This window comes from Streptomyces sp. NPDC029169 (assembly GCF_055563935.1).
This window is the reverse complement of the sequence record NZ_JBVHXA010000016.1, coordinates 66,855-119,247: the sequence shown is the minus strand read 5'-3', so window position 1 is coordinate 119,247 and position 52,393 is coordinate 66,855. Positions and strand designations below refer to the sequence as shown.

56 protein-coding genes and 1 riboswitch are annotated in these 52,393 nt (G+C 71.9%); of the genes, 23 read left to right on the top strand and 33 right to left on the bottom strand.

From position 1 onward, the window contains the following. Positions 1-662 precede the first annotated feature (662 nt). The 3 genes from ACZ4VI_RS26740 to ACZ4VI_RS26730 all read right to left on the bottom strand — a co-directional run bounded on the left by ACZ4VI_RS26740 (position 663) and on the right by ACZ4VI_RS26730 (position 3,739). Positions 663-1,820, bottom strand: a complete 1,158-nt coding sequence (locus tag ACZ4VI_RS26740) for an ROK family transcriptional regulator (protein ID WP_468003178.1) — start codon at positions 1,818-1,820, stop codon at positions 663-665. 88 nt (positions 1,821-1,908) lie between these two features. Beyond that, positions 1,909-2,559: a response regulator transcription factor gene (locus ACZ4VI_RS26735; RefSeq protein ID WP_468003176.1), complete on the bottom strand. Its 651-nt coding sequence runs from the start codon at positions 2,557-2,559 to the stop codon at positions 1,909-1,911. A 4-nt stretch (positions 2,560-2,563) separates the two neighbouring features. Further along, a complete protein-coding gene (locus ACZ4VI_RS26730; protein ID WP_468003174.1) occupies positions 2,564-3,739 on the bottom strand; it encodes a sensor histidine kinase in 1,176 nt (391 codons plus the stop codon). A gap of 109 nt (positions 3,740-3,848) precedes the next feature. Between ACZ4VI_RS26730 and ACZ4VI_RS26725 the strand changes: the two genes are divergently transcribed. The 3 genes from ACZ4VI_RS26725 to ACZ4VI_RS26715 are packed head-to-tail and all read left to right on the top strand — an operon-like array spanning position 3,849 to position 6,009. Then, positions 3,849-4,781, top strand: coding sequence for an ABC transporter ATP-binding protein (locus ACZ4VI_RS26725; protein WP_468003172.1), 933 nt, complete (start codon positions 3,849-3,851; stop codon positions 4,779-4,781). A 3-nt stretch (positions 4,782-4,784) separates the two neighbouring features. Next, the gene (locus tag ACZ4VI_RS26720) at positions 4,785-5,531 is read left to right on the top strand and encodes an ABC transporter permease (protein ID WP_468003170.1); all 747 of its coding nucleotides are present in this window, start codon (positions 4,785-4,787) and stop codon (positions 5,529-5,531) included. 40 nt (positions 5,532-5,571) lie between these two features. Continuing rightward, positions 5,572-6,009 carry a hypothetical protein gene (locus ACZ4VI_RS26715; RefSeq protein ID WP_468003169.1) on the top strand — a complete coding sequence of 146 codons (438 nt, stop codon included), beginning with the start codon at positions 5,572-5,574 and terminating at the stop codon, positions 6,007-6,009. Here ACZ4VI_RS26715 and mug read toward each other — a convergent pair. From mug to katG, 7 genes are all read right to left on the bottom strand, one after another. Then, the gene (gene mug / locus ACZ4VI_RS26710) at positions 5,987-6,571 is read right to left on the bottom strand and encodes a G/U mismatch-specific DNA glycosylase (protein WP_468003306.1); all 585 of its coding nucleotides are present in this window, start codon (positions 6,569-6,571) and stop codon (positions 5,987-5,989) included. The two genes, ACZ4VI_RS26715 and mug, sit on opposite strands and share 23 nt — an antisense overlap. Then, on the bottom strand, positions 6,568-8,010 hold the full coding sequence (gene purB, locus ACZ4VI_RS26705; RefSeq protein WP_468003167.1) for an adenylosuccinate lyase: 1,443 nt from the start codon (positions 8,008-8,010) through the stop codon (positions 6,568-6,570). Before purB ends, mug begins: the two co-directional genes overlap by 4 nt. Before the next feature lie 59 nt (positions 8,011-8,069). Continuing rightward, the gene (locus ACZ4VI_RS26700) at positions 8,070-8,867 is read right to left on the bottom strand and encodes an SGNH/GDSL hydrolase family protein (protein WP_468003305.1); all 798 of its coding nucleotides are present in this window, start codon (positions 8,865-8,867) and stop codon (positions 8,070-8,072) included. Positions 8,868-8,987: 120 nt separating this feature from the next. Beyond that, entirely contained in the window at positions 8,988-10,004 is a 1,017-nt protein-coding gene (locus ACZ4VI_RS26695) for a hemolysin family protein (RefSeq protein WP_468003165.1), read from the bottom strand. Next, positions 10,001-11,341, bottom strand: coding sequence for a hemolysin family protein (locus ACZ4VI_RS26690; protein WP_468003163.1), 1,341 nt, complete (start codon positions 11,339-11,341; stop codon positions 10,001-10,003). Before ACZ4VI_RS26690 ends, ACZ4VI_RS26695 begins: the two co-directional genes overlap by 4 nt. 150 nt (positions 11,342-11,491) lie before the next feature. Further along, positions 11,492-11,980, bottom strand: a complete 489-nt coding sequence (locus ACZ4VI_RS26685; RefSeq protein ID WP_468003161.1) for a GNAT family N-acetyltransferase — start codon at positions 11,978-11,980, stop codon at positions 11,492-11,494. 79 nt (positions 11,981-12,059) lie between these two features. Next, the gene (katG, locus tag ACZ4VI_RS26680) at positions 12,060-14,276 is read right to left on the bottom strand and encodes a catalase/peroxidase HPI (protein WP_468003160.1); all 2,217 of its coding nucleotides are present in this window, start codon (positions 14,274-14,276) and stop codon (positions 12,060-12,062) included. Between the two features lie 163 nt (positions 14,277-14,439). Between katG and ACZ4VI_RS26675 the strand changes: the two genes are divergently transcribed. The 3 genes from ACZ4VI_RS26675 (at position 14,440) to ACZ4VI_RS26665 (ending at position 15,519) form a co-directional block, all read left to right on the top strand. Further along, positions 14,440-14,853: a Fur family transcriptional regulator gene (locus ACZ4VI_RS26675; protein ID WP_468003158.1), complete on the top strand. Its 414-nt coding sequence runs from the start codon at positions 14,440-14,442 to the stop codon at positions 14,851-14,853. 70 nt (positions 14,854-14,923) lie between these two features. After that, positions 14,924-15,151 carry an antitoxin gene (locus tag ACZ4VI_RS26670; RefSeq protein ID WP_468003156.1) on the top strand — a complete coding sequence of 76 codons (228 nt, stop codon included), beginning with the start codon at positions 14,924-14,926 and terminating at the stop codon, positions 15,149-15,151. Next, entirely contained in the window at positions 15,148-15,519 is a 372-nt protein-coding gene (locus tag ACZ4VI_RS26665) for a fic family toxin-antitoxin system, toxin component (RefSeq protein WP_451031790.1), read from the top strand. Before ACZ4VI_RS26670 ends, ACZ4VI_RS26665 begins: the two co-directional genes overlap by 4 nt. Positions 15,520-15,535: 16 nt before the next feature. Here ACZ4VI_RS26665 and ACZ4VI_RS26660 read toward each other — a convergent pair whose 3' ends face one another. The 5 genes from ACZ4VI_RS26660 to bioB form a co-directional block, all read right to left on the bottom strand. After that, complete coding sequence (locus tag ACZ4VI_RS26660) at positions 15,536-16,201, bottom strand: class I SAM-dependent methyltransferase (protein WP_468003154.1); 666 nt, start codon at positions 16,199-16,201, stop codon at positions 15,536-15,538. A gap of 52 nt (positions 16,202-16,253) precedes the next feature. Continuing rightward, positions 16,254-16,598, bottom strand: coding sequence for a VOC family protein (locus ACZ4VI_RS26655; protein ID WP_468003153.1), 345 nt, complete (start codon positions 16,596-16,598; stop codon positions 16,254-16,256). Positions 16,599-16,616: 18 nt separating this feature from the next. After that, positions 16,617-17,333, bottom strand: coding sequence for a dethiobiotin synthase (gene bioD, locus ACZ4VI_RS26650; protein ID WP_468003151.1), 717 nt, complete (start codon positions 17,331-17,333; stop codon positions 16,617-16,619). 145 nt (positions 17,334-17,478) lie between these two features. Continuing rightward, entirely contained in the window at positions 17,479-18,759 is a 1,281-nt protein-coding gene (locus tag ACZ4VI_RS26645) for an adenosylmethionine--8-amino-7-oxononanoate transaminase (RefSeq protein ID WP_468003149.1), read from the bottom strand. After that, entirely contained in the window at positions 18,752-20,005 is a 1,254-nt protein-coding gene (gene bioB, locus ACZ4VI_RS26640; protein ID WP_468003147.1) for a biotin synthase BioB, read from the bottom strand. Before bioB ends, ACZ4VI_RS26645 begins: the two co-directional genes overlap by 8 nt. Positions 20,006-20,149: 144 nt before the next feature. Here bioB and ACZ4VI_RS26635 point away from each other — a divergent pair, with 144 nt between their 5' ends. Continuing rightward, positions 20,150-21,316, top strand: a complete 1,167-nt coding sequence (locus ACZ4VI_RS26635) for an 8-amino-7-oxononanoate synthase (protein ID WP_468003145.1) — start codon at positions 20,150-20,152, stop codon at positions 21,314-21,316. Between the two features lie 158 nt (positions 21,317-21,474). Beyond that, a complete protein-coding gene (locus tag ACZ4VI_RS26630; protein ID WP_468003143.1) occupies positions 21,475-21,903 on the top strand; it encodes an ATP-binding protein in 429 nt (142 codons plus the stop codon). Between the two features lie 66 nt (positions 21,904-21,969). Here ACZ4VI_RS26630 and ACZ4VI_RS26625 read toward each other — a convergent pair whose 3' ends face one another. From ACZ4VI_RS26625 to ACZ4VI_RS26615, 3 genes are all read right to left on the bottom strand, one after another. After that, positions 21,970-22,446 (bottom strand): C40 family peptidase, encoded by a 477-nt coding sequence (locus ACZ4VI_RS26625; protein WP_468003142.1) that lies wholly within the window; start codon positions 22,444-22,446, stop codon positions 21,970-21,972. A 3-nt stretch (positions 22,447-22,449) separates the two neighbouring features. Continuing rightward, a riboswitch (cyclic di-AMP (ydaO/yuaA leader) is annotated at positions 22,450-22,623 on the bottom strand. 338 nt (positions 22,624-22,961) lie between these two features. Further along, positions 22,962-23,267, bottom strand: a complete 306-nt coding sequence (locus tag ACZ4VI_RS26620) for a hypothetical protein (RefSeq protein ID WP_468003140.1) — start codon at positions 23,265-23,267, stop codon at positions 22,962-22,964. A 7-nt stretch (positions 23,268-23,274) separates the two neighbouring features. Continuing rightward, on the bottom strand, positions 23,275-23,898 hold the full coding sequence (locus ACZ4VI_RS26615; RefSeq protein ID WP_468003138.1) for a ClpP family protease: 624 nt from the start codon (positions 23,896-23,898) through the stop codon (positions 23,275-23,277). Between the two features lie 55 nt (positions 23,899-23,953). Between ACZ4VI_RS26615 and ACZ4VI_RS26610 the strand changes: the two genes are divergently transcribed. Then, positions 23,954-24,238, top strand: a complete 285-nt coding sequence (locus ACZ4VI_RS26610; protein WP_468003136.1) for a type II toxin-antitoxin system Phd/YefM family antitoxin — start codon at positions 23,954-23,956, stop codon at positions 24,236-24,238. 81 nt (positions 24,239-24,319) lie between these two features. On the opposite strand, the gene ACZ4VI_RS26605 is transcribed toward ACZ4VI_RS26610, so the two are convergent. Continuing rightward, entirely contained in the window at positions 24,320-25,312 is a 993-nt protein-coding gene (locus tag ACZ4VI_RS26605; protein WP_468003134.1) for an ABC transporter permease, read from the bottom strand. Positions 25,313-25,416: 104 nt separating this feature from the next. Between ACZ4VI_RS26605 and ACZ4VI_RS26600 the strand changes: the two genes are divergently transcribed. The 8 genes from ACZ4VI_RS26600 to ACZ4VI_RS26565 all read left to right on the top strand — a co-directional run bounded on the left by ACZ4VI_RS26600 (position 25,417) and on the right by ACZ4VI_RS26565 (position 32,946). Then, positions 25,417-26,055, top strand: a complete 639-nt coding sequence (locus ACZ4VI_RS26600) for a TetR/AcrR family transcriptional regulator (protein ID WP_468003133.1) — start codon at positions 25,417-25,419, stop codon at positions 26,053-26,055. Between the two features lie 91 nt (positions 26,056-26,146). Further along, on the top strand, positions 26,147-26,449 hold the full coding sequence (locus tag ACZ4VI_RS26595; protein WP_468003131.1) for an urease subunit gamma: 303 nt from the start codon (positions 26,147-26,149) through the stop codon (positions 26,447-26,449). A 16-nt stretch (positions 26,450-26,465) separates the two neighbouring features. Then, the gene (locus ACZ4VI_RS26590) at positions 26,466-26,777 is read left to right on the top strand and encodes an urease subunit beta (protein WP_468003129.1); all 312 of its coding nucleotides are present in this window, start codon (positions 26,466-26,468) and stop codon (positions 26,775-26,777) included. After that, positions 26,770-28,491: an urease subunit alpha gene (locus ACZ4VI_RS26585; RefSeq protein ID WP_468003127.1), complete on the top strand. Its 1,722-nt coding sequence runs from the start codon at positions 26,770-26,772 to the stop codon at positions 28,489-28,491. The genes ACZ4VI_RS26590 and ACZ4VI_RS26585 overlap by 8 nt, the downstream gene beginning before the upstream one ends. Positions 28,492-28,748: 257 nt before the next feature. Then, positions 28,749-29,396 carry an urease accessory protein UreF gene (locus ACZ4VI_RS26580; protein ID WP_468003303.1) on the top strand — a complete coding sequence of 216 codons (648 nt, stop codon included), beginning with the start codon at positions 28,749-28,751 and terminating at the stop codon, positions 29,394-29,396. A gap of 430 nt (positions 29,397-29,826) precedes the next feature. Further along, positions 29,827-30,504, top strand: coding sequence for an urease accessory protein UreG (ureG, locus tag ACZ4VI_RS26575; protein ID WP_468003125.1), 678 nt, complete (start codon positions 29,827-29,829; stop codon positions 30,502-30,504). Beyond that, complete coding sequence (locus tag ACZ4VI_RS26570) at positions 30,501-31,238, top strand: urease accessory protein UreD (protein WP_468003124.1); 738 nt, start codon at positions 30,501-30,503, stop codon at positions 31,236-31,238. Before ureG ends, ACZ4VI_RS26570 begins: the two co-directional genes overlap by 4 nt. A 187-nt stretch (positions 31,239-31,425) precedes the next feature. Continuing rightward, complete coding sequence (locus ACZ4VI_RS26565; protein WP_468003301.1) at positions 31,426-32,946, top strand: alpha/beta hydrolase; 1,521 nt, start codon at positions 31,426-31,428, stop codon at positions 32,944-32,946. A 54-nt stretch (positions 32,947-33,000) separates the two neighbouring features. Here ACZ4VI_RS26565 and ACZ4VI_RS26560 read toward each other — a convergent pair whose 3' ends face one another. After that, entirely contained in the window at positions 33,001-34,032 is a 1,032-nt protein-coding gene (locus ACZ4VI_RS26560) for an NAD-dependent epimerase/dehydratase family protein (protein ID WP_468003122.1), read from the bottom strand. 64 nt (positions 34,033-34,096) lie between these two features. After that, a complete protein-coding gene (locus ACZ4VI_RS26555; protein WP_468003120.1) occupies positions 34,097-34,810 on the bottom strand; it encodes a lysophospholipid acyltransferase family protein in 714 nt (237 codons plus the stop codon). Positions 34,811-34,895: 85 nt separating this feature from the next. Here ACZ4VI_RS26555 and ACZ4VI_RS26550 point away from each other — a divergent pair, with 85 nt between their 5' ends. Then, on the top strand, positions 34,896-35,900 hold the full coding sequence (locus ACZ4VI_RS26550; protein ID WP_468003118.1) for a DUF3048 domain-containing protein: 1,005 nt from the start codon (positions 34,896-34,898) through the stop codon (positions 35,898-35,900). Positions 35,901-35,963: 63 nt separating this feature from the next. Beyond that, positions 35,964-36,314 (top strand): PRC-barrel domain containing protein, encoded by a 351-nt coding sequence (locus ACZ4VI_RS26545; protein ID WP_468003116.1) that lies wholly within the window; start codon positions 35,964-35,966, stop codon positions 36,312-36,314. Positions 36,315-36,316: 2 nt separating this feature from the next. Here ACZ4VI_RS26545 and ACZ4VI_RS26540 read toward each other — a convergent pair whose 3' ends face one another. The 5 genes from ACZ4VI_RS26540 to ACZ4VI_RS26520 all read right to left on the bottom strand — a co-directional run bounded on the left by ACZ4VI_RS26540 (position 36,317) and on the right by ACZ4VI_RS26520 (position 40,843). After that, positions 36,317-36,526, bottom strand: a complete 210-nt coding sequence (locus ACZ4VI_RS26540; RefSeq protein ID WP_468003114.1) for a hypothetical protein — start codon at positions 36,524-36,526, stop codon at positions 36,317-36,319. Positions 36,527-36,600: 74 nt separating this feature from the next. After that, positions 36,601-37,548 carry a cytochrome c oxidase assembly protein gene (locus ACZ4VI_RS26535; RefSeq protein ID WP_468003112.1) on the bottom strand — a complete coding sequence of 316 codons (948 nt, stop codon included), beginning with the start codon at positions 37,546-37,548 and terminating at the stop codon, positions 36,601-36,603. A 105-nt stretch (positions 37,549-37,653) separates the two neighbouring features. Further along, a complete protein-coding gene (locus ACZ4VI_RS26530) occupies positions 37,654-38,679 on the bottom strand; it encodes a 6-phosphofructokinase (protein ID WP_468003110.1) in 1,026 nt (341 codons plus the stop codon). 168 nt (positions 38,680-38,847) lie between these two features. Next, positions 38,848-39,576 (bottom strand): type 1 glutamine amidotransferase, encoded by a 729-nt coding sequence (locus tag ACZ4VI_RS26525; protein WP_158985045.1) that lies wholly within the window; start codon positions 39,574-39,576, stop codon positions 38,848-38,850. A 19-nt stretch (positions 39,577-39,595) separates the two neighbouring features. After that, positions 39,596-40,843 carry a MurT ligase domain-containing protein gene (locus tag ACZ4VI_RS26520; RefSeq protein WP_468003108.1) on the bottom strand — a complete coding sequence of 416 codons (1,248 nt, stop codon included), beginning with the start codon at positions 40,841-40,843 and terminating at the stop codon, positions 39,596-39,598. Between the two features lie 126 nt (positions 40,844-40,969). Here ACZ4VI_RS26520 and def point away from each other — a divergent pair, with 126 nt between their 5' ends. Beyond that, entirely contained in the window at positions 40,970-41,509 is a 540-nt protein-coding gene (gene def / locus ACZ4VI_RS26515; protein ID WP_468003106.1) for a peptide deformylase, read from the top strand. A gap of 109 nt (positions 41,510-41,618) precedes the next feature. Here the strand turns inward: def and ACZ4VI_RS26510 are convergent, their stop codons facing one another. Further along, the gene (locus tag ACZ4VI_RS26510; RefSeq protein ID WP_468003104.1) at positions 41,619-42,266 is read right to left on the bottom strand and encodes a TetR/AcrR family transcriptional regulator; all 648 of its coding nucleotides are present in this window, start codon (positions 42,264-42,266) and stop codon (positions 41,619-41,621) included. 162 nt (positions 42,267-42,428) lie between these two features. Between ACZ4VI_RS26510 and ACZ4VI_RS26505 the strand changes: the two genes are divergently transcribed. Continuing rightward, the gene (locus tag ACZ4VI_RS26505; RefSeq protein WP_468003102.1) at positions 42,429-43,652 is read left to right on the top strand and encodes an acyl-CoA dehydrogenase family protein; all 1,224 of its coding nucleotides are present in this window, start codon (positions 42,429-42,431) and stop codon (positions 43,650-43,652) included. Here the strand turns inward: ACZ4VI_RS26505 and ACZ4VI_RS26500 are convergent. Beyond that, a complete protein-coding gene (locus ACZ4VI_RS26500; protein WP_468003100.1) occupies positions 43,649-44,290 on the bottom strand; it encodes a DUF4232 domain-containing protein in 642 nt (213 codons plus the stop codon). The genes ACZ4VI_RS26505 and ACZ4VI_RS26500 overlap by 4 nt on opposite strands. 114 nt (positions 44,291-44,404) lie before the next feature. Then, positions 44,405-44,881 (bottom strand): VOC family protein, encoded by a 477-nt coding sequence (locus ACZ4VI_RS26495; protein ID WP_468003098.1) that lies wholly within the window; start codon positions 44,879-44,881, stop codon positions 44,405-44,407. A 133-nt stretch (positions 44,882-45,014) separates the two neighbouring features. On the opposite strand from ACZ4VI_RS26495, the gene ACZ4VI_RS26490 reads away from it, so the two are divergent. After that, on the top strand, positions 45,015-46,388 hold the full coding sequence (locus ACZ4VI_RS26490; protein ID WP_468003096.1) for a cytochrome P450: 1,374 nt from the start codon (positions 45,015-45,017) through the stop codon (positions 46,386-46,388). A 67-nt stretch (positions 46,389-46,455) separates the two neighbouring features. On the opposite strand, the gene ACZ4VI_RS26485 is transcribed toward ACZ4VI_RS26490, so the two are convergent. From ACZ4VI_RS26485 to ACZ4VI_RS26470, 4 genes are all read right to left on the bottom strand, one after another. Beyond that, positions 46,456-47,244 (bottom strand): putative protein N(5)-glutamine methyltransferase, encoded by a 789-nt coding sequence (locus ACZ4VI_RS26485; RefSeq protein WP_468003095.1) that lies wholly within the window; start codon positions 47,242-47,244, stop codon positions 46,456-46,458. A gap of 158 nt (positions 47,245-47,402) precedes the next feature. Continuing rightward, positions 47,403-47,888: a glutathione peroxidase gene (locus ACZ4VI_RS26480; protein WP_468003093.1), complete on the bottom strand. Its 486-nt coding sequence runs from the start codon at positions 47,886-47,888 to the stop codon at positions 47,403-47,405. Between the two features lie 49 nt (positions 47,889-47,937). Further along, positions 47,938-48,816, bottom strand: a complete 879-nt coding sequence (locus tag ACZ4VI_RS26475; RefSeq protein WP_468003091.1) for an acyl-CoA thioesterase — start codon at positions 48,814-48,816, stop codon at positions 47,938-47,940. 13 nt (positions 48,817-48,829) lie between these two features. After that, positions 48,830-51,403 (bottom strand): DEAD/DEAH box helicase, encoded by a 2,574-nt coding sequence (locus ACZ4VI_RS26470; protein WP_468003089.1) that lies wholly within the window; start codon positions 51,401-51,403, stop codon positions 48,830-48,832. Positions 51,404-51,474: 71 nt separating this feature from the next. Here ACZ4VI_RS26470 and ACZ4VI_RS26465 point away from each other — a divergent pair, with 71 nt between their 5' ends. Further along, positions 51,475-52,266 carry a metal-dependent hydrolase gene (locus ACZ4VI_RS26465; protein ID WP_468003087.1) on the top strand — a complete coding sequence of 264 codons (792 nt, stop codon included), beginning with the start codon at positions 51,475-51,477 and terminating at the stop codon, positions 52,264-52,266. The last annotated feature ends 127 nt before the right edge of the window (positions 52,267-52,393 follow it).

Genomic DNA, 52,393 nt, shown 5'->3' with positions numbered 1-52,393 from the left:
CTCCCCCCCCCACCCCCCCCCCCCCTCCCCCCCCCCCCCCCCCCCTCCCCCCCCCCCCCCCCCCCCCCCCCCCCCCCCCCCCCCCCCCCCCCCCCCCGCCGCCGTCCGGGCCACCGGACGCCCAGACCCCGCGGCGCCTCAGCCGCCGCGCGAGGGCTGCCAGGCCCCGCAGCGCCGCCGCCCGCCGCGAGAGGGCGCCGGGCGCGTTCGACCAGGCATGGCACGCTCTCGGCGGCCGGCACCGAGTAGTCCGGACGCCGATGTGCGCCGCCCGGCTCGCGGCCCGAACCGACTAGTCCGGTTGCCGATGCGCCAGCCGGAGTCCGGTCCGTACGGGCACGTCGACGTGCGCCGGCCGGGTTTCCACCGGCACCGAGCTGTCCGGGCACCGGCCGAGGGTCGGGCACGCCGACGTACGCCGACCAGTCCCGACCAGTCCCGGCCGGTCCGGGCGGTCCGGGCGCGCCGACGTGCGCCGACCAGTCCCGGCCGGTCCGGCCGGTCCGGGCACGCCGACGTACGCCGACCAGTCCCGGCCGCTCCGGGCCGTCCGGGCGTGCCGACGTGCGCCGCCCGGCTCGCGGCCTGCACCGGGCCGTCAGGGTGCCTAGGTACGCCGACCATGTCCCGGCCGGGACACGCCCGCCCCGCGCAGCGCCCCCTCAGCGACGCCCCGTCGCCGTGCCCTCCACTGCGAAGAGCTGCTCCTCGACGTGGTCCAGGGCCAGTCGGAGCGCGCCCGTGGCCACTGCCGCCTCGCCCAGCATCGACAGGGCCACGCGTGGGGGGCGGAGGCAGAAGCGGGCCAGTTCGTCGCGGAGGGGCTGGAGGACGCCGTCCAGGCCCGCCGCCCAGCCGCCGATCACGACCAGTTCCGGGTCGAGCGCGAGGACCAGCGCCGCCACGTCGTGGACCAGGCGCTGGGTGAAGCGCTCCACCGCCGCCTCCGCACGGGCGTCGCCCCCGCGGGCCAGGGCGAAGACCTCGGCCACCGCCTGCTCGTCCAGCGGATGGAGCGGCTCGTCCGTGGTCGAGAGCAGGTGCTCGGGGGTGACCCCGCGGCCAAGCAGGTGCAGCGCGCCGATCTCGCCCGCCGCCCCGCCGTACCCGCGGTGCAGGCGACCGCCGATCAGGGAGCCCGCGCCAGGGCTCAGCCCGGCCAGGACGAAGACGATGTCGTCGGAGTCGGTCGCCGCGCCCTTCCAGTGCTCCGCGACCGCCGCCGCGTTCGCGTCGTTCTCCACAAGGACCGGGCACTTGAACGACCGTCGCAGCCGCTCCCCGAGCGCCAGGCCGGTCCACCCGGGCAGCGCCGTGCCGAGCCGCACCGTGCCGTCCGCCTCGACGATCCCGGGCGTGCCGACGCCGACCGCCCGCAGATTCGACCGCGCGACCCCGGCCCTGCGCAGCACGTCCGCGACGACCGCGCGGACCCGCTCCAGGCGCTCGTCCGCCGGAGCCGTCTCCGAGACCTCACGGGACCCCGCGCCGATGATCCGGCCGTCCAGGCCCGAGAGCAGCGCGGCGACCCGGTGCGGGCCGATCTCGATGCCCAGCAGATGCCCGGCCTCCGCCCGGAAGCGGAACCTCCGGGCCGGCCGGCCCTGCCGCCTCGCCTCGCCCTCCTCGGGCGCCGCCTCGACGACGAGACCTCCGACGATGAGCCCTTCGACGACGCCCTCGACGGTCGGCCGGGACAGGCCCGTGATCCGCGTCAGGTCCGTGAGCGTGAGCGCGTCGGCGCCCCGCAGTGCATGGAGTACCACCGCGGAATTGATCCGCCGCAGCAGCGACGGATCTCCGCCGGTCAGCCGCCCCACCGTGTGTCCCTCCAGCCGGTACGCATGTGTGGCGGATCGTACTCGCTGGTCGGGGGCGCGGCGAAGGCCGACCACCGCTCCGTACGGATCAGCCCGGCGACACGAAGCCGGACTCGTACGCGGCGATCACCGCCTGGGTGCGGTCGCGGGCCCCCAACTTCCCCAGCACCGCGCTGACATGGGACTTGACGGTCTCCGTGCCGACGACGAGCTTGGCGGCGATCTCCGCGTTGGACAGCCCACGGGCCATCAGCCGGAGCACCGCCTCCTCCCGCTCGGTCAGCGCGGCCCGCTCCAGGGCCGCGCGTGCCTTGTTGCTGCCGTACTCGGCGGCCAGCGAACGGACCGCGGCGGGGAACAGCAGCGACTCGCCCTCGGCGATCAGCCGCACCGCGTGGACGATCTCGGCCGGCCGGGCGCGCTTCAGCAGGAACCCGTCGGCGCCCGCGCGCAGCGCCTCGTACACGTACTCGTCGTTCTCGAAGGTCGTCACCACGAGGATCTTCGGCGGATCCGCCACCGTGCGCAGCACGACGCGGCTCGCCTCGATGCCGTCCATCAAGGGCATCCGCACGTCCATGGCGACCACATCGGGCCGCAGCCGCCGCACGAGCGGCACCACCGAGGCGCCGTCGGAGGCCTCGCCCACCACCTCGATATCGGGCTGTGCCTCAAGAACGGCGCGCAGGCCGGCGCGGACGAGAGGCTCGTCGTCGACCAGGAGAACAGTTACCGGCATCGGATCAGCGTATGCCGTCCAGCGGCAGGCTCGCGTGGACCAGCCATTGACCGTCGTACGGACCGGTCTTGGCCTTCCCGCCGAGGAGCGCGGCGCGCTCCCGGATCCCCCGCAGGCCACTGCCACTGCCCGGAGCACCGGTCGCTTCGCTCAGCGCATTGGCCACCTCCAGCTCCAGCCAGCCGTCCGCGACGGCCATCCGCACCCGGACCGGGACGGGGCCGGAATGACGCAGCACGTTGGTGAGCGACTCCTGGACGATGCGGTAGCTCTCACGTGACACCGGCCCCGGAACGGTCGGCAGCGGCCCGGACACCTCGACGTCGACCTGCGCTCCCGAGGCACGGGCCGAATCGAACAGACGGTCCACCTCCGCGAGCGTCGGCCGCCCGCCGACCGGAGTCCGCTGCTCCCGCAGGACACGGAGCACCCGCTCCAGGTCCTCCAGCGCCTCCCGCCCGGTCTCCTCGATCGCGGCCAGCGCCCGGTCCGTGAACTCCGGGTCCTTCGCCGCCCGCGCGGCCCCCGCCTGGACGACGGCCACCGTCAGGGCGTGCCCGATGGAGTCGTGCAGCTCGCGCGCGATCCGATTGCGCTCCAGGAGCTGCTCGGTACGCTCCTCCAGGGCCTCCAGCCGCTCCTTGGCGGACGGCCCGAGCAGCCGGCGGGCGATCACCGTGACCAGGTTCCCAAGCCCGACGACGCCGGCGAGCATGACCACGAGTGGCAGCGGCGCGAGCAGCGCGAACCACCCATGGGGCTCCACTCCGTTCATGACGGGGTTGTCCGTCACCCGCCCGCCCGCCGCCACGAGGACCAGGTCGTAGCTGAGCAGCGGGAGCCAGACGCTCACGACCAACGTGACCGCGGACAGCACCAGCCGGGCCTCCAGCCAGAGCACGGTCCGCCATCGGTCTCCCCACGTCGCGGAGCGTGCGGCGGCGAACGACGCCTGGGCCTCCTCCCGTTCGGCGAGGGGCAGCAGCAGCATCTGGGCCTGCACGCCCTCCCCGAGGCGCATCGCCGGGATCAGCCCGACCGGCAGGAGCAGCAGCATCGGTACGTACGGCATCTCCATGTCGATGAAGAGCCACACGGCGATCAGCGCGACAGGGATGCACAGATGGAGCCAGCGGGTGTACGTGACCGAGCGGGTGAGCGGTCGGAGAAGGTGGAGCATGCCGCCCATCGTCCCAGGCGGCCGGGGGCCGGCGGCTCCCCCGCACGGGGGAGACGATCTCCACGGGCGGGGGAGGACCGGCACCCGGCGCTCGGGCCACTGTGGAGCCATGACCAGCATCGACGTCCACGAGCTCACCAAGGAGTACGGCCGCAGGCGGGCCGTCGACCATCTCACCTTCAGCGTGCGGCCCGGCCGCGTCACCGGCTTCCTCGGCCCCAACGGCGCCGGCAAGTCCACCACCATGCGCCTCGTCCTCGGCCTGGACCGGCCGACCTCCGGCACCGCGACCGTCGGCGGCCGGCGCTACGCGGAGTTCGACGCGCCGCTGCGCCGGGTCGGCGCCCTGCTCGACGCTCAGGCCGCACACGGCGGCCGAACGGCCCGCGGCCATCTGCGACTTCTCGCCGTGAGCAACAGCATCCCGGCACGACGCGTGGACGAGGTCCTCGACGAAGCGGGCATCGCGAGCGTCGCGGACCGGCGGATCAAGACCTTCTCCCTCGGGATGCGACAGCGCCTCGGCATCGCCGCCGCCCTGCTGGGCGACCCGGAGGTGCTGATGCTGGACGAGCCGTCCAACGGCCTGGACCCGGAGGGCATCATCTGGATCCGGGAGCTGATGCGCCGCCTCGCACAGCAGGGCAGGACCGTCCTCGTCTCCAGCCACCTGATGAACGAGACCGCCTCCTTCGCCGATCACCTGGTGGTCCTCGGCCGGGGCCGTCTGCTCGCCGACACACCGATGCGGGACTTCATCGACTCACGTATCCGGCCGAAGGTGCGGCTGCGGACCACGGAGGGAAGCCGGCTGCGCGCCGCGCTGCTCGGCAAGGGCTTCGACCCTGTCCAGGCGGAGGACGGGCGTTGGACCGTCGAGGGCGCGCGCGTGACGGACATCGGACCCATCGCCGCACACGAGGGCATTCCGCTCCTCGAACTCGCCGACGAGGAAGCCACGCTGGAGCAGGCCTACCTCGACCTGACCACCGAGGCGACGCAGTTCACTTCCGGTCGCACCACCGTCCCCCAGGAGGCCTGAGCCATGTCGTTCCCCGCCGTTCTCCACTCCGAGTGGATCAAGGTCCGCTCGCTGCGCTCGCTCAGCGGTGCTCTCCTCGCGGTGTTCGTCGCGACGGCCGGTTTCTCCCTCCTCGTCACGGGGACGCTCGGCCGGCCCGAGCCCGGCAGCACCGACTTCGACCCGGTGCTCCTCTCGTACTACGGACTCAACTTCGGCCAGCTCGCGGCCACCACGTTCGGGGCCATGGCGATGGCCGGTGAGTACAAGAACAAGGGAATCCGGGTCTCGTTGGCCGCCGTGCCGCACCGCGGACGCTTCTACGCCGCCAAACTCGCCGCGATCGGCGGGCTGACGCTCGCGGTCGGCCTGGTCACGAGCATGATCTGCTTCTTCGCCGGACAGGCGCTCATGGACGAGGGCTTCGGCATCGGCATCACCGACCCCGGAGCGGCGCGCGCGGTGATCGGCTGCGCCCTCTACCTCGCGCTCGCCTCGGTCCTGGCGGCCGGGCTCTCGGCGGTGCTGCGCAGCGTCACAGGAGCGATGAGCCTGCTCGTACCGCTCTTTCTGATGCTGCCCTTCGTCATCGGCGACGTGTCCCAGGGGGGAGGCCTCGCCGACTTTCTCCCCGACCGGGCAGGACAGCAGATCCTGCTCCAGAACCCCTCCGGCACGCTGGGGCCTTGGAGCGGCATGGCCGTTCTGGTCGCCTGGGCCGCCCTCGCCGCCGGCGCGGGGTGGGTCTCCCTCCGTCGCCGCGACGCCTGACGGACCGCCAACTGTCAGAGGTGGCAGCTTTACTGGACGCATGAGCCTGGCACAGCATCTCGGCACCATCGACCGGCTGCGCGCCCGCCCTTTCCCTGCCACGTCCGAGAGGACCGAGGGAGGACACAGCGGCCCGGGCTACCACGTGGCGGAGTTAAGCAGAAGCGAGGAGTTCTGGGACGACGGCGGATCGCGGCGGGAGGAGGTCGCGGCGCAGTGGGAGGCCGAGCGGGACGCGCTGGCCCTGCTTCTCAGCGAGCGATGGGGGGACGCACAGACCTTCGCCCTCGGCTCGTTGCTCATCCGGGGGCAGGGGGGCGAGCGGATACCGGACCCGTGGGGCCTGCTCTGCGCTTCCGTCCCGGACGTCGACCTCTGGCGCGCGGACGGCCGGTGGATCGCCGTCGGTGTCTCGCAGTGGGACGAGGAGCTCGCCTTCGAGCTCCTCGCCTGCGTCACCGTGGTGGATCCGCCGTGATCCCCGGCCGACGGTCGGGCACCCCCGCCGCCTCGCGCAGCCGCGCGAACTCCTCGGCCATCGCCCCCACCGTCCAGTGCGCGTTCAGCCCGCTCGGATTGGGCAGCGCCCAGATCCGCGTCTCCCCGATCGTCCGCTCCTGCTCCCCGACGACCGCGCGCTTCTGCCCGAACGCCGTCCGGTACGCCGTGATGCCGACCACCGCCAGCCAACGCGGACGCAGCCGCTCCACCCGCTCCGTCAGCAGCCGGCCGCCCTCCCGGAACTCCTCGTCGCTCAGCTCGTCGGCCCGCGCCGTCGCCCGCGCCACCACGTTCGTGATGCCGAGACCGTACGAGAGCAACTCCTCCTGCTCCGCGGGCCTCAGCAGCCGCGGGGTGAAGCCGGAGAGTTCGAGCACCGGCCAGAACCGGTTGCCCGGGCGGGCGAAGTGGTGGCCTGTCGCCGCCGACATCAGACCCGGGTTGATCCCGCAGAAGAGGACCGAAAGGCCGCCCGCCACCACGTCGGGGACGACGCGGTCGCGGGCGGCCTGAAGCTCCTGCGGAGTGAACCGGGTCAGAGGATCGACCCGGGGGTGTACGCGGCGGCCTCGGGGTGCTGCTTGACGATCTCCTCGATACGGGAGACCACGGCGGCGACCTGGTCGGCGGCGGCGCCGGTGAACGACAGTTTGTCCGCCATCAGCGCGTCGAGCTGCGCGCGGTCCAGCGGGATCCGCTCGTCGGCGGCCAGCTTGTCGAGCAGCTCGTTGCGCTCGGCGCCCTGCTCGCGCATGGCGAGGGCCGAGGCGACGGCGTTCTCCTTGATGGCCTCGTGGGCGAGCTCGCGGCCGACACCGGCGCGGACGGCGCCCATCAGGACCTTCGTGGTGGCCAGGAACGGCAGGTACCGGTCCAGCTCGCGGGCGACGACGGCGGGGAACGCGCCGAACTCGTCGAGCACGGTCAGGAAGGTCTCCAGGAGGCCGTCCAGGGCGAAGAACGCGTCCGGCAGCGCGACCCGGCGAACCACCGAGCACGACACGTCGCCCTCGTTCCACTGGTCGCCCGCCAGCTCGCCGGTCATCGACGCGTAGCCGCGCAGGATGACCATGAGGCCGTTGACGCGCTCGCAGGAGCGGGTGTTCATCTTGTGCGGCATCGCGGACGAGCCGACCTGGCCGGGCTTGAAGCCCTCGGTGACCAGCTCGTGGCCGGCCATCAGCCGGATGGTCTTGGCGACCGAGGACGGCGCGGCGGCCAGCTGGACGAGCGCGGTGACCACGTCGTAGTCGAGCGAGCGCGGGTAGACCTGGCCGACCGAGGTGAAGGCGTGCGCGAAGCCGAGGTGACCGGCGATCCGGTTCTCCAGCTCGGCCAGCTTCCCGGCGTCGCCGCCGAGCAGGTCGAGCATGTCCTGGGCGGTGCCGACCGGGCCCTTGATGCCGCGCAGCGGGTAGCGGGCGAGGAGCTCCTCCAGGCGGCCGTAGGCGACGAGCAGTTCGTCGGCGGCCGTGGCGAAACGCTTGCCGAGGGTGGTGGCCTGGGCGGCGACGTTGTGGGAGCGGCCGGCCACGACGAGCTCGGCGTACTCGCCGGACAGCTTGCCGAGCCGGGCGAGGACAGCGACCGTACGGTCGCGCATCAGCTCCAGGGAGAGGCGGATCTGGAGCTGCTCGACGTTCTCGGTGAGGTCGCGCGAGGTCATGCCCTTGTGGACGTGCTCGTGACCGGCGAGGGCGTTGAACTCCTCGATCCGGGCCTTCACATCGTGCCGGGTGACCTTCTCGCGCTCGGCGATGGAGCCGAGGTCGACCTGGTCGAGCACGCGCTCGTAGTCGGCGAGGGCGGCGTCCGGAACCTCGATCCCGAGGTCCTTCTGGGCACGCAGCACGGCGAGCCACAGCCGGCGCTCCAGCTTCACCTTCTGCTCGGGGGACCAGAGGACGGCGAGCTCCGCGGAGGCGTAGCGGCCGGCCAGGACGTTGGGGATACGGGGCTTCGCAGTCACAGCAGTCACGTGACCGGATTCTACTGGCGATTTCTGCAGGCCAGCGCCACGGCCCGGTTCGTCTCTTGCTACGAGACGCCCGTCACCCCGGGGCCCGGCGGCTCGTACGGGAGCAGGTCGGGGCGCTTCGCAGGCCGCCCGTCGCCCGAGGAGCGGCCGGTCAGGCGCCGTCCTATCCACGGGCCGAGGTGCTCCCTGGCGAACCGCGCGTCCCCGATCCGGCGGGTCACCCAGGTCGGGGGCGCCGTCGGCGGCAGCGGTGTCCGCCAGTCGTCCTCCGGGGCCAGGCCCAGGGTCTGCCACACGGCCTCGGCCACCCGCCGGTGCCCCTCGTCGGTCAGATGGAGCCGGTCGACGTCCCACAGGCGCGGGTCGCCGAGCGCGGGCGCGCCGTACAGGTCGACCACCAGGGCGCCATGACGCGCGGCGAGCTCGTCGACGTACCCGAAGAGCTCCTCCATGCGCGGCCGGAAACGCTCCATGACCGGCCCGTTGCGGCCCGGGCTGCGCATCAGGACCAGCCGCCCGCAGGAGGGCGCCAGCTTCTCGACGGCCTCGGTGAGCAGGCCCCGTACCCGGCCCATGTCGACCTTCGGCCGCAGGGTGTCGTTCAGGCCACCGACCAGGGTCACCACGTCCGCCTTCATGGCGGCGGCCCGGTCCACCTGCTCCTCGACGATCTGGCCGATGAGCTTCCCGCGCACCGCGAGGTTCGCGTACCGGAAGTCGGGCGTACGGGCGGCCAGCCGGGCCGCGAGGAGGTCGGCCCATCCCCGGTACGTCCCGTCGGGCAGCCGGTCCGACATGCCCTCGGTGAAGCTGTCGCCGACGGCGACGAGGCTGGTGTAGGCGGCATTCATCTCCATGGCGGGAGCGATCATACCGTGCGGTATGCGCGCGCTCCGCGGGAGCCCGGGAGGGGACACCCGTGACACGACGGGGCCCCGCGGCGCTCTCCGCACCCCGGGGCCCCGGTACCCGCCGCGCTAGGCCGCCGGCCGTCCGACCAGTTCGCGGAGCACGTCCTCCATCGTGACCAGGCCGGCCAGCTTGCCGTCCTCGTCCAGGACCGCCGCCAGGTGCGTACGGCTGCGGCGCATCGCCGTCAGGACGTCGTCCATCGGCGTGGCCGCCCGGACGCGGGCGATCGGACGCATCGCCGAGACCGGGAAGGGCAGGTCCCTCGGTGTCACGTCCAGGGCGTCCTTCACATGCAGATAGCCCAGGATCCGGCGGCCCGCGTCGACCACCGGGAAGCGCGAGAAGCCCGATTCGGCGGAGAGCGCCTCCAACTCCTCGGGCGTCGTGTCGACCGCCGCGTACACGACCTTCTCCACCGGCATGACGACGTCCCGCACCGGTCGGCGCCCCAGCTCCAGGGCGTCGTGCAGCCGCTCCGCCGCGCGGTCGTCGAGCAGACCGGCCATGCCCGCGTCGGTCACCATCCGGGCCAGTTCGTCGTCCGAGAACGTCGCCGAGACCTCGTCCTTCACCTGAACCCGCAACAGCTTCAGAAGGCCGTTGGCGAAGGCGTTGATCGTGAAGATCACCGGGCGCAGCGCCCGGGTGAGCGCCACCAGCGGCGGGCCGAGGAGCAGCGCGGACCGCGTCGGCTCCGCCAGTGCGATGTTCTTCGGGACCATCTCGCCGAGCAGCATGTGCAGATAGGTCGCGAGCGACAGCGCGATCACGAACGAGATCGGGTGCACCAGGCCGTGCGGCACGCCGACCGCGTCGAAGACCGGTTCGAGCAGATGCGCGATCGCGGGCTCGGCGACGATGCCGAGCACCAGGGTGGACAGCGTGATGCCGAGCTGCGCCGCGGCGAGCAGCGCCGAGACGTGCTCGAGACCCCAGATGACGCTGCGCGCCCGCCGGTCCCCGGATTCGGCCGCGGGCTCGATCTGACTGCGGCGTACGGAGATCATGGCGAACTCCGCGCCGACGAAGAAGGCGTTCACGACCAGGGTCAGAAAGCCGATCAGCAGCTGGATCGCGGTCATCGGCCCGCCTCCCGGGTCTTGTCGGACGCATCCGCGGGCGGCGCGTGCATCAGCACCCGCGCGGCCCGGCGGCCGGAGGCGTCGACCACGTCGAGCTGCCAGCCGGCCAGGTCCACCCGGTCGCCGACCGACGGGATCCGGCCCAGTTCGTGGGCGATGACACCGGCCAGCGTCTCGTACGGACCGTCCGGCACCCGCAGGCCGATGGCCTCCAGCTGGTCGGTGCGGGCCGCGCCGTCGGCGGACCAGAGCTCGCGCCCGTCCGCGTCCGCGCCCGCCCGCGCAAGGTCGGGCGTCTCGTGGGGATCGTGCTCGTCACGCACCTCGCCGACGACCTCCTCGACGATGTCCTCCAGGGTCGCGACGCCGGCCGTGCCGCCGTACTCGTCGATGACGACGGCCATGGTCTGCTTGCCGGACAGCCGGTCCAGGAGCCGGTCCACGGTCAGCGTCTCCGGGACGAGCAGCGGCTCGCGCAGCATGTCCCCGATGCGCCGGCGGCGCCGCTCGTCGGCCGGTATCGCCAGGACGTCCTTGATGTGGGCGATGCCGACGACGGAGTCGAGGCTGCCGCGGTAGACGGGGAAGCGGGACAGACCGGTCGCGCGGGTCGCGTTGGCGACGTCCTCCGCCGTGGCCTGCACCTCGAGGGCGGTGACCTGGACCCGCGGGGTCATCACGTTCTCCGCGGTCAGCTCGGCCAGGTTGAGGGTCCGTACGAACAGCTCGGCGGTGTCCGCCTCCAGGGCGCCCTCCTTGGCGGAGTGGCGGGCCAGCGCCACCAGCTCCTTCGGGGAGCGGGCCGAGGCCAGCTCCTCGGTCGGCTCCATGCCGAGCCGGCGCAGGATCCGGTTGGCGGTGTTGTTGAGATGGCTGATGAACGGCTTGAACGCGGCGGTGAAGACCCGCATGGGGGTCGCAAGCCGCTTGGCGATGGCCAGCGGCGAGGAGATGGCCCAGTTCTTGGGGACCAGCTCGCCGACGACCATCAGGACGACGGTCGACAGCGCCGTACCGATGGCCAGGGCCACCGAGGAGGCGACCGAGGCGGAGAGACCGAGGGCCTCCATCGGGCCGCTGATCAGCTTGGCGATCGAGGGTTCGGCGAGCATGCCGACGATCAGGTTGGTGACCGTGATGCCGAGCTGCGCGCCGGAGAGCTGGAAGGTGAGCGACTTGACGGCCTTCAGGGCGCTCGCCGCGCCCCGCTCGCCCCGCTCCACGGCCCGTTCGAGCTCGGACCGCTCGACGGTCGTGAGCGAGAACTCGGCCGCGACGAAGGCACCGCACGCGAGCGCGAGCAGCAGCGCCACCACGAGCAGAAGCACTTCGATCATCGGTTCACCTCCGTTCCATGATCAGTCACGGACAGAGGGATCGCTCGGTTGGTACTGGGAGGCTCGCCCATGGGCGGACGCTCACACCTTTCGGTCGTGCAGATCGTGCGGGGTAGAACAACCCATCGTAAAGGACGGGCAAAGCGGTGTTCACCCACGCCGGGCGGCCGGCAGGGGCTTCACCCAGCGGGTCCACTCCTCCTGCGGGTCGTACGCGGCTGCCCGCCAGGCGTGCTGCCCGAGTTCGTTGTGATCGAGCACCATCGCGTCAGCGCGCCGACCGCCGAGCCGTACGAAACGCTCCTCGGCCGCCGCGAGCAGCGCGCCGCCCACGCCCCGGCGGCGGTGGTCCGGGTGCACGGCGAGCCGGTAGAGGTGACAGCGCCACCCGTCGAAGCCGGCGATCACCGTGCCGGCGAGCTCGCCGCCGACCTCGGCGAGGATCAGGGCCTCGGGGTCGCGGGCGACGAGCCGCTCGATCCCGTCACGGTCGTCGCTGATGCTGGTGCCCTCGGCGGCGATCTTCCAGAAGGCGAGGACGGCGTCGAGGTCGGCCGGCAGGGCGGCCCGGATGCGCGGTTCGGTCATGATCCGCATCCCACCACCGGCCCCGGCTGTCCGTCGACCGTGTTTCGCCATGCGGGCGGACACACGTCTTACGGGCGGACACACGTCCAGGCCGACCCGTGGCGGGCCGGCCTGGACGTGGACTACAGGATCAGACGAGGTCGAAGCGGTCCAGCTCCATGACCTTGTGCCACGCCGCGACGAAGTCCTTCACGAACTTCTCCTTGGCGTCGGCGCTCGCGTAGACCTCGGCGAGCGCGCGCAGCTCGGAGTTCGAGCCGAAGACGAGGTCGGCACGGGTGCCGGTCCACTTCACCTCGCCCGAGGCGTCGCGGCCCTCGAACTCGTCCTGCGCCGAGGACGTCGACTTCCAGGCCGTACCCATGTCGAGCAGGTTGACGAAGAAGTCGTTGGACAGCGTGCCCGGCTTGTCCGTGAGCACGCCGTGCTTGGACTGGTCGTGGTTGGCGCCCAGGACGCGCAGACCACCGACGAGCACCGTCATCTCGGGCGCGCTGAGGGTCAGCAGGTTCGCCTTGTCGACCAGCAGGTACTCGGCCGGGAGGCGGTTGCCCTTGCCCACGTAGTTGCGGAAGCCGTCGGAGGCCGGCTCGAGCGCGGCGAACGACTCGACGTCCGTCTGCTCCTGCGTGGCGTCGACACGGCCCGGCGTGAACGGCACCTCGACGTCGAAGCCGCCGTCCTTGGCGGCCTGCTCGACGGCCGCGGAGCCCGCGAGAACGACCAGGTCGGCCAGCGAGACCTGCTTGCCGCCCGCGGCGTTGAAGGAGGACTGGATGCCCTCGAGCGTACGCAGCACCTGCGCCAGCTCGTCCGGGTTGTTGACCTCCCAGTTGCGCTGCGGCTCCAGGCGGATGCGGCCGCCGTTGGCGCCGCCGCGCTTGTCGCTGCCACGGAAGGAGGAGGCAGCGGCCCAGGCCGCGGAGACCAGCTGCGCGACCGTGAGGTCCGAGCCGAGGATCTGCTCCTTGAGGGAGGCGATGTCTGCGGCGTCGATCAGCTCGCCCTCGCGCGCCGGCAGCGGGTCCTGCCACAGGAGGACCTCGGAGGGGACCTCCGGGCCGAGGTAGCGGACGACCGGGCCCAGGTCGCGGTGCGTGAGCTTGTACCAGGCGCGGGCGAAGGCGTCCGCGAACTCCTCCGGGTTCTCGTAGAAGCGGCGCGAGATCTGCTCGTAGACCGGGTCGAAGCGGAGCGACAGGTCGGTGGTGAGCATCGTCGGGAGGTGCTTCTTCGAGGCGTCGTACGCGTCGGGGATGATCGCCTCGGCGTTCTTCGCCACCCACTGGTGGGCGCCGGCCGGGCTCTTGGTGAGCTCGTACTCGTACTCGAAGAGGTGCTTGAAGAAGTCGTGGCCCCACTGCGCGGGCGTGGTGGTCCAGGTGACCTCCAGGCCGCTGGTGATCGCGTCGGCGCCCTTGCCGCTGCCGTACGTGTTCGCCCAGCCGAAGCCCTGCGCCTCGATCGGCGCGGCCTCGGGGTCGGCGCCGACGTTCTCCGCCGGGCCGGCGCCGTGGGCCTTGCCGAAGGTGTGGCCACCGGCGATGAGGGCGACGGTCTCCTCGTCGTTCATCGCCATGCGGCCGAACGTCTCGCGGATGTCGCGGGCCGCGGCGATCGGGTCCGGGTTGCCGTTGGGGCCCTCGGGGTTGACGTAGATGAGGCCCATCTGGACCGCGCCGAGCGGGTTCTCCAGCTCGCGGTCACCGGTGTAGCGCTCGTCGCCGAGCCAGGTGGTCTCGGGGCCCCAGTACACGTCCTCGTCGGCCTCCCACACGTCGGCGCGGCCGCCGGCGAAGCCGAAGGTCTTGAAGCCCATCGTCTCCAGGGCGACATTGCCGGTGAGGATCATGAGGTCGGCCCAGGAGATGGACTGGCCGTACTTCTGCTTCACCGGCCACAGCAGGCGGCGGGCCTTGTCGAGGTTGCCGTTGTCCGGCCAGCTGTTGAGCGGCGCGAAGCGCTGCTGGCCGGCGCCGGCGCCACCCCGGCCGTCGCTGATGCGGTACGTACCGGCGCTGTGCCAGGCCATACGGATCATGAGCGGGCCGTAGTTTCCGAAGTCGGCCGGCCACCAGTCCTGGGAGGTGGTGAGCACCTCGGCGATGTCCCGCTTCACGGCCGCGAGGTCGAGGGCCTTGAAGGCCTCGGCGTAGTCGAACTCCTCGCCGAGCGGGTTCGCCACGGCCGGGTTCTTGGCGAGGATCTTCAGATTGAGCCGCTCCGGCCACCACTGGCGGTTGCCACCGCCCTGGGTCGGGTGCGCGGCACGGCCGTGCGCGACCGGGCAGCCTCCGGCGCCCTCCGCATTCGCGTCGGTGACGGCTGCATCGTGGTTCTCGGACATGGGAATCCCTCCGGACGGGGCGGATCGCGGTAGTCAGCCGAGGCGGATCCGGAGGGGGTGTACCACCCGACCGGAGCCATGTTGTCCCTTGGCTATTGCCAGAAGCGATCCTACAATGGACAGAGTCCAAGTCAAGAAGCGCGCCAACCCCCGGGGTGAACCTATGAGCGACCTGCTGGAGCGACTGCGAGGGCGTGGCTGGCGGATGACCTCCCAGCGGCGGGTCGTCGCCGAGGTCCTCGACGGCGACCACGTGCACCTCACCGCCGACGAGGTGCACGTCCGCGCGGCCCAGCGGCTGCCGGAGATCTCCCGGGCGACCGTCTACAACACGCTGGGCGAGCTGGTCTCCCTCGGCGAGGTCACGGAGGTCTCCACCGACGGCCGGGCGAAGCGCTACGACCCGAACGCGCACCACCCGCACCAGCACCTGGTCTGCTCCCGCTGCGGCACCATCCGCGACGTCCACCCGACGGGCGACCCGCTGGCGGACCTCCCGGCGGGGGAGCGGTTCGGTTTCGCGGTCTCCGAGGCCGAGGTCACCTACCGGGGGCTCTGCCCCTCCTGCGCCGCCTAGGCGAAGCGGAACGGTGATGCCGTGGCCGCTCCCCTTGTCGGTGCTAGCGCACCGGCGCTAGCGTGGTCGTGTGGCCAAGACCCAGCTGAACGTCCGGGTGGACGAAACCACCGCCGACACCGCGCGCCGGCGGGCGCACCAGCGCGGAGTGAGCGTCAACCGCTACATCGAGGAACTGGTCCAGCAGGACGCGGGGGAAGCGGGACGTGCCTTCGTCGAGGCCGCCGCCGACTTCATGAAGCAGTACGAGTCGGTGTTCGCCGAGGAGTTCGGCACGGAGCGCGACCGTACCGCATGAGCCTCACGGTCGACCTCTCCTGGCTGCTCATGGTGGCCGAACACCAGACGCCCGGCGACCCCCAGGTCACCGACTGGGGCGCGCTCGTCGCCGCGGTCGGACGGCACGACGCCGAGATCTTCGGCGTGCCCGTGTACGGCGACCCGCACGCCCGCGCCGCCGCCCTGCTCCAACTCCTGCTGCACGTCCCGGCCTTGGAGCACTCCAACGCCATGTTCGCCTCCGCCGTCGCCTACGGCTACCTCGTGGCAAGCGGACTGAAGGTGGTCACCTCGCCCGAACAGGTCCGGGATCTGGCCCGCCTGGTCAAGAAGGGCGAGGCAGACGTACGGGCCATCGCCGACGAGCTCCGCCAGTGGAGCCGCTGAGCCCGAGCAGGTTCCTTCAGACGCGTCGCGCCGTGCCCAACACGCAGTACGAGGACGGGAGTCGGGGACCCCGCTCGGGAACCGTGAAGCGGCGGTACGCGACGGGCTCGAACCCCGCCGCCCCGATCGCCGCCAGCGGATCGCGCGCGGTGTGACAGCCGCCGAACAGCAGCGGCCACACCGTACGGTCCAGGGCGCGCTGGGCCCGGGCCATCCCCGGTGACGGGGCCAAGCCGTGCTCGAAGAACCGGAGTTCGGCGCCCGGACGCAGCACCCGGTGCAGCTCGGCGAGCGAGCGCCCCACGTCCCGTACCGTGCACAGCACCAGGGAGGCGACCGCCGCGTCGAACGCCTCGCTCTTCACCGGCAGCGCCTCCGCCGCGCCTGGCACCACGTCCACCGGCACGTCGGCACGCAGCGCGGCGTCCGCCGCCAGCTGGCGCAGATGGCGCTCCGGTTCGATGGCCACGACCTCGGACACCGCCCCGGGGTAGTGGGCGAAGTTCAGCCCGTTCCCGGCACCGATCTCGATGACCCGGCCGGACAGACCGGTCAGCAGCTCCGTACGGAGGGCGCCGACGCCGCCCTTCGTATCGGCGGTGACGCTGAACCGCGCGTAGAAGCGGGCGAAGAGAGGATGGTGGACGGCGTCCTTGGGAACCGGTGCGGTACGTGATGACATCGGGGCCTCCTCCGACGCTCGGACGGGGTGATTCTGCCCCGTTCCGACCCGTTCAGCCCGCCACGAAACAGAACTCGTTGCCCTCGGGGTCGTGCATCACCTGAAAGTCGCCCTGCTCGTCGGTGACGAGCCCGCCGGACCGTGTCGCCCCGAGGGGGATCGCCTCGTCGGCCGCCCCGCTCACGTCGGGCACGTGCAGATCGAGATGGACCCGGTTCTTCACGGCCTTCCCCTCGGGCACCTGCTGGAACGCGATCCGGACGAACCCCGGCGGCTCGACGTACGACCATTCGGGGCTCCGGTCCACCGGAGCCCCGCCGAGCAGCTCGGCCCAGAACCGCACCAGACCCGCCGGGTCGGCGCAGTCGAAGACGATCTCGCTCACCCGTGCGCGCATGGCTCCAGCTTACGGAGGTCAGGGCCGGGCGCTCGCGGCGAAGCCCTCCGCGTCCCAGACCCCGCCGAGCGCCGGAGCCAGCCACTCGCCGGCCCGCGCCCGGAACACGTCCGGAGCGAGCCCGCCAGCCCCCTCCGGTACGGCCCCGAGCAGCGGCGCCCCGGCCGCCTCCGGCAGGTCGGCCAGGTTGCAGCGCGCCGCCAGATCCGGTGCGGCCGGCCAGCTGCCGACGACGACGCCGAGCTGCTCGATGCCGCGCGCCGCCAGCGCCTCGGCGGTGAGCGCGGTCGCGTTGAGCGTGCCGAGCCCGGCGGGCGCCACGACCAGGACAGGGGCGCCGAGGATCCGGGCCGCGTCGGCGAGCGTGCCGCCCTCGTCGTCGAAGCGGACGAGGAGCCCGCCCGCGCCCTCCACGAGCACCAGATCGTGTGCGGTGGCCAGCTTCTCGGCCGCCTCGGCGACCTCCCGGGGCCCGACCGGCGCCATCCCGGCCCGCCGGGCGGCCGTGGCGGGCGCCAACGGCTCCGGGAACCGGCCGAGTTCGGCCGAGGCCGCCGCCCCGGAGAGCCGTACGACCTCGTCCGCGTCCCCGCGCTCGCCCGGACCGAGCCCGGTCTGCGCGGGCTTGAGCACGGCGACGGAGCGGCCGGCGGCGGTGGCGAGGGCGGCGAGGGCGGCGGTAACGATCGTCTTGCCGATCTCCGTGCCGGTGCCGCTGACGACGATGACGGTCATGTGGGCGTGCCTCTCTTCTCTCCGTGCTCGGCCGCCCCGGCGGCCACTCTCCTGCGACCCACGTCCGCGTCGGCGACCCGCGTCGGTGACCGCTCCTCGGCGACCCGGGGCCGCGTCCGTGGCCTGTCCGCGGCCCGGGCCCGCCTCAGCCCGCCGCCGCGGCGGCGTGGACCGCCGCGCAGACGCGGGCCAGATCCTCGTCACCTGTCACGAACGGCGGCATCGTGTAGATCAGGTCCCGGAACGGGCGCAGCCACACGCCCGCCCGGACCGCCGCCTCGGTCGCCGCGGCCATGTCGACGTCGTGGTCGAGCTGGACCACGCCGATCGCGCCGAGGACGCGCACATCCCGTACGCCCGGCAGTGCGGCCGTCGCGGTGAGGCCGTCCCGCAGGCCCGCCTCGATCCGCTTGACCTCCACCGTCCAGTCCTGGGACAGGAGCAGATCGATCGACGCGCAGGCCACCGCGGAGGCCAGCGGATTGCCCATGAACGTCGGCCCGTGGGCGAGCACCGGCACCTCGCCCCGCGAGATCCCGTCGGCGACCCGCGCCGAGCACAGCGTCGCCGCCATCGACAGATACCCGCCGGTCAGCGCCTTGCCCACGCACATCACATCGGGCGAGACCCCCGCGTGGTCCGCGGCGAACAGCGCGCCCGTACGGCCGAAGCCGGTCGCGATCTCGTCGAACACGAGCAGCACGTCGTGCGCGTCGCAGGCCTCCCGCAGCACCCGCAGATACTCGGGGGAGTGGAACCGCATCCCGCCCGCGCCCTGCACCACCGGCTCCACGATCACCGCGGCCAGCTCGTCCGCGTGGCGCCCGATGAGCTCCCGCAGATGCTCCGCGTACGACTCCTCGTACGCGGCGGGCGGCGGGTCGGCGAAGAAGTGCTTCGGCAGCGCCCCCGACCACAGCTCGTGCATCCCGCCCTCGGGGTCGCACACCGCCATCGGCTGCCAGGTGTCCCCGTGGTAGCCGCCGCGCCAGGTCAGCAGTCGCCGCTTCGCGGGCCGGCCCACCGAGCGCCAGTGCTGCAGACACATCTTGATCGCGACCTCGACGGCCACCGAACCGGAGTCGCTCAGGAAGACGTGCCGGAGCGGCTCGGGCGTGATCTCCACGAGCCGGGCGGCGAGCCGGACGGCGGGCTCGTGGGTCAGCCCGCCGAACATGACATGGCTCATCCGGTCCAGCTGACCCCGCGCCGCCTCGTTGAGCGCCGGGTGGTTGTAGCCGTGGATCGCGGACCACCACGAGGACATGCCGTCGATCAACTCGGCCTGCCCGTACGCCGGTTCGGCGAGCCTGAGCCGTACCCCCGACGCGGACTCGACGACCAGCGGGTCCGTACGGCCCGGCATGGGGCCGTACGGATGCCAGACGTGCGCCCGGTCCAAGGCGAGGAGCTCCTCGTTACGCATTCGGCGCGAGGTCCGTTCCCGTGCCACGACGGCGCACGGCGACCAGATCGGTCCGCGCGTTCGGCACCTCGGCCGGGGCCTCGACGGCCTTCGCCGCGTGACCGCCGCACGGCCCGCAGCCGCCGCCCGCCTCCGCGTGCGAACCGCAGCCCGCACCGGCCTCAGCGTGCGAGCCACAGCCCGCCGACGCCTGGGAGCCGCAGCCGCCGGCCGCGGCCGCCCCCGCCGCCGCGAGCGCGTCGGCGCGGTGCTGGGGCAGCGTGGTCGTGCCCGCGCCCTCCACCTCGAAGCCCGCGTCCGCGATCATGTCGAGGTCGGCCTGGCCGGCCTGGCCCTCGCTCGTGAGGTAGTCGCCGAGGAAGATCGAGTTCGCGATGTTCAGCGCCAGCGGCTGCATCGAGCGCAGGTGCACCTCACGGCCGCCCGCGATCCGGACCTCCACGTCCGGGCAGACGAACCGGACCATGGCCAGGATCCGCAGGCAGCGCTGCGGCGTGAGGTTCCACTCCTTGGCGAGGGGAGTGCCCTCGAAGGGGATCAGGAAGTTCACCGGCACCGAGTCCGAGTCCAGCTCGCGCAGCGCGTAGACGACGTCGACCAGGTCCTCGTCGCTCTCGCCCATGCCCGCGATCAGGCCCGAGCACGCCGACAGACCGGCGGCGTGCGCCTTCTGCACCGTGTCCACCCGGTCCTGGTAGGTGTGGGTGGTGGTGATCTCCCCGTACGTCCCCTCGGACGTGTTCAGGTTGTGGTTGTACGCGTCGGCGCCCGCCTCGCGCAGCCGCTCCGCCTGGCCGTCCGAGAGCAGACCCAGGCAGGCGCAGACCTCGATGCCCTCGTTCTGCTCCTTGATCGCCTCGATGGTCTTGCCGACCCGCTCCACGTCGCGGTCCGTCGGCCCCCGGCCGCTCGCCACCAGGCAGACCCGCTTCGCGCCGCCCGCGACACCGGCGGCGGCCGCCTGCGAGGCCTCGTCCGGCTTCAGCCAGCTGTACTTGAGGATGCCGGCCGTCGAGCCGAGCCGCTGCGAACAGTACGAGCAGTCCTCGGGGCACAGCCCGGACTTCAGATTGACGAGATAATTCAGCTTCACGCGCCGCCCGAACCACTGGCGGCGCACCTTGCCGGCGGCCGCCACCACATCGAGCAGCTCGTCGTCGGAGGTCGCCAGCACGGCGAGCGCTTCTTCACGGCTCGGCAGCTCGCGCCGCAGCCCCTTGTCCACCAGCGTGTTCAGCAGGTCCATAAGGGCTGATCCTTACCTACGGCACACCTCGCGGCCAAGGAGGATCTGAACAAACGCGCCGGTTTGAGGTGTGTGCATGGCCACACCCTGTCGCTGGCCACGGACGGTTAGGGTCTGTGCGCTGCCTACAAAAGGATCTGCCCCATGCACCGGGACGAGGACACCCGCCGGACCCCGTTCGACTGGACCGACGCCGAAGCGCGGCGCCGCGCGGAGGCGGGGCTCGTCCGCACCCTCCGGCCCCGGGCGGCCGAATCGGAACTGCTCGACCTGGCGAGCAACGACTACCTCGGACTGACCCGCCGCCCCGAGGTCACCGAGGCGGCGGCCGAGGCGGCCCGCCGCTGGGGCGCGGGCTCCACCGGTTCGCGCCTCGTCACCGGCACCACCCGGCTGCACACCCGCCTGGAACGCGAACTCGCCGAGTTCTGCGGCTTCGAGGCGGCCCTCGTCTTCTCCTCCGGCTACACCGCCAACCTCGCCGCCCTCACCGCGCTCAGCGGCCGCGACGCGCTGATCGTCTCGGACGCCGGCAACCACGCGTCGATCGTGGACGGCTGCCGGCTCTCGCGCGCCGAGACGGCCGTGGTCCCGCACGCCGACCCCGAGACGGTACGCAAGACCCTCCTGGCCCACCCGGACCGCCGGGCCCTCGTGGTCTCCGACTCGGTCTTCTCGGTGGACGGCGACCGGGCCCCGCTGCCCGAGCTGGCCGAGGCCTGCCGCGCCCACGGCGCCGGACTCGTCGTCGACGACGCCCACGGCCTGGGCGTGCTCGGCGACGGCGGCCGGGGCGCCCTCCACGCCGCGGGCCTCGCGGGCGACCCGGACGTGGTCGCCACGCTCACCCTCTCCAAGTCCCTCGGCAGCCAGGGCGGAGCCGTCCTCGGCCCCGCCCGGGTCGTCGAGCACCTGGTCAACGCGGCCCGTACGTTCATCTTCGACACCGGACTCGCCCCGGCCGCCGCCGGCGCCGCCCTGACGAGCCTCCGGCTGATCCAGGGCGACCCCGGCCTCGCCGAGCGCGCCAGGACCGTCGCCACCACGCTGTACGGGATGCTCACCGCGGCCGGACTGACCGCCGTACGCCCGGACGCGGCCGTCGTCTCCGTCCGCGCGCCGTCGCCCGAGGCGGCGCTGCGGTGGGCCGCCGACTGCCGCGATCAGGGGCTCGCCGTCGGCTGCTTCCGGCCCCCGTCCGTCCCGGACGGCGTCTCGCGGCTGCGACTCACGGCCCGCGCGGACCTCACGGACGCGCAGATCGAGCAGGCGGTCGCCACGATCGTGCGGACCGCACCGCCCTCCCACTGAGGGCATCCCAAAGGGGGTCTCTCGTTGCAGAGTTCACTGCTTCGAGCGACAAATATGCACATATCTTGGTGGATCGCCGCCCAGGGCGGCACGATCGGTGGCACTCTGACGCGAAGCGCATTCCGGGCCCGGCCCGGTGGGAAAGGGACAGCGTCGCCATGGCAGACCACCAGGAAGCAACCGTCACTCTGCCGAGCGATCCCGCCTCGGTGTCCGCCGCCCGAAGATATGTCGCCGACGTCCTCACCGGCTGGGGGCTCGAGGGCGGCAGCGACACCGCCGACACGGTCCGCCTCATCGTCTCGGAACTGGCCACCAACGCCGTGCAGCACACCTTCGGCCAGTCGCCCACCTTCACCGTCGACGTCCGGCTCGAGCGCGAGGAGCAGCTCCACATCGGGGTCACCGACAGCCACCCCCGCTGGCCGAAGCGGCTCCCCGCGGCGGTCCAGCAGGACAACGGACGCGGGATGGTCATCATCCGCATCCTGACGGCCGAGGCGGGCGGCCGGCTCTCGGTCACCCCGACCGACGAGGGCGGCAAGACGGTCTGGATCAACCTCCCCTGGACGGCCTCGCCGAACTAGGCACGACCAGAACTAGGCACGACCAGAACCAGGCACGACCAGAACCAGGCACGACCAGGCCGGGCGTCAGCGGACCCTGCCGTAATAGACCTTGGACGACCAGATCTTGTCGAGCTTCACCCAGGAACCCTTCTTGGGCGAGTGCCAGATCCTGCCGTCACCCGCGTAGATCCCCACGTGGTAGACCCTTCCGCCCGAGTGGAAGAAGACCAGGTCCCCCTTCTGCCGGCTGGAGGCGGAGATGTGCCGGGTCTTGTTGTACTGCTGCTGCGCGGTACGGGGCAGCGACTTGCCCGCCTTCTTGTACGAGTAGAGCGTGAGCCCCGAGCAGTCGAACCTGGTCGGTCCGGCCGCTCCGTACTTGTAGGGCGATCCCTTCTTCGAGGCCGCGATGTTCAGCGCCGTGCCGGCGTGCGATGTCGCGGCCTGGGCCTCCGGTGCGGCACCTGGTGCCAGCATCGTGCCGCCGAGAGCGGCGAGGGTGAGAGCCGAGACGGCTCCGGCCCGGGACAGCAGGGACGGGACATGAATCTGCGCAGTCATGCGCAACCCTTCGTCAGCCGCCTGTGAAGGATGACCTGTCGGGTTCGGACTGGCGAAGTTGCCCGGCCGCGGCTGCGGCTTCACCCCGAGGAACGGCCTCACTGGTCTGGCCGTCCCGTACTGCTCGGGTCCTCCACTCCTGCCGATCCACTCCTGTCGACCAGACATCCGGGACAGCGGCAGGACTCGGCGTCCGCCCGGACCGCCCCGCCGCGGTGGCGGGGGCTTGTCGTCGTCAGAGATCTTGACCCGAACTTGGTCGAAAACCGAGTTGAAACGGCGATATGTGAGGCTCCTCACGACTGATCCATTCGGGTGGACAGACCGGTTTCGTGATCTTCGGAGGTTTGGCCGATGAGCCCCGTACCAGGGGTGGAACGCCCGATTCAGCCAGATGCGTACACCTGTTGCGCAACTCACCCCGCACATATGTCGATTCGTCGACTACGCCGAACGGGGGAGCGATTCTGCGGCTCCGCTGCTCCGAGTGGACCTCGACACGACACGAGGCAATGTCAACTCGCGGGTGTCTCCGGCATGGTGACCCGCCCCGCCCGGCGCTCCCCGTCCAACACGCGCAGCGCGCGGGCCAACGTCTCCGCATGGACCTCGGTCTCGCCGCGCATATGCATCACCGTCAGCGCGTCGCGCAGCGCGTTCGCCCGCCCCACCAAGGCCTGCGCCGCCCGCAGCGCCCCATAGGTATGCGAAGTCCTGGATGGATTGATCCGCCCAAGGAGGTCGACGACTTCGAGATACGCGTCGATGAACTCGCCCTCGGCGCGCGTCAGAGCGGGCAGCGGCGGCAACTCGGGAACCATCGCACGCTCACCTGGCCCCGGCGCCGCCCGACGCCCGACGGTTCTGAATCACGTGATCCACCAGGCCGTACGCGGCTGCGGCCGGCGCGTCGAGGACGGTCATCCGGTCGATGTCGGCGTCGATCCGCTCGCGGCTCTGCCCGGTGTGCGTGACGAGCATCCCGGCCACCATCGCGCGCAGCCGGATCAACTCCCGTGCCTGGATGGCGAGATCGCTCGGCTGTCCCTGCAACGGCTCGTCCACCGTGGGCTGCTGGAGCACGATCCGCGACCCGGGCAGCGCGAGCCGTTTGCCGGGCGCGCCGGCCGCGAGCAGCACGGCGGCGGTCGAGGCGGCCTGTCCGAGGCAGGTGGTCTCCACGTCGCAGGTGATGACCTGCATCGTGTCGTAGATCGCGGACATGGCGCTGATCGAGCCGCCGGGGGAGTTGATGTACAGCGCGATGTCGCGGTCCGGGTCGGCGTACTCCAGGTGCAGCAGCTGTGCGATGACGTCGTTGGCCGAGGTCTCGTCGATCGGTGTGCCGAGGAAGACGATGCGCTCCTCGAGCAGCTTGGAGTACGGGTCGAGGGTCCGGCTCCCGAAACCGGTGCGTTCGGTGAACTCGGGAAGGACGTAGCGAGCGTGCATGGCAGTGCCTCCTTGTAAAAAATGTACAGGACGTACAGCCCGTAAGATGAGGAGCATGGCCTACGAGATTCCGGTGACGCAAGCACGTGCAGAGCTCGCCGACCTGATCAACCGCGTGGTGTACGGCAACGAGCGCGTCGTCGTGACCCGGCACGGAAAGCCGCTCGTGGCGCTGGTCTCGGCCGCTGACCTGGCGAAACTCGAAGCCGAGCACGAGGTCGCCGAGGAGCCGGCGGGCAGTGCGGTCTCCGAGGTCCGTCCGCTCCCGTCCGCTCCGGGTGAACAGGGCCGCTTCGGCATCGCGGCCCGCCACCGCGCCCCCGGCGCCCCCGGCGCATGAGAAAGCCGCGTGCCCCCGTCCGCTACAGCGGGGACACGCGGCCGTACGTGAGGCCGTACGAGAGGCCGTACGAGAAGGGCGTCAGCCGACGGGCGCCGACACGGGGGCCGGGGTGACCGCAGGCGCCCCGGCCGAGGCCCGGGCGCGCCGCCCGCCGAGCAGCAGCGCCGCAAGCCCGGCCGCCGCCCAGGCGCCGAGGACCAGCAGCGCCGAGCCCGCGCCCGCGCCGTCGAAGAAGGCGACGGAGCGCAGAGCGGTACCGCCGGCGCCCGGCGGAAGCCACTGACCCAGGGCGCCCACCGGAGCGGGCAGCATCTCCGGCGCGCTCGCCACACCCGAGAACGGGTTGCCGAGCAGAATCATCAGCACCGCCCCGACGCCGATGCCCGCCTTGCCGATCAGCGCGGCGAGCCCGGCGATCGTCGCCCCGATCGCGAGTACGGTCAGTCCGAGAACGCCTGCCTCGGCCCACCAGGCGCCGGTGAGCGCGCCGAGCCAGCTGTGGGCCAGCGAGGCGCCGACGATGCCCGCGAGCGCGGCGGCACCGACCAGCGCGAGGACCGAACGGGCCCGGCCCAAACCGAGGACGGTCGCCGCGATGCCGGCGGCGGCGCCCGCCAGGATCAGCGGGAACAGGCTCGCTCCGAACGCGCCGCCACGGGGATCGCCCGCGGGGGCCGGGACGACGTCGGTCACCGTGAGCTGGGTCCCGGGCGGGACCTGGGCCGTCATGGCCTCGCGCAGCAGCCCGGCGACGAGCGGGCTCGCGGCGGACGCGGTGAGCAGTTCGGGCCCCTGCGGTGTGACGATCACCGCGCCGTATACGACCCGGTCCTCGATCGCCGTACGGGCGGCGTCCTCGGAGTCGTAACGGTGGACCTCGAAGGCGCCGTCGCGCTCGGCGAGGCGCTGCTCCAGCGGGGCGGTGGCGGTGGCGGGACCCGCGACGCCGATCGGCAGGTCGCGCGGGGCGATGCGGGCGGCGGGCCAGGCGAAGGCCCAGAGGGCCAGGGCCACGACGACCGGGATCAGCACGAGCACCGCGAGGGTCTTGCGTGTGGCGGTGGCAGGCATGGGGCCCTCCGTTCAAAGAGAAGGATCGTTCGTTTTGGCGTGCCCTCACTGTCTCGCCGGGGTGGCGGCTTGTCAAGAAGGAATGTTCGTTTTAGATTTCGGGCATGGCTCGTGTCTCACAGGAACACCTCGACGCCCGCCGCCGTCAGATCCTCGACGGCGCCGCGCGCTGCTTCGCCCGTAACGGCTTCCACGCCACGTCGATGCAGGACGTACTGGCCGAGGTGGGCCTCTCGGCCGGCGCCGTCTACCGCTACTTCCGCAGCAAGGACGAGCTGATCGCCGCCATCGCGGCGGAGACGTTCGCCGCGATCCGCGGCGCCTTCGAGCAGGCCACGCGGACCACCCCGCCGCCCACCCCCGACGTGCTGCTCGGCTCCGTCCTCCAGCACGTCCTCGAGGAGCGCATCCCCGGTGCGGGCGGCAAGGCCTACGCGCGCCTCATGCTCCAGGTCTGGGCCGAGACCCTGCGCAACGAGCAGCTGTTCGAGACCCTCTCCGCGGGTTTCCACGGCATGCGCGGGATCTGGGCGGAGCTCGTCCTCGCCTACAGGGCCAACGGTCTGATGCACGCCGACGTCCCGGCCGACCACGTGGCCCGGACGATGATCGCCGTCGCCCAGGGCTTCATCGCCCAGCAGGCCCTTTTCGGGGACGTCGAGGCGACGGTGCTCCAGGACGGGCTGCGGGCGCTGATGTCCATGACGCCCGACGAGCCCGACGAGGCGGGTCGTCCGAGTTAACGCGGCGTAACGTGCCCGAAACGCCACGCAACTAGCCTGCCGGTCCACCCGGTCCGTCCGGCCGGGCGCGAGGACTTGTGAGGTGGGACGCGTGCAACTATCGCCGCACGAGCAGGAGCGCCTGCTCATCCATGTGGCCGCCGACGTGGCCGAGAAGCGCAGGGCGCGCGGAGTGAAGCTCAACCACCCCGAGGCCGTCGCCCTGATCACCACCCACATCCTGGAGGGCGCCCGCGACGGCCGGACCGTCGCGGAGCTCATGGCCTCCGGCCGCAAGGTGCTCACGCGCGACGACGTCATGGACGGGATCCCCGAGATGATCCACGACGTGCAGGTCGAGGCCACCTTCCCGGACGGCACCAAGCTCGTCACCGTCCATGACCCGATCGTGTGAGGGAGACGCGCCGCCGATGACTCCCGGAGAGATCCTTTTCGGTGAAGGTCCCGTCGCCCTCAACGAGGGCCGGCCCGTCACCCGCCTCACCGTCCTCAACGCCGCCGACCGGCCCGTCCAGGTCGGCTCCCACTACCACTTCGCCGAGGCCAACCCCGGTCTCGCCTTCGACCGCGCCGCCGCCCACGGGCAGCGCCTGCACATCGCCGCCGGTACGGCCGTGCGCTTCGAGCCCGGCATCCCGGTCGAGGTCGAACTCGTACCGCTGGCCGGGCGCCGGGAAGTCCCGGGTCTCACGGGCGCGGTGGGGGGTGCGCTCGATGCGTGAGCTCCACCGTGCCGTCTACGCCGATCTGTTCGGGCCCACCACCGGGGACCGCATCCGGCTCGCCGACACCGATCTCCTCGTGGAGATCGAGGAGGACCGCTCCGGCGGCCCCGGCCGCGCGGGCGACGAGGCCGTGTTCGGCGGCGGCAAGGTCATCCGCGAATCCATGGGCCAGGCCAGGACGACCCGCGCCGAAGGCGCGCCCGACACCGTCGTCACCGGCGCCGTGATCATCGACCACTGGGGCATCGTCAAGGCCGACATCGGCATCCGCGACGGCCGGATCACCGCCCTCGGCAAGGCCGGCAACCCCGACACGATGGACGGGGTCCACCCCGATCTCGTCATCGGCCCCGAGACCGAGATCATCGCGGGCAACGGGAAGATCGTCACCGCGGGCGCCGTCGACGCCCACGTCCACTTCATCTCCCCGACCATCGTCGACCAGGCCCTCGCGACCGGCGTCACCACCCTGGTCGGCGGCGGCACCGGACCGGCCGAGGGGACCAAGGCCACCACCAACACCCCCGGCCCCTGGCACATGGCCCGGATGTTCGAGGCGCTGGACACCTTCCCGGTCAACATCGGGCTGCTCGGCAAGGGCAACACCATGTCCCGGGACGCCCTCCACTCCCAACTCCGCGGCGGGGCGCTCGGATTCAAGATCCACGAGGACTGGGGCGCCACCCCGGCCGTCATCGACGCCTGCCTCCGCGTCTGCGAGGAGACCGGCGTCCAGGTCGCCCTGCACACCGACACCCTGAACGAGGCCGGCTTCGTCGGCGACACCCTCGCCGCCATCGCGGGCCGTACCGTGCACGCGTACCACACCGAGGGTGCGGGCGGCGGGCACGCGCCGGACATCATCACCGTGGTCTCCGAGCCGTACGTGCTCCCCAGCTCCACCAACCCGACCAGGCCGCACACCCTCAACACCGTCGAGGAGCACCTCGACATGCTGATGGTCTGTCACCACCTCAACCCGGCCGTGCCGGAGGACCTCGCCTTCGCCGAGTCCCGCATCCGGCCCTCGACCATCGCCGCCGAGGACGTGCTGCACGACCTCGGCGCCATCTCGATCATCTCCTCCGACTCCCAGGCGATGGGCCGCGTCGGCGAGGTGATCATGCGCACCTGGCAGACCGCGCACGTGATGAAGAAGCGGCGCGGCGCCTTGCCCGGCGACGGCCGCGCCGACAACCACCGGGCCCGGCGCTATGTCGCCAAGTACACGATCAACCCGGCCGTCGCCCAGGGCATGGACCACCTCATCGGCTCGGTCGAGCCCGGCAAGCTCGCCGACCTGGTGCTGTGGGACCCGGCGTTCTTCGGTGTGAAGCCGCAGACCGTGCTCAAGGGCGGCCAGATCGCGTACGCGCAGATGGGCGACGCCAACGCCTCCATCCCCACGCCGCAGCCCGTGATGCCTCGCCCGATGTTCGGCGCGCTGGGGAAGGCGGCGGCCGCCGGATCGGTCAACTTCACGGCCCAGCTCGCGATCGAGGACGATCTGCCGCGGCGGCTGGGTGTGGCGAAGGAGTTCGTGGCGATCGGCAGCACCCGGGGGATCACCAAGGCCGACATGCGGGAGAACGACGCCCTGCCCCGGGTGGAGGTCGACGCCGACACGTTCACGGTCACGATCGACGGCGACCCGGTCGAACCGGCACCGGCCGCCGAACTGCCCATGGCCCAGCGGTACTTCCTCTTCTGATGACGCAGCCGACCGCACCGTGGGCCGAGGCCCCCGCAGGGCTTGCCGGCGGCCCGACCGCCGGGGCCGAGGCCGCCGCCGGGCATCCCGGCGGGCCTTCCGACGGCCCGACCGCCGGGGCGGGGTCGGCGCCCGACCCCGCGGCGCAGTCGACCGCACCGCGGGCGGAGGCGGCCACCGGGCCTTCCGGCGGGCCGACCGCTGGGGCCAGGTCGGCGCCCGACCCCGCTCCCGTCCGCTCCGGGAGCCGCGCGGCCCTGCTCGTACTCGCCGACGGCCGCTTCCCCGCCGGTGGGCACGCCCACTCCGGCGGGGCGGAGGCCGCGGTCAAGGCCGGCCGGATCACGGACGCGGTGAGCCTGGCCGCGTTCTGCCGGGGCCGGCTGCATACGACCGGGCTCACCGGGGCGGGCCTGGCCGCCGCGGCGGCGCTCGGCCACGACGCGCACGCGCTCGACGCGGCCGCCGACGCCCGCACCCCGTCCCCCGCCCTGCGCGCCGCCGCCCGCAAGCTCGGCCGGCAGATGATGCGGGCGGCCCGCGCCGCCTGGCCGTGCCCCGAACTAGACGCGCTCGCCGCGGCGTTCCCCCGCGGCGCGCACCAGCCGATCGTCCTGGGCGTCGCCGCGCGGGCCGCGGGCCTCGGCCCCGAGGACGCCGCGCACTGCGTCGCGTACGAGACGGTCAGCGGCCCGGCGACGGCGGCGGTACGGCTCCTCAGCCTGGACCCCTTCCGGGCGACGGCCGTCCTGGCCCGCCTCGCCCCGGAGATGGACCAGGTCGCCGAGCGCGCCGCGACCGCCTCCCGGCAGGGCATCGACGCCCTGCCGGCCGCGTCGGCGCCCTTGCTCGACATCACGGCCGAGGCCCACGCGACCTGGCCGGTCAGACTGTTCGCCTCATGACCGCCCGCCGCCACCCCGGCGCGCCGCGGGGCCTTGTACCCCCATGGCTTCGCCCTAGGGAGGACCGCGCGCACCTGCCGCCGACCGGGCGCGCCGCGGGACCCTGTGCCCCTAGGGCTTCGCCCTGGGGAAGCCTTCCGGGAAGGCTCCCTGGGGAGGCCTCCCCAGGGAGCCCCCAGGCGAGGCCCCCAACGCGGCCCCGAGGGAGCCTCCAGGGGAGCCCCTCCAAGGGAGGCCCCGGGGGAGCTCCTAAGGGAGCCCTCCAAGTGAGCCCTCCAAGTGAGGCCCCCAAGGGGAGGCCCCAAGGGGAGGCCCTGGGGGAGCTCCCAAGGGAGGCACCGAAGGGAGCCCTCCAAGGGAGCCTCCAAGGAGGAGCCCAACCCACCGACCGCACCCCGCCCCCGACACCCCTCACCCCAGGAGCCGCCCCATGCACCTCGATCACTTCCACGACCACGCCGGCGCCGTCTCCGCCGACGCCCACCGCGCCGACGGGAGTCGGCGGGCGTTGCGCGTCGGGCTCGGGGGGCCCGTTGGGTCTGGGAAGACCGCTACCGTTGCCGCGCTCTGCCGGGCGCTGCGCGATCAGTTCTCGATCGCCGTGGTCACCAACGACATCTACACCCGCGAGGACGCCGAGTTCCTGCTCCGCAGCGCCGTCCTGCCGCCCGAGCGCATCCAGGCCGTCGAGACCGGCGCCTGCCCGCACACCGCGATTCGCGACGACATCTCCGCCAACCTCGAAGCCGTCGAGGACCTGGAGGACACGGTCGGGCCCCTCGACCTCATCCTCGTGGAGTCCGGCGGCGACAACCTGACCGCCACCTTCTCCAAGGGCCTCGTCGACGCCCAGATCTTCGTCATCGATGTCGCCGGCGGCGACGACATCCCCCGCAAGGGCGGCCCCGGCGTCACCACCGCCGACCTGCTCGTCGTCAACAAGACCGACCTCGCGCCGTACGTCGGCTCCGACCTGGAGCGGATGGCCCGGGACGCCAAGGAGCAGCGCGGCGACCTGCCCGTCGCCTTCACCTCGCTCACCGGAGAGCACGGCGTCGCCCCCGTCGCCGACTGGGTCCGCGCGCGGCTCGCCGCCTGGTCCGCATGAGCCTGCGCGCCACCGCCCGGATCGTCGCCGACGCCGACGGCGGACTGCCGGTCCTCGTCAGCGACGGCCCCCTCGCGCTGCGAAGGACCCGGGGACCGTACACCCGGGTCACCGTCGTCGGCGCGATGAGCGCCCCCCTCGGCGGTGACCGACTCGCGATCGAGGCGGACGTACGGGACGGGGCACGGCTCCTGGTGGACTCGGCCGCCGCGACCGTCGCCCTGCCCGGCCGCGGCGCCGAACCCGCCACGTACGACGTCAGGCTGACCGTGGGCCAGGGTGCCGTGCTGCGCTGGCTGCCCGAACAGCTCGTCTCCGCCCGGGGATCCGACCTCCGGATGCGCACCACCGTCGAACTCGCCCCCACCGCACGGCTCGTGCTCCGGGAGGAACAGATCCTCGGCCGCCACGGCGAGGAGACCGGCACGCTCGTCTCCCGCCTCACCGTCCACCGCGCCGGACGGCCCCTGCTCGACCAGGAGGTGGCGTACGGCCCCGGCGCCCCCGGCGGCTGGGACGGTGGCGCGGTCCTCGCCGGGCACCGCGCCACCGGTCAACTCCTCGTGGTCGACCCCGAGTTCGAGGACAAGCCGGTGGAGCCCAGACTGCTCGCCGAGAACGCCGTCCTCGCCCCGCTCGCCGGACCCGCCGCCCTGGTCACTGCCGTCGCCCCCGACGGGCTCGCCCTGCGCCGCACCCTGGACGAGGCGCTCAGAGCCCTTGCACCGGCCTGAGTTCACCGCTCAGCGGTGCCCCGGTCTCCGGTTATGGGTTCGGCAAAGAAACACCAGTGCGACCCACTCGCACGCCCCACTGACGAAAGGATCCTCCGGACTGACCGACACCCACAGGGGGAGGGACCACGTGAGACGACGGACGGCAGTGCTCGGCTCGGCCGGCACTCTGATCGCGGGCACGCTCATGGCGGGCGTGCTTGCCCCGGCCGCGAGCGCCGCCCAGCGCCACCGGCCCGACGCGGAGGCACACGGAGTGGCCGTCGCCGCCCAGCGCGCCGCCGGGCAGGGCATCGACTGGCAGGACTGCCCGGCCGACTGGGGCCTGGAGAAGCCCATCCAGTGCGGCTGGGTCACCGTCCCGGTCGACTACGCGAAGCCGGACGGCAAGCAGATCAAGATCGCCGTCGACCGCATCGGCGCCACCGGCACCCCGGCCGAGCGCCAGGGCGCGCTGGTCTACAACCCCGGCGGCCCCGGCGCCTCCGGCATGCGCTTCCCGCGCCGGGTCATCACCAAGAACGCGATCTGGGCGGGCGCCGCCAAGGCGTACGACTTCGTCGGCTTCGACCCCCGCGGTGTCGGCCACTCGGCCCCCATCTCCTGCGTCGACCCCGCCGAGTTCGTCAAGGGCCCCAAGCTCGACCCGGTCCCGGACAGCGAGGCCGACAAGCGCGCCCAGCGTAAGCTCGCCGCCGAATACGCCGAGGGCTGCGCGGAGAAGAGCGGCGACCTCCTGCCGTACATCAACACCCTCAACACTGCCCGCGACCTCGACGTCGTCCGGGCCGCGCTCGGCGAGAAGAAGCTCAACTTCGTCGGCGTCTCCTACGGCACCTACCTCGGCGCCGTCTACGGCACCCTCTTCCCGACGCACGTCCGCCGCATGGTGCTCGACAGCGTCGTCAACCCGTCGACGCGGAAGATCTGGTACGAGGCCAACCTCGACCAGGACGTCGCCTTCGAAGGCCGGCTCGAGGACTGGATGACCTGGGTCGCCCAGCACGACGCCACCTACCACCTCGGCGGCACCTATGGCGAGGTCCGGGAGCAGTGGGAGACCTTGCGCGCCGACGCCAAGAAGAACCCGCTGGGCGGCAAGGTCGGCCCGGCCGAGCTCATCGGCTTCTTCCAGAACGCGCCCTACTACGACTCGATGTGGGCCCCGGTCGCCGAGGCCTGGAGCGCGTACGCCGCCGGTGACCCGCAGCCGCTGATCGACTCGGCCGCCTCCGACCCCACCGACACGGCGGGCAACGCCGCCGCCGAGAACGGCAACGCCGTCTACACCGCCGTCGAGTGCGCCGACGCCCCCTGGCCGACCAGCTGGCGGAAGTGGGACCGGGACAACAGCCGGCTCCACGAGCAGTACCCGTTCATGACCTGGGCCAACGCCTGGATGAACCTGCCCTGCGCCACCTGGTCCACCCCGCGTCAGCGGCCGACCGAGGTCCGCACCGGCAAGGGTCTGCCGCCCGTCCTCATCACCCAGGCCGAGCGCGACGCGGCCACGCCGTACGCCGGAGCCGTCGAACTGCACAAGCGGTTCAAGGGCTCGCGCCTCATCACCGAGAAGAACGCCGGCTCGCACGGCATCACCAACCTCACCAACCCGTGCCTGAACACCCGGGTCGAGGCCTACCTCCTCACCGGCGCGCTGGACAGCCGGGACGTGACGTGCGAGCCGCACGCCACACCCAAGCCGTAGCCACCGGATGACGGGGGAGGGGCGGGCCGCCCGGCGACCCGCCCCTCCCTTCCGTCAACGCGAGGCGAGCCAGGCGTCCTCCGCCGCGTAGTCGAAGAAGTCCACCTGGTACTTCACCAGGCCCGGGAACGCCTCACGCCAGTCCTGTTCCGACAGCCGCCGGGACAGATGATCGACCGTCGCCGGCAGGGACTCGGCGTACGACACCACCGGCCGGTACCCCAACTCCCGTTCCGCCGCTCCCATGTCGTAGACGATCGGGTGGGGCGCGGTCCAGGGGGTGAGCCCCACCGTTCCCTCCGGCGCCCCCTCGATCAGCACCGTCTCGCTCTCCACCCCGACGACGGCGTCGATCGCCGCACCGATCTCCGCGACCGTCGGGGCCTCCGGATCACCGCCGTTGAGCACCCGCGTCCCCGGGTTCGCCGCCGCGAGCCGGAGCAGCTCCCCGAGATTGTCCACGTGCACCGGGTGGAACCGGGACATGCCGGCGTACGAGAGGATCCGCACCGGCCGCCCGTCGAGCGCCCGCTTGACGAACCACAACTCGCGCGGACCCGGGCAGTACGGACCGTGGATCGCGCCCGCCCGCAGCACCGTTGTCGGCAGCGCCTCGCCCGCAGCGAACAACTCCCGCTCCAGCGCCACCTTCCGCGTCCCGTACGTCCCCTCGCCCGGCGCCACCGTGGGCCAGGACTCCGGGATCGGCACCGGGTAGGCGGGGAAGCCGTCCGGCTCGCCCTGGGTGTCGAAGCTGCGGCCCCGGTCGTCCTCGTACACCGCGCCGCTGGAGATCACCACCGCGGAGCCGATCCGGTCGGCCAGCGCAGTCAACTGCCGCCCGTGCGCGCCGTCGTAGGCGACGATGTCCACCAGGACGTCCGTGCCCTCGCCCACCGCGCTCGCCAGCGCCCCGTCCTCGGTGCGGTCCACCGCCACCGACCGGACCTCCGCCGGCCACTGCTCGTCCCGGCCTCCCCGTCGTGAGCCGGCGGTCACCTCCCAGCCGTCCGCGACGAGCGCCCGCACGGCCGCCCGCCCCACCTGTCCCGTCGCACCCAGCACGAACGCGTTTCCCTTGGTCATGGTGGGGACGCTACGGGCCCCGGGCCACCCGGCCCAGGGCCGTTCGCCGTGCGCGGATCCGCCCTCAGCGTCCCCGCCGCGGGAACTTCTTCGGCGCCTGAGCGGACTCCGCCGCCTTCACCTTGGCCGCGTACTCGTCGACGTACTCCTGCCCGGACAGCGCGAGGATCTCGTACATGATCTCGTCCGTCACCGCGCGCACGACGGCCTTCTCGCCCTCCATGCCGGCGTACCGGGAGAAGTCGAGCGGCTCCCCGAAGCGGATGGTGACCCGCTTCACCTTGGGCACGACCTTCCCGGGCGGCTGGATCTCGAAGGTCCCCACCATCGCGCACGGGATCACCGGCACCCCGGCCGTGATCGCCATGATCGCGACCCCGACCTTGCCCTTGTAGAGCCGTCCGTCGTGCGAGCGCGTGCCCTCCGGATAGATCCCGAGCAGCTCGCCCTTGGCCAGCACCCCGAGCCCCTCGCGGATCGCGGCCTGCCCGGCCTCCTTGCCGGAGCGGTCGACCGGGATCTGCCCGGCGCTGCGGAAGAACGCGGCGGTCAGCCGGCCCTTGATCCCCGGACCGGTGAAGTACTCCTGCTTGGCGAGGAAGGTGATCCGCCGCTTGAGGACGACGGGCATGAGGAAGTGGTCGGAGAACGACAGATGGTTTCCGGCGACGATCGCCGCGCCCTCCTCCGGGACGTGTTCGAGGCCCTCGATCCGAGGCCGGAACAGCAGCCTCAGAAACGGCCCGATCAGAACGTACTTCAGCAGGTGGTAGAACACCGGCGGCCCCCGATTCGGTAGAGCAACGCTTATTTGTAACCACTTGCGCGACCGTGGTCCACACTGGAGACGGAGAGTGCACCCGATGGCTGCCGAACGCCCACGGATACGGCCCGGCGCAGCCGTCACCGCGGCGCTGTGCGCGGTGATGACCGCCGGGTTGTACGGATGTGCCGACTCGGACACCCCGGAACCGGCCCAGACACCCGCCCCGACCACCCCCGCCCCCGCCCAGGACCAGCGGTCGCCCTTCACCGGACTGCCCGCCCGCCCCGCCCCGGTCCTCGCCGTCAAGATCGACAATGTGCCCCCGGCCCGCCCGCACACCGGCCTCGGCGCGGCCGATCTCGTCTACGTGGAGCAGGTGGAGGGCGGCCAGACCCGGCTGCTCGCCGTCTACTCCTCCGACCTCCCCGACCGGATCGGACCCGTGCGCAGCGCCCGCGAGTCCGACATCGAGCTGCTGCGCCAGTTCGGCCGCCCGGCCCTCGCCTACTCCGGCTCGCATTCCGGCCTGAAACCGCTGCTGAAGGCCGCCCCGCTGTACGCGGTGCCACCGGATGCCGCCCCCGGCGCCTATCAGCGAGACCGCGGCCGGCCCGCTCCCCACAACCTGTACCTCCTGCCCGAGCGAGCCCTCGCCGCCGCCCCTGAGGCCGAGGACGCCAAGGACATCGGCTTCCGGTTCGGTCCCGCCCCCGCGGGCGGCGAGCCGGTCAACGAGCGCACGGTGCGCTTCCCGGCCTCCCGCTACACCTTCACCTGGAACACGGCCGAGAAGAGCTGGCGGGTGGCGATGGACGGCCGGGCGGCCGTGACCACCGACGGCGGCCCGGTGAAGGCCGCGACCGTCGTGGTGCAGCACGTGACGATCCGGCCCTCGAAGTTCTCCGACTTCCTCGGCAGCGTCTCCCCGTACACCGAGACGGTCGGCAGCGGCACCGCACTCGTCCTGCGCGACGGCAAGGCCCACGACGCCCGCTGGAGCCGGCCCGCTGCCGACAAGGGCACCACCTTCACGACCCCGGCCGGTGCGCCCCTGAACTTCGCGACCGGCCACACCTGGGTCGTCCTGGCCCCACGCGGGTAGCCCGCGCGGGTAGCCAGGCCGGGCGGGGGTACCCGCCGAGTACGACCAGGGAGGAGGCCGGTCATGGGCGCCGACATCTGGGGCTACCCCGAGACCTCGGGCCATGTGCCCGGAACCCGGCTCGTCGGATACAGCGTCGAGGCGACCGACGGCTCCATCGGAAAGATCGACAAACACACGGAGGACGTCGGCGCGTCCTACCTCGTCGTGGACACCGGGCCGTGGATCCTCGGCAAGCGCGTGCTGCTGCCCGCCGGCCTGGTCTCCCGTGTCGACACCGAGAACGAGACCGTTCATGTCTCCTGCACGAAGGACGAGGTCAAGGACTCACCGAACTTCGAGAGCGGTCAGCACGAGGACGACAGAGAGCACATCAGGCTGATCGAGTACTACTACAGCAACCGGCACATGTGAGCTCAGGGCTGAGGCCCTGGCCTGCTCGGTCCGCGCCGACGGGCCCCCGTGGGGGCGGAGCTGTCCGCCGCCGCCATGCCGATGGTGACGACACCGAGCACCACCCAGCCGAACCAGAGCCAGCCGCTGCTGCCGAGTGCCACGGTGTAGGCCGTTGTCAGCACCAGCGCCGCGACGGTGATCACGCTCATCGCCTTCGTGGGACCGGACATATGTCCGCCCTCCTCCTGACGGGGGCCGTCACGTTCATCGTGACCCCTAGGGCGGGCGCGGCGCTACTCCCACGTCACTTCCGCGTCTGGAGCGAGGCCAGATACGCGTTGTACGCCTCCAGCTCCTTGTCGCCGTCGCGGTCGGCGGCCCGGTCCTTGCGGACGGCCTGCCGCTGCTCGGAGCGGTACCACTGGTAGACCAGCGCGATCAGCACCAGTACGGACGGGATCTCGCTGAACGCCCAGGCGATGCCGCCCGCCGCGTTCTGGTCGGCGAGCGCGTCGATCCCGAGCGAGGCCGGCGGGTTCTCGTACGCCTTGATCATCGGCTCGGTCGCCATCATCAGCGCGATGCCGAAGAAGGCGTGGAAGGGCATGCCCGCGAAGAGCTCCAGCATCCGCATCACATAGCCCGGGCGGTGCGGTCCCGGGTCGACGCCCATGATCGGCCAGAAGAAGACCAGACCGACGGCGAGGAAGTGCAGCATCATCGCGATGTGCCCGACCTTCGAGCCCATGAGGGTGTCGAAGAGCGGCGTGAAGTAGAAGCCGTACAGGCTCGCGATGAAGAGCGGGATCGTGAACGCGGGATGCGTGATGATCCGCATGTAGCGGCTGTGCAGCAGCATCAGGAGCAGCTCGCGGGGCCCCTTGTCGCCCCGGGGCGCGACCGGCAGAGCGCGCAGTGCCAGCGTCACCGGCGCGCCGAGCAGGATCAGGATCGGCGACACCATCGAGATGACCATGTGCTGGACCATGTGCACGCTGAACATGACCATGCCGTAGTCGTTGAGCTTGGTGCACATCATCAGCGCCACGCTCAGCACGCCCACGGTGAAGGAGACCGTCCGGCTCACCGGCCAGCTGTCACCCCGCCCGCGCAGCCGCGCGACGCCCCAGCCGTACAGCGTGAGTCCCACGAGGCAGGCGACGAGGAAGAACGGGTCCGCCGAGAACTCCAGGCCACGCCCCAGCGTGAACGGCGGCAGATCCATCGTCATGCCGTGCCCGCTGTGATCCATCTGTGCACTCCTGGAGCCCGATTCGCGCTTGTTGTCCGCACCAGACTAGAACCGCCCCCGTTCGCGGATGCGACCGGGGGCGGTTCGATGCTGGGTGTACGGCTGTCAGAGCACGCACTCGGCTTCGGCGTAGCGCTCGGCCGGGACCGTCTTGAGGGTCTCCACGGCCTGGGCCAGCGGGACCATCGTGATGTCCGTGCCGCGCAGCGCGGTCAGCATGCCGAACTCGCCGCGGTGCGCCGCCTCCACCGCATGCCAGCCGAAGCGGGTCGCGAGGACCCGGTCGTACGCGGTCGGCGTGCCACCGCGCTGGACGTGACCGAGTATCACCGGCCGGGCCTCCTTGCCGAGCCGCCGCTCCAGCTCCACGGAGAGCTGGTTGGCGATGCCGGTGAAGCGCTCGTGCCCGTACTGGTCCTTGGCACCGACCTCGAAGTTCATCGAGCCCTCGCGCGGCTTGGCACCCTCGGCGACGACCACGATCGCGAAGCGCTTGCCGGCCTCGAAGCGCTCGCCGACGCGTGCGGTCAGCTCGTCGATGTCGAAGGGGCGCTCGGGCACGACGATGGCGTGCGCGCCCGCGGCCATGCCGGAGTGCAGGGCGATCCAGCCGGTGTGCCGGCCCATGACCTCGACGATGAGGACGCGCTGGTGGGACTCGGCGGTGGTCTTCAGCCGGTCCAGGGCCTCGGTCGCCACACCGACGGCGGTGTCGAAGCCGAAGGTGACGTCGGTCGAGGAGATGTCGTTGTCGATGGTCTTCGGAACGCCGACGATCGGCAGCCCGGCCTGCGAGAGCAGGTTGGCGGCCTTCAGCGTGCCCTCGCCGCCGATCGGGATGATCGCGTCCAGACCCAGCTCGGCGACATGGCCCCTGGCGCGCTCGACACCGTCGACGAGATGGGCGGGCTGGACCCGGGAGGAGCCGAGGATGGTGCCGCCACGGGCGAGGATGCCGGCGACCGCGTCAAGGTCGAGCTTGCGGTAGTCGCACTCCAGGAGGCCCTTCCAGCCGTCGTGGAAGCCGATGACCTCGTCTCCGTGGTCGACGACGGCGCGGTGCACGACGGAACGGATGACGGCGTTCAGACCGGGGCAGTCGCCTCCGGAGGTGAGCACACCAATGCGCATAGCCCAAATACCTTTGCAACGTGGGCCGACTCCCGGACCACGTCGTCCGGTTGGATCCCCGCCACCCTATCGGTGCCGGATGGCGGGGCCGAACCGGTTGTCCACGGATTGGACACCGTATTGACTTACGGATCCGATGCGCGCACGCCTGCTCAGACGTGCAGCTTGTTACGCGGGCTGGGTCGCCGCCGCGATGCGCTCGGCGCGCAGCGCCTCGTACCACCGGTCGTCGGTCGGCGGCAGCGCGTTGACGTCCAGGGCCAGCTTCAGTAGCAGGTCCGCGATCTGCGGGTTGCGGGCCATGACCGGGCCGTGCATGTACGTACCGAAGACGGTGTCGTTGTACGCGCCCTCGGTGCCGTCGCCCGTGCCGTTGCCCTTGCCCAGGATCGTGCGGGCGAACGGGCGGGCCGTCGGGCCGAGATGGGTGATGCCCTGGTGGTTCTCGAACCCGGTGAGCTGGGGGAGACCGAGGCGCGGGTCGATGTCCGCGAGGACGTCGCCGACGCACCGCTCGCCCTCGCCCCGGGTGGAGATGACGTCGATCAGACCGAGGCCGGGCTCGCGCTCGCCGAGGTCGTTGATGAACTCGTGGCCCAGGATCTGGTAGCCGGCGCAGACCGAGAAGATGATCGCGCCGTTGGACGCGGCGCGCTCGAGGCCGCCGTCGCGGCGCAGCCGCTCGGCCGCGAGCCGCTGCGGCCGGTCCTCGCCGCCGCCGATCAGATAGATGTCGCCGGAGGTCGGCACCGGCTGGTCGCTGCGGACGTCGACGCGCTGGACGTCCAGACCGCGCTGGCGGGCGCGGCGCTCGACGACGAGGGCGTTGCCCTGGTCGCCGTAGGTGCTGAGCAGGTCCGGGTAGACCCAGACCAGGCGCAGGCTGCTGTCACTCATGCTGCAAGTCCTCTACGGGTCAGTTGCCGACGCGGCGGCGGACGTCCTGGAAGGCGGTGTAGTTGGCGATCAGCTCGATCTGCCCGGGCGGGGCCAGCTGGACCGCCTCGTCGAGCGTCTCGCAGACGCGGAAGTCCACACCCGCGACCTCCAGGCGGACCGCCAGGTCCAGCTTGCGGTCACCGATGACCATGATCGGGTGGCCGGCGAGCCGGCCGTAGTCCACGTCCCACAGCCAGGAGGTGTCCGTGCCGTCGGCGCCGCGCGCGTTGACGGAGAGGATGACCGGGGTCGGCGGCTGGTCGATGAGGGAAAACGTTTCGAGCCAGCCCGCCGGGTTCTTCGCGAGCAGCAGCCGCAGCTCACGGCCCTGGAAGGAGACCACGTCGTAGCGGCCGGCCACGGCCTGCACCTGGTACATGCGCTCCAGGGCGACCTGCGGCGGGACGCCGAAGACGGCGGCCACGGCGGCCGAGGTGGCGGCGTTGGCCTTGTTGGCACGGCCGGGCAGCTGGAGGTGGATCGGCCAGGCCGAACCGTGCGGGTCAAGGACGTGGTCGCCGTTGAGCGCCCAACTCGGCGCGGGGCGGCGGAAACCGCACTCACCGCAGAACCAGTCGTCGCCCGGACGCTGCATCACACCGCCGCAGGCGGGGCACGACCAGGCGTCGTCCTTCCACTCCTGGCCGACGGCGACCCACACCACGTTGGGGGAGGAGGAGGCGGCCCACACGATCAGCGGGTCGTCGGCGTTGGCGATGACCACGGCCTTCGTACCGCTCAGACCCTCGCGCCACTTCTCGGCGAGCATCCGGGTCTCGGCGGCGCGGTCGAGCTGGTCGCGGGAGAGGTTGAGCAGCGCGATCGCCTTGGGCGTGGTGTCCCGGGCGACTCCGGCGAGGTACTTCTCGTCGACCTCGATCACGCCGTACTTGCTGTCCGAGCCGCCCGCCAGCGCCGAGGTGATGCCCGCGGGCATGTTGGCGCCCAGCGCGTTGGAGACGACGGGGCCGCTGGCCCGCAGCGCCTCGGCGATCAGCCGCGTCGTGGTGGTCTTGCCGTTGGTCGCGGACACCAGGACGACGTCCAGATGCTGCGCGAGCCGACCCAGCAGGTCCGGGTCGAGCTTCAGCGCCACCTTGCCGCCGATCACCGATCCGCTGCCGCGTCCCGCTGCGCGCGACACCGCGGCCGCGGCCTTGCCCGCCGTCACGGCCAGCTTGGCGCGCGGCGACAGCGGCTCTGGATTACCGGGGTGTCCTGACATCTTCCTTGTTCCTCCTTGCGTCGGTCCGGGCTCAGCCTATCGAGATCCGGCCAGCGACCCGAACTGCGGCACCCCCGCGCTCCTCGCCGAAACGACGAGGTCATGGCGGACCGTACTCTTACGCCCATGCGAAACCGGCCGATCCCCGGCAGTTCCGGCCACGTCCGAGCGATGACCCTGCTCGGCGACCCGGTGCTGCACGCCCCCTGTGAACCCGTCAGCGACTTCGGCCCGGAGCTCGCCCGGCTGATCGAGGACATGTTCGCGACGATGTACGCGGCGAACGGCGTCGGCCTCGCGGCCAACCAGGTGGGCGTGGGCCTGCGGGTCTTCGTGTACGACTGCCCGGACGACGAGGACGTGCGCCACCTCGGGCACCTGGTCAACCCGCGCCTGGTGGAGGCGGACGGCGAGGTGATCCGGGGGCCCGAGGGCTGCCTGTCCCTGCCGGGCCTGGAGGCCCCGACGCCCCGCTTCGACCGCGCGGTCGTCGAGGGCGTCCTCCTGGACGGCACCCCGACCCGCGTCGAGGGCACGGGCTTCTTCGCCCGCTGCCTCCAGCACGAGACGGACCACTTGGAGGGCGGGGTGTACGCGGACAGGGTGACGGGCTGGCGCGGGTCACGGCTCCGCCGCGCGATCAGGAAGGAGCCGTGGGGAAGCTAGTCCCCACCGTTGTGGGCAATCGTCCCGCAGGGCGGGACGGGTGGGCACAACCCACAAGCGCGCCGCGCGTTCAGGCCCGCACGCCCCAAGGCCCCGGGGGCTGGGTCGCCTAGAACCCAGGCCCCCCGTCGCGGTCGCCCGCCTCGGCCAGGCGCCCCCACAGCAGGTCGGCAAGCGCGGTAACCAACTCGCTTCGCGAGCACGCCCGTTCGCCCAGCCACCAGTCACCCGCCGCGTGCATCATGCCCACGATCCCGTGCCCCCAGATCCGCGCCTGAGCCTCACCCGCCGGCCCGAGGTCGATGCGCTCCGCGATGACCTGGCCCAGCTCCTCGCCCATCCGCCGCAGTACCGGCGCCGAGTGGCGGCCGACGTCGAAGCCCTGCTCGGCCTGGTGCGTCTCCTCGGCCGGGTGCATCAGGAAGCGGTAGACCTGAGGCAGCGCCTCGATCGAGGCGAGGTACGTGTCGAGCGTCGACTCGACCCGCGCGCGCCGGTCGGCCGGTGCGTCGAGGGCCGCCCGCAGCGCGGCGAGCAGCGCGTCGGTGTGCCGGGTCGCCAGGGCCCGGTACAGCCCGCCCTTGTCGCCGAAGTGCCGGTAGAGGATCGGCTTCGTGATCCCCGCCTCCGCGGCGATCGCGTTCATCGAGGCCTTGGGCCCGTCCCGGAGCACCACCCGGTCCGCCGCCTCCAGCAGTTCGCGGCGCCGCTGATCGGCCGGCTTCTGCTGGTCGGTGGTCCGATGTGTGGTCTCCATAGCGTGTCTCCCCGCCCGTCCGAATTCGTGAGGCTGTCGCAACGTAACACCCGACCGGCACCCGGTGCCGCGCCGCCTGTACTGCTCCGCCGCAGGTTGACAGGCCCTACTGGCGAGTAACAGACTAGTGTTACCGCAAGTAACGCACTGCTGGGAGGGAACATGGCCGAGTTCACGCTCGAACTCAACGACGACCAGAAGCAGGTCCGTGACTGGCTGCACGGATTCGCCGAGGACGTGATGCGCCCCGCCGCCGCCGAGTGGGACGAGCGTGAGGAGACTCCCTGGCCGATCATCCAGGAAGCCGCCAAGATCGGCATCTACTCTCTCGATTTCTATGCCCAGCAGTTCTTCGACCCGACCGGCCTCGGCATCCCGATGGCGATGGAGGAGCTCTTCTGGGGAGACGCGGGCATCGCTCTCTCCATCGTCGGCACCGGCCTCGCCGCCGTCGGCGTCCTCGCCAACGGCACCGAGGAGCAGATCGGCACCTGGATCCCGCAGATGTACGGCGACGCCGACGACGTGAAGGTCGCCGCGTTCTGCTCCTCCGAGCCCGACGCCGGCTCGGACGTCGCCTCCCTGCGGACCCGGGCCGTCTACGACGAGGCCAAGGACGAGTGGGTCCTGAACGGCACCAAGACCTGGGCGACCAACGGCGGCATCGCCAACGTCCACGTCGTCGTCGCCGCCGTGGACCCCGAGCTGGGCTCCAAGGGCCACGCCTCCTTCATCGTGCCGCCGAACACCCCCGGCCTCTCCCAGGGCCAGAAGTTCCAGAAGCACGGCATCCGTGCCTCGCACACCGCCGAGGTGGTCCTGGAGAGCGTCCGTGTCCCCGGCCACTGCCTCCTCGGCGGCAAGGACAGGCTGGACGAGCGCCTGGCCCGGGCCCGCGAGAAGGCGAAGAGCGGGGACCGGGTCAAGAACGCCGCCATGGCGACCTTCGAGGCCTCCCGCCCCGCGGTCGGCGCCATGGCCGTGGGCACGGCCCGCGCCGCGTACGAGGTCGCCCTCGACTACGCCAAGACCCGCGAGCAGTTCGGCCGCCCGATCATCGACAACCAGGGCGTCGCCTTCCAGCTCGCCGACATGCGCACCCAGATCGACGCCGCCCGGCTCCTCGTCTGGCGCGCCTCCTGGATGGCGACCACCGGCAAGCCGTTCACCTCGGCCGAGGGCTCGATGTCCAAGCTGTACGCGAGCGAGGTCGCGAAGAAGGTCACCGGCCAGGCCATCCAGATCCTCGGCGGCAACGGCTACACCCGCGAGTACCCCGTGGAGCGCATGCACCGCGACGCGGCGATCTACACGATCTTCGAGGGCACGAGCGAGATCCAGCGCCTGGTGATCGCCCGGACCCTCTCCGGGATGCCGATCCGCTAGAGGCTGAGCGCGTCCTCGGCGTTGCTCAGCCATGCGGTGACCGAGTTCCGGGACGAGACGTACAGGCCGGGCGTCGACGCCTTGAGCGGCACCTGCTCGAGGTCGGACGCGGTGTTCATGGTCATCGCGATCGAGCCGACGGTCCGGCCCGTGCCGTCGTTCGTGCCGCCCATGAGCCCCGCGTACGCCGACTCGCCAGGCGCGAGCCTGATGTCGGTGCCCGGGTGCGTCTCCGGACGCTCCGTCGCGGCGCCGTCCAGGTCGTCGAAGGTGACGATCGGATAGTCCAGGACCTTGCACGGCTTGCCGCTCTTGTTGGTGATCTTGAGCAGGTAGCTGCTGGTGGTGCGCTCCGCGAGATCCGCGGTGAACTTCACGTCGTACGTGCTGCACGGGAAGACCGCGAAGTCGGGATCGGACGGGCCCTCGCTCGGGGAGCCCGACGGCTTGGCCGGCTTGGACGGCTTCGCCGAGGGCGCGGGCTTCGACGGGGTGGCGGGCTTCGACGGGGTGGTGGACCCCGACGGGGTCGCCGTGGGCGGCGGGACTTCCTCGGGGCCACAGGCCGTCAGAGCCAGTGCGGACACGGCGAGGACGACGGCGGTTCTGCGGACGCCACGACGGATGTGATGGGTCATCGGTTGCTCCCCCGAGTCAGCAGCGCGAGTGCGCTGTTCAGGGCACCAGCGTCTCGCCGAACCTTCACGATTCTGTGACCGCGCATTCCCGAATCCACCACGGAAACCGGAAGGTCACACCACGCAGAACTCGTTCCCCTCCGGGTCCTGGAGCACCACCGCGTAGTACTCCATCCCGTGCGGCTCGTCCATCGTGTACAGGATCGTCGCGCCCAGCGCCGTCAGCCGCGCCACCTCCCCGTCCACCCTCTCGCGCCGTATCGCCAGCGGTACGTCCCGCCCGCCGCCGACCTTCAGGTCCAGATGCACCCGGTTCTTGACGGTCTTCGGCTCGGGGACCTGCTGGAACCAGACCCGCGGCCCGACCCCCTTCGGGTCGACGACGGACTCGGGCAGGTCCCCGACGCCCTCGGGAAGCTCCTCCTCCGGCACCCCGATCGACGCCCAGTACGCCCGCCAGCTCTCGTGGCCGCCGGGCGGCGGTTCCGGCACATAGCGCAGGGCCTCCGCCCAGAAACGTACGAGCCGCTGGGGGTTCGCGCAGTCGATGGTGATCTGCAGCGTCATCTCGGTCATCGCGATCGGTTCCATACGGCGAGCGTCCCAGACGCCACTGACAACCGGCCCAACAGGCCAGATCCGGCCTGGTGTTCGGCCATGGCTACCGGCGGGTCACGTGGTGCGGGACAATCGCCGGGCCGGTGACGATCAAGGGGGCAAACACATGGCGACCACCACCGCGGTGCCGGGCCCGGCGGGACTTCCGCTGCTCGGCTCGATGCTCGACCTCAAGAACGACACGCTCGGCACCTTCCTGCGCTCCCAGCGCGAACACGGAGACGTCGTCCGGATCACCGCCGGACCGCCCGGCATTCGCGCCACGGTCTACGGAGTCTTCTCCGCCGAGGGTGCCCAGCAGGTCCTCGCCACCGAGTCCGCCAACTTCCGCAAGGACAACGCCTTCTATCAGGAGCTCCGCGAGTCCTTCGGCAACGGACTGCTGACGAGCCAGGACGAGGACTACCTCCGTCAGCGCCGGCTCGTTCAGCCGCTCTTCACCCGCCGCCGCGTCGACAGCTACGCCGAGGCGATCGCCGCCGAGGTGGGGACCGTCACCGGGCCCTGGCGGACGGCGGAGAACTCCACCGTCGACGTTCTCGGCGAGATGACCCGGCTCGCCCTGCGCGCCGTCGCCCGCATCCTCTTCGGTACGGACGTCGAGGCGGCCGTCGAGATCGTCGAGCGCGCCTTCCCGGTGATGGGCGACTACGTCCTGCGGCGCGGCTTCTCGCCCCTCAACATCCCCCGCGACTGGCCCACCCCCGGCAACCGCCGCGCGGCCGCCGCCCACGAGGAGCTGTACGCCGTCTGCGACCGGATCATCGCCGAGCGCCGGGCGGCCGGCCCGCAAGGCGGCGAGGGCGACGGACAGGATCTGCTGACCCTCCTGGCCGCGGCCGAGAGCGCCGAGGACGGCAGCTTCGACGCCTCCGAACTGCGCGAGCAGGTCCTCATCTTCCTGCTCGCCGGACACGAGACCACCGCCACCTCGCTCGGCTTCGCCCTCCACCTCCTCGCCCTGCATCCGGAGCAGCGAAAGCGGGCCCACGAGGAGGTCGACCGCGTCCTCGCCGGCCGTACGCCCGGCGCCGCCGACCTCGACGCCCTGCCCTACCTCACCCAGGTGCTCAAGGAGGCCATGCGCCTCTTCCCGGCCGCGCCGGCCATCGGCCGTCGCGCCGTCGCCGCCACCGGGATCGGCGGCCACACCATCCCGGCGGGCGCCGACGTGATCGTCTCCCCGTGGGTCACCCACCGGCACCCCGCGTACTGGGAGGACCCGGACCGCTTCGACCCCGAGCGCTTCACGCCCGAGGCCGAGGCGGGCCGCCCGCGCTACGCCTGGTTCCCCTTCGGAGGCGGCCCGCGCGCCTGCATCGGTCAGCACTTCTCGATGCTGGAGTCGGTGGTCGCGCTCGCGATGATCCTGCAGTCCTACGACCTCGACGCGATCGACACCGAGGTGCCGCTCAGCGCGGCGATCACCCTCAGGGCGCTCGGCCCGGCGCGCTGCCGGGTCACTCCCCGCACCGCGTAGGAAGCGGCGAAGCAGCCCAGGACGCGGAGGGCCTGGCCGACCCGGGAGCCGGCCAGGACCGGCCGCGTCAGCGCCGCGTGGAGACGACGACCGTCGCGTACAGCTCGTCCGAGGTGAGCACCCGCGGTGTCAGACCGTGCCCGGAGACCGCCTCGACGGCCCGGGCGGCCTGCCGTTCGGACGTCTCGACCAGCAGGTGTCCGCCCGGGGCCAGCCAGTCGGCGGCCTCGGTCGCGACCCTGCGCAGGACGTCGAGCCCGTCCGAGCCGCCGTCCAGCGCGACCAGCGGCTCGTGCTCGCGCGCCTCGGGCGGCAGCAGGGCGACACCCGCCGTCGGCACGTACGGCACATTGGCGACCAGGACGTCGACCCGGCCGCGCAGACCGCTCGGCAGCGGGGCGAAGAGGTCGCCCTCGAACACCCGGCCGCCGCGCGGCTCGATGTTGCGCCGCGCGCACCGCACCGCCGCGGGCTCGACGTCCGAGGCGTACACCTCGGCGCCCTCCACGGCCGAGAGCAGCACCGCGCCCGCCGCGCCCGACCCGCAGCACAGATCGACGCAGAGCGCCCCGGGCCCGGCCAGGCCCACGGCCTGCTCGACGAGGAACTCCGTACGCCGCCGGGGCACGAACACCCCGGCGTCGACGGCGATGCGCAGCCCGGCGAAGGCCGCCCAGCCCACGACGTGCTCGATGGGCAGACCGGCGGCCCGCCGCTCGACCATCGTGTCGAGTTCAGCGGTGCTGTGCGCGGTGGAGAAGAGAAGCTCCGCCTCGTCCTCGGCGAACACGCAGCCCGCGGCGCGGAGTCGGGAGACGGTGGTGGAACGAAGGGAGAAGGACGGGTCGATCGACATGGAAACCTTCCGGGAAGCCGAAGGGCGCTCCCGTGGTGGTCACCGCTGTCGGGCGGACCACACGGTCGTCGAGGGGGAGCACCCTGCCTGCATGGCGTTGATGGGTCCCACCTCCTCGGTCGTCCTCTGCTGGAGCCGCTCACATTACATGATCGACATCAGGCGGACAGCAGCGCCTCGATGGCCGCGACGACCTCCGGGGCCTCCGGCTCGGTGCGCGGGCGGAAACGCGTGATCTGTCCGTCCGGGCCGATCAGGAACTTCTCGAAGTTCCACTGGACATCCCCGGACTCGCCCTCCGCGTCGGCGACCTCGGTCAGCTCCGCGTAGAGCGGGTGACGGGCCTCGCCGTTCACATCCGTCTTCTCCAGGAGCGGGAACGTCACGCCGTACGACGTGGAGCAGAAGGTCTGGATCTCCTCCGCGGTGCCCGGCTCCTGGCCGAGGAACTGGTTGCACGGCACACCGAGCACGGTGAAACCGCGCTCCCCGTACTCCTTCTGCAGCCGCTCGAGCCCCGCGTACTGCGGCGTCAGACCGCACTTCGAGGCCACATTCACGACGAGGACGGCCTGGTCGCGGTAGTCGGCCAGCGAGATCGGGTCACCGGACAGGGTGCGCAGCGGAATGTCGTACAGGCTCATGGACAGCTCCTCGTCGAGACTGGGGGTGCGATCACCATACGATCCCCGGCTACAGCTTCCGGAACAGTCCCTCCTGGACCACCGACACCAGGTGCCGGCCCTCGCGGTCGTAGATGCGTCCCCGGGCCAGGCCGCGGCCGCCGGTTGCGATCGGGGACTCCTGGTCGTAGAGGAACCATTCGTCCGCGCGGAAGGGGCGGTGGAACCACATGGCGTGGTCCAGCGACGCCATGTCGAAGCCCCGCGGGCCCCACAGCGGTTCGACCGGGATACGGACCGCGTCCAGGAGTGTCATGTCGGAGGCGTACGTCAGCGCGCAGGTGTGCACCAGCGGGTCGTCCCCGAGCGGGCCCACCGCCCGCATCCACACCGCGCTCCGCGGGTCCGCGCCCTTGACCTCGTCCTTCGTCCAGCGCAGCCGGTCCACATAGCGGATGTCGAACGGCTGGCGCCGGGCCATCCGCTCCAGGGCCTCCGGCAGCACGCCCAGATGGTCGCGGATCTCGTCCGCGAGCTTCGGCAGGGTCTCCGGGTCCATCATGTGCCGCGGCGGCAGCTGGTGCTCGAACCCGGACTCCTCCGGCAGGTGGAAGGAGGCCGTCAGGTTGAAGATGGTCCGGCCCTGCTGGATCGCGGTGACCCGGCGCGTGGTGAACGAACGGCCGTCCCGCACCCGCTCCACCTGGTAGACGATCGGGACGCCCGGCCGCCCCGGCCGCAGGAAGTACGAGTGCAGCGAGTGCACCGGACGGTCGCGCTCCGTGGTGCGCCCGGCCGCCACCAGGGCCTGCCCGGCGACCTGCCCGCCGAAGACCCGTTGCAGCGACTCCTGCGGGCTCTGGCCACGGAAGATGTTGACCTCGATCTGCTCCAGATCGAGCAGGTCGACGAGCCTCTCGGCAGGGTTGGTCTCGGCGGGATCGGTCACCTCTGCGCTCCTTCTACAGCTGTCCGACGGACGTCACGCGGACGATCGCCCGGCCCTCCTCGTCGGAGGCCGCGAGATCGACCTCCGCGCTGATGCCCCAGTCATGGTCGCCGTTCGGGTCGGCGAAGGTCTGCCGGACGCGCCACAGGCCGTGGGCCGCGTCCTCCTCGATCTGAAGCAGCTTCGGGCCGCGCGCGTCCGGGCCCGTCCCCAAGTCGTCGTACTCGTCCCAGTACGCGTCCATCGCCTCGCCCCACGCGTCCGCGTCCCAGCCCGACTCGGCATCCAGCTCGCCCAGCGCGTCCACGTTGTCGAGCGCCGCCAGCTCCACCCTGCGGAACATCGCGTTGCGCACCAGGACCCGGAAGGCGCGCGCGTTCGCGGTGACCGGCTTGACCTGGTCGGCCTTCTCCTGCGCCTCCTCGGCCGTCTCGACCTCCGGGTTGGCCAGCTGCTCCCACTCGTCGAGCAGCGAGGAGTCGACCTGGCGCACCATCTCGCCCAGCCACTCGATGAGGTCCTCGAGATCCTCGGTCTTCAGGTCGTCCGGGATCGTGTGGTCCAGCGCCTTGTACGCGCTCGCGAGATAGCGGAGCACGATGCCCTCGGTCCGCGCCAGCTCGTACCAGGACGTGAACTCCGTGAAGGACAGCGCCCGTTCGTACATGTCACGGATGACGGACTTCGGCGAGACCGGGTGGTCGCCCACCCACGGGTGGGACTTCCGGTACACGTTGTACGCGTGCCAGAGCAGCTCCTCCAGCGGCTTGGGGTACGAGATGTCCTGGAGCCGCTCCATGCGCTCCTCGTACTCGACGCCGTCGGCCTTCATCTGCCCGACGGCCTCGCCGCGCGCCTTGTTCTGCATGGCCGCCAGGATCTGGCGCGGGTCGTCGAGGGTGGACTCGACGACCGAGACCATGTCCAGGGCGTACGAAGGGGACTCGGGGTCGAGCAGGTCGAACGCGGCGAGCGCGAACGTCGACAGCGGCTGGTTCAGCGCGAAGTCCTGCTGGAGGTCGACCGTGAGCCGGATCGTGCGGCCCTCGGCGTCCGGCTTGTCGAGCTGCTCCACCACACCGCCGTCGAGGAGCGAGCGGTAGATCGCGATGGCCCGGCGGATGTGCCGCAGCTGGGCCTTGCGCGGCTCGTGGTTGTCCTCCAGGAGCTTGCGCATCGCCTCGAAGGCGTTGCCGGGCCGGGCGATCACCGAGAGCAGCATGATGTTGGTGACCTTGAAGCGGGAGGTCAGCGGCTCCGGCTCGGCGGCGATCAGCTTCTCGAAGGTGGTGTCGCTCCAGGCGACGAAGCCCTCCGGGGCCTTCTTGCGCACCACCTTGCGGCGCTTCTTCGGATCGTCGCCCGCCTTGGCGAGCGCCTTCTCGTTCTCGATGACGTGCTCGGGCGCCTGCGCGACGACGAAACCGGCGGTGTCGAAGCCCGCGCGGCCGGCCCGGCCCGCGATCTGGTGGAACTCCCGCGCGCGCAGCGTCCGCACCCGGTTGCCGTCGTACTTGGTCAGGGCCGTGAACAGCACCGTACGGATGGGCACGTTGACGCCCACGCCGAGCGTGTCCGTCCCGCAGATCACCTTCAGCAGGCCCGCCTGCGCCAGCTTCTCCACCAGACGCCGGTACTTCGGCAGCATGCCCGCGTGATGCACGCCGATGCCGTGCCGGACGTAACGTGAGAGGTTCTGGCCGAACTTGGTGGTGAAGCGGAAGTTGCCGATCAGCTCGGCGATCTTGTCCTTCTCCTCGCGCGAGCACATGTTGATGCTCATCAGCGACTGCGCCCGCTCGACGGCCTGCGCCTGGGTGAAGTGGACGATGTAGACCGGAGCCTGCTTGGTCTCCAGGAGCTCGGTCAGCGTGTCCGTGATGGGGGTGAGCCGGTACTCGTACGACAGCGGGACCGGCCGCGTGGCCGAGCGGACCACCGAGGTCGGGCGGCCCGTGCGCCGGGTCAGGTCCTTCTCGAACATCGACACGTCGCCGAGCGTCGCCGACATGAGCACGAACTGTGCCTGCGGGAGTTCGAGGATCGGGATCTGCCAGGCCCAGCCGCGGTCCGGCTCCGCGTAGAAGTGGAACTCGTCCATCACGACCTGGCCGATGTCCGCGTACTTGCCGTCCCGCAGCGCGATGGAGGCCAGCACCTCGGCCGTACAGCAGATCACGGGCGCGTCGGCGTTCACGGACGCGTCGCCGGTCAGCATGCCGACGTTCTCGGTGCCGAAGAGCTTGCACAGGTCGAAGAACTTCTCCGACACCAGCGCCTTGATCGGCGCGGTGTAGAAGGTCACCTGGTCGTTCGCGAGCGCGGTGAAGTGCGCGGCGGCCGCGACCAGCGACTTTCCGGAGCCGGTGGGCGTGGACAAGATCACGTTGGCCCCGGAGACCACCTCGATCAGCGCCTCCTCCTGGGCCGGGTAGAGCGTGATGCCCCGGCCCTCCGCCCATGAGGAGAACGCCTCGAAGAGGGCGTCGGGGTCGGCGTTCGGCGGAAGCTGATCGATAAGGGTCACGCCCCCATCTTGCCTGGATTCCGTCCGGATGAGGGAACCGGCCACCGGCCGGAAGATCACGGACGATACGCTGTCGCGTCGACCGGTCGTCAACTGAGCGCCGGCGCGGGAGGAATGGGGCGGGGACAAGCATGATGGGACCGGCGCACTCGCTGTCCGGAGCGGCGGCCTGGCTGGGCGTCGGGGCGGCGGCCGCCGCCGCGGGCCACCCGATGCCGTGGCCGGTTGTCGTCGTCGGAGCGCTCATCTGCGCCGGCGCGGCGCTCGCCCCGGATCTCGACCACAAGTCCGCGACCATCTCGCGGGCCTTCGGCCCGGTCTCCAAGGGCCTGTGCGAGATCGTCGACAAGCTCTCGTACGCCGTCTACAAGTCAACCCGCTCCACCGCCGACCCGCGCCGGTCGGGCGGGCACCGCACGCTCACCCACACCTGGCTCTGGGCGGTCCTCATCGGCGCCGGAGCCTCCGTCCTGGCGATCAGCGGCGGGCGCTGGGCCGTCCTCGGGATCCTCTTCGTCCACCTCGTGCTCGCGGTGGAGGGCCTGCTGTGGCGGGCCGCCCGGATGTCCAGCGACGTCCTGGTCTGGCTGCTCGGCGCGACCAGCGCCTGGATCCTCGCGGGCGTCCTTGACCAGCCGGGCAACGGCGCCGACTGGCTCTTCACCGCCCCCGGGCAGGAGTACCTCTGGCTGGGCCTGCCGATCGTCCTCGGCGCCCTCGTCCACGACATCGGCGACGCCCTGACCGTCTCCGGCTGCCCGATCCTGTGGCCGATCCCGGTGGGGCGCAAGCGGTGGTACCCGGTCGGCCCGCCGAAGGGCATGCGGTTCCGCGCGGGCAGCTGGGTCGAGCTGAAGGTGCTGATGCCGGCGTTCATGCTGCTCGGCGGCGTGGGCGGGGCCTCGGCGCTCGGCTATCTGTAGCGCTTCGCACGACGGTGGGGGGCGCCCCGGTCCGGGGGGGCCCCACCCCCCTTTTCCCCCTCTCCCGACCCCCCCCACGCAGGATGAGCGTCCTCCGCCCTCCCCCAACCTTCTTCGGTGCCGAGCG

Excerpts from the sequence above, each read along its gene's own strand:
- ACZ4VI_RS26735 (WP_468003176.1), bottom strand. The coding sequence starts at position 2,559 with ATGCCGGTAACTGTTCTCCTGGTCGACGACGAGCCTCTCGTCCGCGCC.
- ACZ4VI_RS26730 (WP_468003174.1), bottom strand. The coding sequence starts at position 3,739 with ATGCTCCACCTTCTCCGACCGCTCACCCGCTCGGTCACGTACACCCGC.
- ACZ4VI_RS26725 (WP_468003172.1), top strand. The coding sequence starts at position 3,849 with ATGACCAGCATCGACGTCCACGAGCTCACCAAGGAGTACGGCCGCAGG.
- ACZ4VI_RS26720 (WP_468003170.1), top strand. The coding sequence starts at position 4,785 with ATGTCGTTCCCCGCCGTTCTCCACTCCGAGTGGATCAAGGTCCGCTCG.
- ACZ4VI_RS26715 (WP_468003169.1), top strand. The coding sequence starts at position 5,572 with ATGAGCCTGGCACAGCATCTCGGCACCATCGACCGGCTGCGCGCCCGC.
- ACZ4VI_RS26700 (WP_468003305.1), bottom strand. The coding sequence starts at position 8,867 with ATGGAGATGAATGCCGCCTACACCAGCCTCGTCGCCGTCGGCGACAGC.
- ACZ4VI_RS26695 (WP_468003165.1), bottom strand. The coding sequence starts at position 10,004 with ATGACCGCGATCCAGCTGCTGATCGGCTTTCTGACCCTGGTCGTGAAC.
- ACZ4VI_RS26690 (WP_468003163.1), bottom strand. The coding sequence starts at position 11,341 with ATGATCGAAGTGCTTCTGCTCGTGGTGGCGCTGCTGCTCGCGCTCGCG.
- ACZ4VI_RS26685 (WP_468003161.1), bottom strand. The coding sequence starts at position 11,980 with ATGGCGAAACACGGTCGACGGACAGCCGGGGCCGGTGGTGGGATGCGG.
- katG (WP_468003160.1), bottom strand. The coding sequence starts at position 14,276 with ATGTCCGAGAACCACGATGCAGCCGTCACCGACGCGAATGCGGAGGGC.
- ACZ4VI_RS26675 (WP_468003158.1), top strand. The coding sequence starts at position 14,440 with ATGAGCGACCTGCTGGAGCGACTGCGAGGGCGTGGCTGGCGGATGACC.
- ACZ4VI_RS26665 (WP_451031790.1), top strand. The coding sequence starts at position 15,148 with ATGAGCCTCACGGTCGACCTCTCCTGGCTGCTCATGGTGGCCGAACAC.
- ACZ4VI_RS26660 (WP_468003154.1), bottom strand. The coding sequence starts at position 16,201 with ATGTCATCACGTACCGCACCGGTTCCCAAGGACGCCGTCCACCATCCT.
- ACZ4VI_RS26655 (WP_468003153.1), bottom strand. The coding sequence starts at position 16,598 with ATGCGCGCACGGGTGAGCGAGATCGTCTTCGACTGCGCCGACCCGGCG.
- bioD (WP_468003151.1), bottom strand. The coding sequence starts at position 17,333 with ATGACCGTCATCGTCGTCAGCGGCACCGGCACGGAGATCGGCAAGACG.
- ACZ4VI_RS26645 (WP_468003149.1), bottom strand. The coding sequence starts at position 18,759 with ATGCGTAACGAGGAGCTCCTCGCCTTGGACCGGGCGCACGTCTGGCAT.
- bioB (WP_468003147.1), bottom strand. The coding sequence starts at position 20,005 with ATGGACCTGCTGAACACGCTGGTGGACAAGGGGCTGCGGCGCGAGCTG.
- ACZ4VI_RS26635 (WP_468003145.1), top strand. The coding sequence starts at position 20,150 with ATGCACCGGGACGAGGACACCCGCCGGACCCCGTTCGACTGGACCGAC.
- ACZ4VI_RS26630 (WP_468003143.1), top strand. The coding sequence starts at position 21,475 with ATGGCAGACCACCAGGAAGCAACCGTCACTCTGCCGAGCGATCCCGCC.
- ACZ4VI_RS26625 (WP_468003142.1), bottom strand. The coding sequence starts at position 22,446 with ATGACTGCGCAGATTCATGTCCCGTCCCTGCTGTCCCGGGCCGGAGCC.
- ACZ4VI_RS26620 (WP_468003140.1), bottom strand. The coding sequence starts at position 23,267 with ATGGTTCCCGAGTTGCCGCCGCTGCCCGCTCTGACGCGCGCCGAGGGC.
- ACZ4VI_RS26615 (WP_468003138.1), bottom strand. The coding sequence starts at position 23,898 with ATGCACGCTCGCTACGTCCTTCCCGAGTTCACCGAACGCACCGGTTTC.
- ACZ4VI_RS26610 (WP_468003136.1), top strand. The coding sequence starts at position 23,954 with ATGGCCTACGAGATTCCGGTGACGCAAGCACGTGCAGAGCTCGCCGAC.
- ACZ4VI_RS26605 (WP_468003134.1), bottom strand. The coding sequence starts at position 25,312 with ATGCCTGCCACCGCCACACGCAAGACCCTCGCGGTGCTCGTGCTGATC.
- ACZ4VI_RS26600 (WP_468003133.1), top strand. The coding sequence starts at position 25,417 with ATGGCTCGTGTCTCACAGGAACACCTCGACGCCCGCCGCCGTCAGATC.
- ACZ4VI_RS26590 (WP_468003129.1), top strand. The coding sequence starts at position 26,466 with ATGACTCCCGGAGAGATCCTTTTCGGTGAAGGTCCCGTCGCCCTCAAC.
- ACZ4VI_RS26585 (WP_468003127.1), top strand. The coding sequence starts at position 26,770 with ATGCGTGAGCTCCACCGTGCCGTCTACGCCGATCTGTTCGGGCCCACC.
- ureG (WP_468003125.1), top strand. The coding sequence starts at position 29,827 with ATGCACCTCGATCACTTCCACGACCACGCCGGCGCCGTCTCCGCCGAC.
- ACZ4VI_RS26570 (WP_468003124.1), top strand. The coding sequence starts at position 30,501 with ATGAGCCTGCGCGCCACCGCCCGGATCGTCGCCGACGCCGACGGCGGA.
- ACZ4VI_RS26565 (WP_468003301.1), top strand. The coding sequence starts at position 31,426 with ATGGCGGGCGTGCTTGCCCCGGCCGCGAGCGCCGCCCAGCGCCACCGG.
- ACZ4VI_RS26560 (WP_468003122.1), bottom strand. The coding sequence starts at position 34,032 with ATGACCAAGGGAAACGCGTTCGTGCTGGGTGCGACGGGACAGGTGGGG.
- ACZ4VI_RS26550 (WP_468003118.1), top strand. The coding sequence starts at position 34,896 with ATGGCTGCCGAACGCCCACGGATACGGCCCGGCGCAGCCGTCACCGCG.
- ACZ4VI_RS26545 (WP_468003116.1), top strand. The coding sequence starts at position 35,964 with ATGGGCGCCGACATCTGGGGCTACCCCGAGACCTCGGGCCATGTGCCC.
- ACZ4VI_RS26540 (WP_468003114.1), bottom strand. The coding sequence starts at position 36,526 with ATGTCCGGTCCCACGAAGGCGATGAGCGTGATCACCGTCGCGGCGCTG.
- ACZ4VI_RS26535 (WP_468003112.1), bottom strand. The coding sequence starts at position 37,548 with ATGGATCACAGCGGGCACGGCATGACGATGGATCTGCCGCCGTTCACG.
- ACZ4VI_RS26530 (WP_468003110.1), bottom strand. The coding sequence starts at position 38,679 with ATGCGCATTGGTGTGCTCACCTCCGGAGGCGACTGCCCCGGTCTGAAC.
- ACZ4VI_RS26525 (WP_158985045.1), bottom strand. The coding sequence starts at position 39,576 with ATGAGTGACAGCAGCCTGCGCCTGGTCTGGGTCTACCCGGACCTGCTC.
- ACZ4VI_RS26520 (WP_468003108.1), bottom strand. The coding sequence starts at position 40,843 with ATGTCAGGACACCCCGGTAATCCAGAGCCGCTGTCGCCGCGCGCCAAG.
- def (WP_468003106.1), top strand. The coding sequence starts at position 40,970 with ATGCGAAACCGGCCGATCCCCGGCAGTTCCGGCCACGTCCGAGCGATG.
- ACZ4VI_RS26510 (WP_468003104.1), bottom strand. The coding sequence starts at position 42,266 with ATGGAGACCACACATCGGACCACCGACCAGCAGAAGCCGGCCGATCAG.
- ACZ4VI_RS26505 (WP_468003102.1), top strand. The coding sequence starts at position 42,429 with ATGGCCGAGTTCACGCTCGAACTCAACGACGACCAGAAGCAGGTCCGT.
- ACZ4VI_RS26500 (WP_468003100.1), bottom strand. The coding sequence starts at position 44,290 with ATGACCCATCACATCCGTCGTGGCGTCCGCAGAACCGCCGTCGTCCTC.
- ACZ4VI_RS26495 (WP_468003098.1), bottom strand. The coding sequence starts at position 44,881 with ATGGAACCGATCGCGATGACCGAGATGACGCTGCAGATCACCATCGAC.
- ACZ4VI_RS26490 (WP_468003096.1), top strand. The coding sequence starts at position 45,015 with ATGGCGACCACCACCGCGGTGCCGGGCCCGGCGGGACTTCCGCTGCTC.
- ACZ4VI_RS26485 (WP_468003095.1), bottom strand. The coding sequence starts at position 47,244 with ATGTCGATCGACCCGTCCTTCTCCCTTCGTTCCACCACCGTCTCCCGA.
- ACZ4VI_RS26480 (WP_468003093.1), bottom strand. The coding sequence starts at position 47,888 with ATGAGCCTGTACGACATTCCGCTGCGCACCCTGTCCGGTGACCCGATC.
- ACZ4VI_RS26465 (WP_468003087.1), top strand. The coding sequence starts at position 51,475 with ATGATGGGACCGGCGCACTCGCTGTCCGGAGCGGCGGCCTGGCTGGGC.